We start from the raw sequence: 57,671 nt of genomic DNA on the forward strand, positions 1-57,671 counted from the left end.
TCATGGGACCACCATAATTTTGGTTGATCAACCTGAAACGAAAGCAATGTCTTTTCCCCTGTTACTTTTTCCTTCTTGGTTATTCGCTCTCCGTCACCTGCCAAAACTGCTTGTACGGTTAAAAGAGCATCAGGATTGAATAATGTCGTGTCAATGTCAACTTGCACCCGTGCATGATCCTCTGTAATTTCAAGGGTTTTTGCAAATACACTATCAATTTTAGCGACTTTTTTCTTTTCCAAGCGGACATCTTTCCAAATACCAGCTGTAAGGATCTGCGGACCCCAGTCCCAGCCGAAATGATACTGTGCTTTTCGCGCCCAGATCCTGTCTTTCCCGAAGCCTGCCCAGTAATTCTTTTCTTTTCCTTTCAAACGTTCTGAAACTGAATCAAATTTGACAGCAAGAATATTTTTCCTATCTAAGACCTCCCTGGTTACATCAAAGGTATGAGGAATAAACATATTCTCTGTCGACCCTATCTCCAATCCGTTCAGATAGATAGTCGCATAGGTATCCAGCCCTTCGAACGTCAACTCAAGAATTTCATCTGTTTGCAGCTTCTTTTTATTAAATTCAAACTCTGTACGATACCACCAGACCTTCTCCTCCACCCACTTGGACTTCAGATCGTTATGGCCGAAAAACGGATCCTCGATCACCCCCTTTTCTAACAATGTTGAGTGCACGTCTCCCGGGACTCTTGTCTGCATCCAAAAATGATCGATATAGTCAGGAGAAGCAATGTCCAGATCCGTAGCTTCACCAATATCAAAGTAATTTAGCTTCCATTTATCCTGTATAAGCAAACTTTTACCTCCCAGCAAAGGTAAAAAGGTCCGCTACTTAATTAAAAGCAGGGACCGTTTCACCACTATTTATTATTTCAACACAAACTGCATGCCATCTTTAAAGTTCTTACTGAAGATAATGAACAATATCAGAATAGGCAGCGTCAGTAATACAGACGCGGCATACATTGGACCTGGATAGCCGCCATATGGACCAAACATCTGCGCCAATAATACATTCAAGGTCAGCATCGATTCACTATTGACCACTAACATGTCCCATAGCAATTCGACCCATCTTTCCATGAACAGGAACAAGAAAATTATGGTCGTAACCGACTTCGACATTGGAAGTACGACATGCCAGAGCGTTTTCCATATACCAGCCCCATCAATTTTCGCTGCTTCTAGCATTTCATCGGGTAGGCCCCGGAAAAAGTTCGTATACATGAAAATTGCCCATAGATTGACGGCTTTTGGTAATATCATCGCCCAGTAGGTATCATACATCCCGAAGTAACGAACGATCAGAAACAGAGGGATCAACAGAATGACCGCTGGATAGAACATTTGAAACAAAATAACATTATTGAGGAACCGTCTCCCTTTGAATTTCAGCTTCGATAAGGAAAAGCCAACCATCAGCGCTGTTACCAGCATTAATATGCTGGAGGCGAGCGTAACGAATACACTATTGAAAAAGGCGCGCAGCCATGGTCTGGCATTAGCGTCAGCTCCACCACTAAACAACCACTCATAAGACCGCAACGTCAATTCAGTCGGAATAATTCTTCTGTCCACCTGATCCCAGGGGGCAAGTGAACCCAGTACCATATAGATGTACGGGAACACCATGACCAGTAATACAGAGCTGGCAAGAAGATATAATAATGTGATTCTCAGCTTGTTATTCCCAACCATGTTTAGCACCCCACATTTCTAATATCTTACGAAAAACAAGAATCGAAGCGAACGTTACGATGGAGTTGATGACCGCAATGGCAGTACCATAACCCGCATGTAACCGTTCAAAAGCCTGGTTGTAAATCTCCAGTTGCCATGTATGCGTAGCAAAATCCGGTCCTCCGCCTGTTAGTACGTATGGCTCCGTAAAAATACCGAACATCAGACCTACTGCTAGTATGGTTACCGTGTAAAAAGATGGGTAAAGCATTGGTACGGTGACATACCAGAAGCGCTTCCATCCAACGGCTCCATCCATTTTGGCCGCTTCGTACACTTCTTTTGGAATACTTTCCAAACCCGCCACAAACAACAAGGCATAGTATCCCATGAACTTCCAGGCCATCATCATCGCAATAATCAATGGCGCCAATATAGGTGAGCCCAGCCAGTTGATATCAAGGCCGAATGAGTTTCTCAACCAAATATTGAACGGACTGTTATAAGATAAAATACCGTTGATAACAATCGCCGATGCTACCCCTGAAGCAAGATAAGGAAGGAAGAAAGCAACGGAAAATAAACCCTTGAATTTAGGTAAGGCGCTGATAATTATAGCTAAAAACAGCGCTCCTCCCACCACAATAGGTACAAACATAGCAAGGAATTTATAAGTGACAAAAAATGCAGCCCTTACACTTTCACTAAAAAAGGCATCGATGAAATTTTGAATACCAACAAATTCATAGTCTGGTGAAATTAAATTCCAGTTAGTAAATGCAAGATAGGTCGCCCACAAGAGCGGAAATAAGAAAAATATAGCTGAGTATATAAGGTATGGGCTGGCAAATAACCAACCCATCCTTGCATTGCTTTTATCCATTTACTTCAACACCCCGTTGATGGCTTCCTTCATATCCTTCCATGCTTGCTCAGGGTCTTTTTCACCTTTTATGACAGGTACTAACGCTTCAGAGCCAATAAACTTCTGAACATCTACAGTTTTCGGATTATCCATCGGAGGCACTGCATTCGGAATATTCTCCGCATACTTCACCAGCTCAGGATTCTCTTCTAAATAACTTGCGAATGCTTCATTTTCAGATAAATCATCACGAGCTGGCGGCAGGTTCGTTTGCTTGAACCATGCCAAGTCATGCTCAGCATCGCTATATACCCATTTCACAAAATCAAAAGCTGCCTGCTGTTGTTCTTTGGTAGCGGAAGCGTAAATAGACAACCCTTTGGTATCAGCAAATGTTTTTGCATCTTCTGGTGATACTCCATCTGGTACAGGAGGCATAGACAGTTCATATGTTTCACCCAATTTCATTTTAGGGAATTTTTCCGCCCAGTAAGAGAATGTCCATGGGCCGATATCCATCATCACTGTCTGGCCAGTTTCAAAAGGATCCGTTGCTTCACGTGTCAATAGCATGTTATTCTCACTCAAATTTTTCATCAGGTCAAGCGTTGCAATACCAGCTTCGTCGTCAGCGATCAAATCAGATCCTTGTACAAAGTTATTTCCTTCTGACGCTGCATTGTAAAGCATGAAGAAATCAAACCATCTTGCCCACCATGTCGTTTTCACAAGATCAGCTCTAGCCCATAAAAATTTATCCGGATATTGTTCTTTTAATTTTTTACCGACTTCCAGCACCTCACTATGCGTCTTAGGTACCTCGTCAATACCAAGTTCCTTCAGAATATCTGTTCTCCAGCCAAATAGCATAGCGTTAGAATAGATCGGCAATACATATTGATGGTCATCGGCAAATTTCCAGCTTTTAATCGTTTCTGTCATCTGACGGTTTTTGATCAGTTCTTTATAGCCTTCGAACTCATCTAAAGGAACAATAGCACTGCTTTCGGCTAATTGAGCTGCAAATCCGCGAGATATATTTTCAGAAATTACCGGTGCATTCCCTGCGGCTATTGCTGATTGAATGCCGGCTTCCGATGAAGGGCTTTCCGGCATTGGGGAGACATCAATCGTGACATCTTTGTTTTCCTCCATGTACTTCTCCGCCATATCGGACCAGAACGCTTCCTGTGGCGGGTTAGGGGCAGACCAAAATTTAATTTCCACTTTTCCGTCCGAGTTGCTCTCCTCGCCTGATTGACACCCCGCAGCAAACACCATCACTAACAGCATGATTACTAAATTCCGTATATGCTTTCCCATTTTTTCACCCTCCATTATTTGAGTATGCTAAGCTTCAAATCTTGAAAACGGATCCGGAATGATAGCCTTGTGAGCTTCCGCATCGCTGACACCAACATAAAGTTCTGCTTGGTTATTTTTCAAACGCACTAAACCACCGCTGAATAGCACGTCTTTCAAATCGGGACGTTTCGAATCACCTGCTGGGAAATCATCACGGACACCGATTATTTCCATATCTGAGAATTCATTCTTATCTGGCTCATATAGAAAAATAATAGGATAGTAGTGGCGATCTCCCTGTTGATCAAACTGGGAGATGTGCCCAAGTCCAGCGATCCTGCCATTCGCTAAAATATGAATCTCATTGGCTCCGCCCCATTCCTCATCGAGGAAATGTTCCTTGATCAAAGGAGCTGATGTTAAGAGAGTTTCATCTAATTCGTCCAGATTGTTTATAGAGGTAAAACCTATTTTCCCTCGCCCGCCTCTTTCTCCTTGTGGACGGGTGAAGACGCCCACTCCTCCACCTTGCAATTCGACCAGGCGAACATCCTTCATTCCATCCGGTCCGATTGCAAACCTTTCCAGGTCTTCAATATCTTTACCTTTATAAAAGACTGTGCGCCACATCAAAGCATCTTCTTTTTCAAGATGAGGGAAAATCTCCACACCCCCGAAAACAAGTTGCCCATGTATCCGTGTAACGAAAGGATCCTGCAATTCAAAGCTCGGCATCCCTTCGGCCGGTTCCCATTTCCCATCTTTCTCTTTGAAAAAGACCACTTCAGAATGCTCGGTATCTCTTGCTTCGACACGGCCAGCAATGATAGAAACACCGTTATTTTCAAATGGAGCCGTGATATTATAAACATCTTTATCACCCACTCCTGTGAAATGGAGCTTCTCCGCATGTATATCAGGCTTTTCACTTCGATAACTTTTTAGTAGAGACTGAACGTTATAGGTCATCATGCACCCCCACTTTTTCGTAAGTCAATTTGGATAGTATGTCTTTCAAGCTTAGGTCTGCTACAGCCATAGATGTGTCTGCAACCCCGTAATAGATTCTTACGTTATCGCCCTCCACTGTAGCTCCACAAGTGAAAACAACGTTGCCAAAGAAACCATCCAATTCATAGTCTTCCTCTGGAGCAAGAATTGGTTCTTCTGTTTTCGCTAAGATTTTAGCTGGATTCTCAGAATCTAGCAGAACTGCCCCTAAGCAATAACGGTCATTTTTATCAGCTGCATGATAGATTTCGAGCCAACCTTGTTCCGTTTTAAACGGGACTGCTCCACCGCCTATTCTGCCATTATCCCAACCGTCTTCACTCAGACCCAGCAGGTATTGGTGATTCCCCCAATATTTAAGGTTGTCCGATTCTGCTATCCAGATTTCCGGACGTCCAATACCTTTAGGAACCGGGCGATGCAAAGTATAATACTTTCCACCAATTTTCTCCGGAAAAATCGCTACATCCTTATTTTCCGGATGGAGCATCAGGCCTAAGCGTTCATAATTGATAAAATCTTTCGTAGTTGCAAGCCCTACCCCGATACCTTCTGCGGAACAAGCGCTGTATTGGATGTAATACGTGTCAGCGATTTTTGTAACACGAGGATCTTCCACGCCCCATGATTCACGTTCTGTACCTGGATAAATGAACGGAGTGTCGTCGATGGTAAAATGATAGCCATCTTTACTTCTGGCAATCCGAATATAAGATAAGGAAGTCAGATAGGCTGCCCTTCGTGAATCTTTGTAAATAATTGTCCTCGGATCGGAAAAGTCATAACGGGGATCATCTTTTTTTATATCGATAATTTTTAGCTTTCCTTCTCTTCCTGAAAAATCAACGATTGGCGCTTTAACTACCTTCGAATCCTCGCTGATGGGGCGTTCTGCTACTCGAAGGAGTAGTAATACTTCGCCCTCGTACTCGGCTACCCCCGCATTAAACACACCAATAACTTCATGATTGTCGTGATAAGGTGTGACATCTTCTGGTGTAATGATTGGATTTTCTTTAAAACGATTTACCTTCATTCAGTATTTCCCCCAAGCTTTGCGTATTGGCAACACGCTTTATGTAACCCCTTACAAAAAATGAAAGCATAATTTCTTTCAGCTACATTAAATAAAAACAAGTAACATTACTTTTCCCTTTTGTAACTTTACTAAAATTACTTATTGGTATATAGTAACCTTACAAAGTATTATACACCTACATCATTTAATGTCAATATACGTTTTCTCTTTATTTTTACAGGTAATAAACATCGTCTTAATCACTATAAACAGAGTAATAACACGTCATTTTATTGTAAAGTTACAGTATAGGATTACTGCTTTCTGATAGAATAGACTCAGAAGGGTGAATAATGATGAAGAAAAAAGTAACGATGCAAGATATAGCGGACCATTTAAATATTTCTAAGAACTCGGTATCCCAGGCTTTTTCAGGTAAACCTGGTGTTGGAGAAGAGACCAGAAGACAAATTTTCCAAGTCGCAAAAAAACTAGGCTACCAATACACGAAAAAATCTAATGATAGCCCTGCAAACACTGGAAACATTGGATTGATAGCCTCTGATTTCGCATTTTCCATGACAAGCTTTTTTGGGGAGATCTATCTTAATGTCGAAGAAGAAGTAAGAAAAAATGGGAAAAACCTCTTGATCCAATCTATCAAAAAAGAGGAAAAAGAAAACCTCATCCTCCCTTCCTTCATAGAGAATCAACAAGTAGATGGGATTTTGATACTTTCTCATATAAGTAATGAATATATCCAGAAGGTTCTTGCCACAGGGATACCTACGGTTTTAATTGACCACCATCATCCAAACATCGAAGCTGACGCTATACTTACAAATAATCGATTTGGAAGCTATCTGGTTACTCAACACTTAGTAGAACTTGGCCACAAGGATATCGCTTTTGTTGGTGACACTTCTTTTTCACCGAGCTACCAGGAGCGCTGGGAAGGATATATGCTCGCATTGAAAGAGTTCGGGCTGGAGGCAAATTCTCATCTTATGTTCACGGATGCCAAAGAAGAAGAATTTATGATTAACAGCTTCATCCAACAACTTCCAGCACAGCCTACGGCATGGTTCTGTGTCAACGACGGACTTGGCTATCTGGTAACAAACGGGTTGAAACAACAAGGACTCAACGTTCCTGAAGATGCATCGGTCTGCAGTTTTGATAATGGGAAACTATCTCGGCTATCCAGTCCGAGCATCACTACCATGGATATCGATTTAGGTTTATACGGGAAAAAAGCAGTGGAGAAATTATTCTGGAGAATAGAAAATCCGGATGAACAGTATCAGGAAACGTTGTTGCCCGCAAAATTAATACAAAGAAAATCGACAAGTCATGCACCAAATCTTAAAAACTGTTAAAACAGGATAGACCTAAATTTAAAAGGGAGATTTCTTTAATGGATGAAAGAAAAAAATTCTCAGATAGCGAACTGGCACATATAATGGGTAATTATGATATGGGGAAATATTTGGACTCTGACTCCTTCACAGAAGGAAGAGTTCAAACGAATATCAGTATTCAAACGACAAAAGGACAGTTTGTTTTACGATATTACGAAAGCCGTTCTTTTGAATCGGTTTCTTTTGAAGTTCACTTACTCAGTTATTTAAAAGAGAGGAAATTTCCCTGTCCAAAACCTTTCCGTAATAAACAGGAAGACTTCATAGGTATTTATGATTCAAAACCTTACGTTGTTTTCGATTACTTAGAGGGTTATCACGTTCAAGAACCGAATCAAAAACAAAAGAAACAAGTGATTCAATCAGCTGCACAACTCCATAACCTCACTATGAACTATATACCAATATGTAAAGAGAGCCGATGGAATTACAATATTGAATTTTGTAAAAAACAGGCACAAGAAGTATCACATCGAATAAATACCAAAAACTCTAAAGCAAAATTTTCTTGGCTTGAAAATGAATTAAAAAATCTAAACCTCCCAAAATCATTACCTAAAGGAATCTGTCACGCAGACTTCGACTTTTCTAATATTCTCTTTAGAAACGAGGAATTTAACGCATTATTAGATTTTGATGATGCTAACTATACTTACTTATTGTTTGATTTAGTCAATCTAATTGAATCATGGGCATGGCGACATGATAAAGATGAAATATTAAATTTCAGAGAAGCGAAGAAGATTGTAGATGAATACAGGAAACATAGACTGTTGACAGAAGAGGAGACCCACCATTTGTTCGACGTCTATAAGTTAAGTATATTAATTGATTGTATTTGGCTTTTTGAACGAGGAGAAATAGATGACTTTTATGAAAAAAGAAAGATTAACTTTCTTGATCATATTGGAAGAGAGGCATTTTACAACAAACTATTCAGCTAAATACGAAAGCCCTGTAACAACCACAAATGATGCGGTTGTTACAGGGCTTTTAACGGTTTCCTTCTTATTGATGCCGCCTATTGTCGATTACAGAAATCAGGGGGTTGTAAAACCAAGTCGGATTTCCATGCTTTAAATTTTGACGCCTGACCATCCAGAAAATGGATGTCCCAGGTTGTCGTCTCACATTCTTATTAATATAATTTTTTTAGTGATTCCTTATCAAACGGCAATAAATCATCTACTCTGCCGTCATGCACTTTCTTCACCCATTCTGGGTCCATTAACAGTGAACGACCAATAGCTACAAGGTCAAACTCTTCCTTATCAAGCTTCTCCAATAGACCATCGAGGCTCGTAGTTTTCGCACCCTGGAAGCTGGTAATTTCCCCATCAAGTCCGACTGAACCAACAGAAATAACCGGCTTTCCAGTCAATTTCTTTGTCCAGCCTGCTAAATTAAGCTCCGATCCTTCAAATTCCCGCTCCCAGAAACGCCGGGTGGAGCAATGAAAAATATCTACTCCTGCATCAACAAGAGGCTGCAGAAAAGCATCCAGCTCCTCCGGTGACTTAGCAAGTTTGGCTTGGAAATCATTCATTTTCCATTGAGAGAACCGGAAAATGATTGGAAAGTCTGGTCCAACTTCACGCCTGCACGCTTCTATTATCTCCACTGCAAAACGTGTGCGCGCTACGAGGTCGCCGCCATAACGATCGGTACGTTGATTTGTTTGTTCCCAGAAAAACTGATCAATTAAATAGCCATGTGCACCATGGAGTTCTATCCCGTCAAAACCAATGCGTTTTGCGTCAGCTGCCGCCTGGGCGTATGCCTCGACGAGACCAGTAACCTCACTTTCAGTTAGTGGCTCAGTAACTTTATCACCATCCAGGTTTAATCCGGAAGGTCCTACAGGATTTGCTTCTTCATTTGGAAGGTCTCCCTTTTTACGTGTCATCCCGACGTGCCAAAGCTGAGGTACAATCTTGCCGCCTGCTTCATGAACATCCTTCACCACTTGTGCCCAGCCATTCAAGGCAGCTTCTCCATAAAAAACGGGAATACTTGCACCTGAAACAGAAGCCGGGTGATTGATTCCAGTTCCTTCCGTTACAATTAAACCGACATCATTTTCCGCTCGACGTCGATAATAGGCAGCCACATCTTCTCCTGGTATCCCACCTGGTGAAAACCCACGCGTCATCGGCGCCATGACCGTACGGTTGGGCAGGTTTAGTTTTTCACTTATAAATGGTCGAAATAACGCCTCGGTAGTTATGTTTGTATGACTCAAATCATTTCCTCCTCTATCTTAAACACACTACCTATTATTTCAAATTGGATAAATGAAGAAAAACTATCTGTTTGGAAGAACATTTTTCACCTGGCAGAACTTTCCCTTTTTCCATGTGCAATGCGGGACTTTCCTCTCAGAAAACTACTAGTTAAGACTCTGATAAATGCTAGTTTTGTTTGTTACAATACAAATAAGAAGACAGCAATAACCAGACCTCCCCCTACACTGGCCGCTGTCTTCTTAATTTTCTAATATAAATTAACCAATGTACCACCCAGTATTGATTATTCCTCCATATGCCCGTTGCTTTCCTTGATAATTGAGGTTACCCGGTCATAATCCTGTTCAGCCACATCCGCAATCAGCACTTGTTGCGTATGGTTACTACCAACTTCTCTCGGTGAAAAAGCACTTTGCAATAGTTCTGGCATTTCATCGTTGTCTTCAGGAAGTGGTTCCACGGTTACATTCTCTGCCCTTAACGCCTGCAGCTTCGCCCTTACCCCTTCCGCCTGGTCCTCATTTTGAAAATACGCCTGTATTCTTTTCATCATCAATAGCCTCCTGTACCTCGTTTACTACCTATCTTCCCCTTTTTATTGATCGTTAACAAAATTTTTTATATGGAAGTTTGGCATTGGTACAGTGATGGCGTACTGAATATGCGTTTTCAGACGTGATTAATGTGCTCTCAGCGGGAGATATGAGCTTTCGGACATGTTAAATGCTCCCTCAAAAGGAGTTATGCGCTTTCGGCTGTGAGAAATGCGCCTTCATCGAGCGTTATGCGCTTTCGGACGTGATTAATGCGCTCTCAACGGGCGTTATGCGCTTTCGGATGTGCAAAATGCGCCTTCATCGAGCGTTATGCGCTTTCGGACATGCAAAATGCGCCCTCAACGAGCGATATGCGCTTTCAGACAGGATTAATGCGCTCTCGCCCATTCTCCAGCCGAATCATTCATTTATTTCGTGCCACGTACGTATTAATCCATCCACCATCCGGTCGATTACAGCATCTTCTTCATCGTACTGATGATGGGAAAGAGGATTCCAGCTGGTCAACGCACCTCCTGCATTGACCTGGATATCTTCCGTAACCGCTGCATGGTATTGTTCATTCAGATTTTTCAGCGGGTAGGCGAGGATATCGTCTTTATCGTAAAAATTCAGCCATTCTCCCTTCACCTCTGGGTGATGGCGATCCATGTTAGGTGCAGGCACCTGAATCGGCAAGCCAAAACCTCCGAAGCGGAGCGACCACAAGGCCATAGGGCTGCCCATCGTATAGAAATTAGCCAGCGTCTCGCCGTTTTCCAGTGGTGTATTTTTAATGCGACGCCATGTCCGGGTACCGATATTCGACTGTTTCACTTGGAGATCGTAAAAATAGTTGCTGGCGATGACAGAGCCTAGACTATGGCTGATGACACATAACGGCGCGTCCGATCCAGCTTTTTCTTCTAAATTGCTCAAGGTTTCCGCTAACAGTTCATGAACTTTATCATAATTATTGTCATCCACAGTAGTAGGCTGATAAGCGATCGCATCGGCAAGGAATTCAACCGTAAATCGGCGCAGCCGCTGGTAATCGAGATCCGTATCCAATTGCACCCGCTCCCATAGTCGCTCTTGCTCCGTTGCGAATATTTCAGACCACCATACCGGCTCAAACACCAGTACTTCTTCCGCTCGGGCTCCAGCTCTTTTCTTGAACCGTTTTGTGATTTTTTGAATGATTTCAGCGGCAAAATTGTCACCTGGTGTCCCTGCACCATGTAATATCATTACTGCTATTTTATTTGTCATGGATTTGCCTCCTCTAATAGGGAGTTAGATTTAATTTCAAAAGTATAAGATGATTTTAACCGATTTACAGAGGTAAGGAAAAGTTGCGTTTATCATTTTGTAGTATGATGAAAAAGAATTGAATTAGAGGAGCTTAAGAAAATGTTACAAATGATAAAAACGCATATGATTGGATCCATAATCAGTTCAGGATTTTTTATAGGATTCTTTTATCTGTACAGGTTGTTGGTAGAGGGAGAAATCGACTTGTTAGCTGCCCCCTTTATTTTTCTTTTCGTTTTCCCCATCTACTTACTATTTGCCAGTCCGCTTGCAATCATAATACGCTCGCTATTACAAAGAAGAATGAGTAATTATATTCTTTTACTTACGATAATTTTAACCATTATATCTTTTTTCTTCCAGTATACTTTTACAACAACAAGTCCAAGGGGAGTAAATAGCTTAAATGGAAACACTCTATTGATTTTCTTTTTCAGCCTGATCACAGCTCTTCCTGCGATTGTAGGAACATCGCCTAAATAAAAAAGCTGCCTCCCAAAAGACAGCTCTTTCCTCAAATATACTTGAACACATTAAAAATATTAATCAGCATGACCGTCAGTACAGTTATATTGAACACAATTGCAATTCCTTTGTCGGAAATTTTATAAAGCAATGTACTGCCAAGAAATCCGCCGGTAACTCCACCGACAATCATGTACCCGAGCATCGAGAGATCGAGTCCTTCAAATCCTGATGTGAACGTCACTAACAACAATGCTGCGAATTGCGAAAAAAGAATGATGAAAGTGGAATTGATGACGCCTTCCTTCCCATTCATCGAAAAAAGCAGCGCCAGTATCGCTACATTTAACGGGCCTCCCCCAATTCCGATAAACGCAGAGAGAAAGCCCAGCACTAAGCCAGCCAACAGGATAGCCACAGGATTTTTCAAAACATAGCTTTTGAAAAGGGGGTTCCACCTGAAATATATAAGTATAACCAATAAGATCAAAGCCAGAACGGTAGATTGAATGGCCCCAATCATATTATCTAATCCTATATTGATTACAAAATAATTGAAAATCCATTTCCCGATAAACCCACCGACAATCGAGCCTATCGCTATCAGTGAGCTAACTTTCACATCCACATTTACATCGAGTTTCCTGAAATTTATTAACGAAACTGTCGACATGGCAAACACAGTTGATGCAGACAGCACGCCAATGGTCGCTAAATCGTAATGGCCGGCAAAGTCGAGGACTGGCTTGATAATGACGCCGCCTCCAAGCCCGGCCATCGCCCCCACTAAAGAAGAAATAAATCCAATCAAAAAATAAATGATAACGATGATGACCATCTCCATACGTTGAAGTCACCATACATCATACAAAAAATACCCCAGCAAGTAAATCTCCTTTTGCTGGGGCCCTACGAATCAAATTATTTTAGTTATTGTTTTACGCCTTCCGGCCAATGGAGATCATGCTCTTCCACAGAAGTAATCGCATTCTCTTCATCGACAAAAACGACCCTTGGACGAAGTGTGTCAATTTCTTCATCGGTCATTTGTGCCAGGCTCAAAATGATGACGATGTCTCCTGGTGAGAATAAATGAGCCGGTGGGCCATTCAGACAAATTCTCCCGGATCCTTCTGGAGCAGGGATCGCATACGTTTTCCATCTTGTTGCATTCTTCAGGCTGGTCACCTGAACCATTTCATATGGCTTGATATCGGCTTCTTTCATTAACTTCTGATCAATGGTTATACTTCCGACATAATCCAGTTCTGCTTCTGTTACGGTTGCACGGTGTATTTTTCCTTTGCACATCAATCGCTGCATGGAACTCTCCTCCTTTGTTGATACTATAACCGTATAACAATCTATAAAAATATTCAAAAAATGTACGCTGTAACTTTACTAATCTTCTACCCCAATAAATGCAACCAGCCGGTCCATTTTTTCCTGGAAAGGTTCATCAAATGTTACGAAAGGTCTCTCATTAAGGTAAAGCAAACCAATAAACAAAGGAATCAGAACGATAAAATAGAGGCCAAGAAACTTCAGACGACTGCGATTTCGGAGGATGTATTGAATTAGAAACGGCAACAGTAAGCCAACAGTCACTCCTAGCAAATTAGCAACAGCATCCAAGAACTCCGCACTCCGGTCTGGTGCAAAGTATTGCCTATATTCCTCTATCATCCCGATAGTGACTAAAGCTATCCATAGAGTGCTTATTCTTCGAAACATGGTCTGTTGGTCAGATACCAGTAAAAAGATCATGCCACACAGAAAAGAAATAATAGCAAAACTAATCATATGAAACTGCTTATCTACTCCAAATATCAATTCATAATCCCACTGCAATTCCCTCACCCTCTCCATCTTTAGCTTTACCAGTGATAGAGTTCCATAGACATGTATAAGGAGAGTTTTATACAAATAGTGAAAAATGCTTGTTTTCATTGTTATCCTTAACATTTATCCGGGAAGTAGTAGGAATGGAGTACATAAAAGGGGTAGCTTGCCATGGAAAATAACTTGAAAAAAGTAAAATCTATCATCCTGGTTGCCGTGATGATTGGAGTTATCACAACCATCGGAGTCCCTGTAACCATCGCCATCCTGGGCCCAGATTCACTAATTATTGAAAGCAACCCGGAACGCTCAGATGCAATTATTGTACTAAGTGGAAATGAAAAAAGACTCGAGCATGCAGCCGAACTCTATCATGACAACTATGCGGAATATATCATTCTCTCTAACTCCGAAGCGACAGGCACAACAAAAGAGGATGCTATTCAAAAGGGTATTCCAGAGGATGTAATTATCGAGGAACCCAAGGCAACCAGCACATTTGAAAATGCCCAATTCACGGAAGAAATTATGAAAAATAACAATTTGCAGTCTGCCCTTGTGGTCACAAGCGACTACCACTCCCGCAGGAGCAAAATCACTTTCGATATAATTTACGATGACGATATCACATTAAGCTATTCCGTCGCTCCTTCCGATTTCAATCCTGATGACGGTATCTCGGATTGGGAACACCGGACTTTCGTTGGTGAATATGTGAAGTTACTCGGGTACTCTGTGAAGTTTTTATTCACCTGAAGTCAGCCAACGAAAAATAAAACGCTTGGATTAGATAATCCGAGCGTCTATTTACAATGCCTTAAAGTACCCGTTACGTTAATTGTCCAGCCCGTGATACTGTTTATAAAAACTGACATACATCCTAAAGGTACTTATGTAATGGACATGAAGGTTGTGGAACTGCGTATTTAGTGTACTTCTTGAGCTAGTCTTTTCTGTCTTTATATCAATGATGAGCTCTTCTAGGAATTGTAAATTTTCTAAACTGGAAGCTACATCGCGTCTTTGATCCTTTGTATAGTCCTCTTCAACAAGTAAGTGCATGAGTGTACGCTTATTTTCCTTCACCTCAAATAACATATTATCTAATTCTCTTTTTCCCATATTTACAGAATCTTTATAGATTAACCAATCTTGTTCAAACATTGGCAGTATATATTGTGTATAATTTGCTGTTAAAGTTGCTGACTCCTTATTTATATTTAGCTCGTAGGACTCTTTAAAGTCATTTAAATCTTCCACATATTGATCAACAATAACGGGGTCAGGTTTGTGAGTATAACTTTTATTAATACTGAAAAAGGAATACGGGTAAAACCAAGTGATTATCAGAATAAGACTCACAATAAGACCTAAAAAACTCCAAATGAATCGTTTTTGTATTTTAATCATATTAGTCCTCCAACCTATTCTCACCTTCTTGCCTCGCAATTTAGCCACCACTGTAATCATGTTAACATTAATTTACATTTATCTTCCTTATAAAAACAAAAAAAAGAGACCAAATCATTATACGATTTAGTCTGATGATTAATGTATTATTTATTTGCCTCTCTACCATTTATCCTTGTCCTATATCCTTCTTTACGGTTTTCCTTCTTGATAACGACTGTGTATAATCACGGCGTAAGGACGAGCTCTTGACCTGAATATTCATCAATGCTCGTATAATGGTAGGTTCCTTCCGCCCAATCCTGCAATTGATCATGGTACCATTCACTTCTGAAGTGGCCGGACTGACCTGGCCCTACTAAATGGTATCCGCCATTCGGATCACTCATATCTGTGATGAATCTCCATGAGGCTCCGTGATCGACGACGCCATCCGCATCATAGCCGGCCGCTTGGACAGTCACCCGGCTTCCATTCACCGGTTCAGGGTCTCCCGGGTTAAAAAACCTCTCCAAATATCCGATGCTCGATAAAGGATGTGTGAACTCGACAGCATGTTCAGATCCCCATGTCCAGGAACCAGGGACTTCCCCATGCTCCTTACTGAGTGACTGGATGGTATCCTGATAAGATGTCGTCATCACGGCTGCCCAGCCACCAGCTTCTTCCACCCAGATTGATTCCGCTCCGTTTTGATCAGCCCTCATCAACTCGTCCGTAGTCTGTCCCGTCCCATGAAAAAAGTCCAGCATGTTTTTCGGGATGTGCTCCTTGTATAAACGATTTTGGATACTCTTCATCCAATGATGGAAAATCAGCGGCTGAGTATAGGACTTTTCGTCCTGGTAATCCCATTTTTCCAGCAGGGCTATGCCTTCTTTCTCTGCTTCAGTCAATTCCTCCCGCTGGACGTAATCGAGCATAAAAGAAAGAAATTCTTCTGCTTGTTTATTTTTCACATCCATCTGCATGTCCATAAAATCTTCTGCTGTCCAATCATCTTTTTGGGTGAGCATTTCCTCAATGCGCTCGTAACGGTAAGGCTGTGCCCAATTGTGACTGATATGGTAAGGGTAATCATCATCAATGACTTTATTATTCGCGGTTGCGACAAAGCCTGCTTCCGGATTGACGGTCTTCGGCAGCTCCTCAAAAGGAATATATCCTTGCCATAAATCTTCCTTCTCCCAGCCTCGCATCGGCAGCAAAGCTTTTTCAGGTTCATCATAAATGGGAACCCGGCCATTGGCCTTATATGCAATGGTTCCATCTTTAGAGGCGAACACGAAATTTTGGGCAGGAACTAAAAACTTCTCCAAACCTTTTTCAAAGCTTTCCCAATCGGAAGCTTTATTGATATCCAGCACCGCTTCAAGCTCTGTGGTGGCATCCAATGCTGTCCAGCGCAGCGACATCACGGTATTCTCTCCGCTTTCTTCCGCAAACTCGCTGATGATTGGCCCATGTCTTGTTTCGACTACTTGATATTCCAGCGTTTCCTCGTCTTTGATTTCGATTGGTTCATCAATGACCATTGCCTCCTCCCATTCCCCCTCAAAAAGGAATTGATGAGGATTTTCGGGGTTCCTTTTTTCTAAGTAGAGCTGTTGAACATCCGGCCCGACATTCGTCACGCCCCATGCAATATGTTCGTTATGTCCCAAAATGATACCAGGGATCCCTGCAAAGATGACTCCTGACGCATTGTACTCCGGGGAATTCAAGTGCATCTGATACCAAATCGACGGTGTCGCTAACCCTAAATGTGGGTCATCTGCTAATAATGGAAAACCGGATTTGGTCTTTTCTCCACTGACCACCCAATTGTTGCTGCCATTGAACTCATTGGGAATGACGATTCCCTCGAAGCTTGACGCGACATCAACCTGGTCGGTTTCATCAAGAATCGTAGGCGCTTTTTCAGGATATTTCGGGAAAAGTTCATATGCCTGTTCCTCTGGAAATTCAGATAACAGATAGTAATTGAATGCCTGTCTTTCCCAGTGCCCCCCTAAATCGAAGGCCATATATTTGCCGACTGTTAAGGAGTCGACAGGCGTCCATGGTTCAGGAGAAATCCCCATTAGCGCAAATTCAGGAGAAAGTCGCTGTTCATCCACCGCTTCCTTGATAAAAGCGTTGACGCCATCGGAATAGGCCTGCAAAATCTCTTTGGCCTCATCTGTATAGGCAGCCAATGACTTCTCAGCCGCCCGTCTCAGACCTAACGTCCGAAAATACTGATCCTGCTTAAGTGTCGCCTCTCCGATCACTTCACTCAACCTGCCGGAAGCCTGCCTTCGTGCAAGCTCCATTTGGAATAACCGGTCCTGTGCCTGGACGTACCCTTGCGCCATGAATAAATCATGGGTATTTTCAGCACTAATGTGAGGAACGCCGTTCCCATCCCTGGTGACGGCAACAGATTCGGTTATCCCTTCTACTTGGACCTCTCCTTCTGTCTGAGGCAACGTGCGATTTATGTAAACGTTTACAAAAATAAGCGTACTTATAACTAAAAATATAAGCACACCGGCAATGCTCCACCCCACCTTTTTCCATCTTTTTTTCTTTTTAGGTTTCTCCACCAATAATTCCTTCGCTGTTTCCATGCGTAACCCCCTCCCCCTTGTCCTCTTATTATATACGATTTGTAATTTTCTGAAAATATTTCATATTATTTACAAATTTAAACAATCACCTACCGAAGCCCACTAAATTGAGGAGGGTTCCAGGGTGCTCTGGGTTTTACACCATGTGCTGCTGGGGTCTTTTTATGCGCTCTCATCCGTGAGATATGCGCTTTTAACGCTAGAAATGCGCCTTCAACTTGATATTTGCGCTTTCATCTGGATATATGCGCTTCCAGCTGTCTGAAATGCGCCTTAACCGCCAGAAATGCGCTTTCCCCAGTAGATAATGCGCTTTGGCTGAAAGAAATAATATTAAAGGACATGGTGCTTGCCACCATGTCCCTCATTTTTGCTTTAATTAAGCTCTTTTATTTTCTTTAACGCTTCAATAATCTGCTTGGAGGCTACTTTTTCGGCATTCTTCTTACCTGCATCTGCCAACATCTTCTCCAAACTACGCTCGATCTGTTCACCAGCTGTTTCGATTGCTCGTGCTTTGCCGGTTTGTTTTTCATCAATGTCCTCATTCAACGCAACATCCAACACAATCTCCTTGATTTCTGCCGGAGTCAGTTCGCCTGCTGCAGCCAGCTCCATGAATGTTTCGGCAGCTTCTTCACCCGAAACTTCACCAGCGAGGAAATCTTCGGTATTGAATTGAACCAGTTCTTCAGGTGTCGGGGCTTCATCTGCTTTACGGTTTTCCATCTTGATAACGACGGTTGTTAGCGGATCGATAGTCAGTGTACCTTCAGTCATTTCAAAACCGGACCGTTCGTCCACTGAATCAGCACCTGCTTCGTCACTGTCAACCAGTACATCACCGCCTCGGAAGTTGTAATCGCCTAGCGTCAGGCTGCGTGCTTGATCATCGGCATTGACGAATACATAATAGTTGCCTGTCTCGTCAGTGGATACAGCTTCATAGCCGATAAACAAGTCATTGTCTTGCATTTCAGGGAATTCCAGTATAGAAACATTTTCATTGACCAGCGATTGTTCTCCCAACCGGAATGCGTTGGTAGATTTACGAAGCTCAATCATGCCTTCTGTAAACTCTCTTGTCGTAGTGTTCACTTCATACTTTTCTTCGTTGGTTGCTTTTTCCCAATCGAACATGTTGATGGCGTCAGAAGAGTCATAAGAATCGTGGATGAAGTAGCCGAATGGATCGCCACTGTCATCGGTCAATTCATGATACTTCTGTTCCGGTACGCCGTCACCGAGCCATTGCTTAGTACGACCGTATTCCTGCCCGGAATGGATGAAAGCTGTACCCTGGGATGTCAAAATCATCGAATTCCCTAGACGAATCCGTTTATGAATTTCTAGATCGTTTTCAGGAATAGCCGGGTCCTTTTTAATCGACTGGGCAATGACATCATATAGCGGCAGGTTATCGTGTGCCGCAATATATTGGACCATATCGCCTGGATCGTCTTCCGCCGTATTGGATGGCTGTCCTTTGATGTTATTGAAAATGACATCAAGGTCACGTGCTCCTCCAGTCAGAAAGCGCGGCTCCCCTTCGGAACCGAATCCGGACTTCAATTCGTTTCGAATTTCATCAGAGAATACGCCGACATCGTCGGTTTTATCCATCCAGTCCTGGTCGGCGCCCATGCCTTCCAAAGATGGATCTGCGAGATGGCCGGCAAACGTTCTCCACCCTTCCCCGATGAACAACGCATCAGGGTTGATCGCTTCTGCAGCATCATAGGCATTTTGGACAGCTGGATAAGTGGCATCCCCCATCATGTCAAAACGCATTCCGTCAATTTTATACTCATCGAACCAGTATTCTACGGAATCGACCATCAGCTTTTCAGCCATATAATGGTTAGTCGCCAGGTTGTTGCCGAAGCCGCCAAGGAAGTTCCCCTGGTCGTCCTGGAATGCATAGTAGTCAGGCACGATGTCATTCAAGGTGCTTGTCTTGGCCATATGGGTATAGACGACATCAAACACAACACCCATCCCGGCATCATGAATCGCATCGATCAATTGCTTCAATTCTTTCACACGCAGTTCTGGATCTTTCGGATTTTCGGAATATGCGCCATCTGGCGAGAAGTAGCTATGCGGGTCATAACCCCAGTTATACGAATTGCCAGCTGCTGAATATTCCAGTTCACGTTCACCCATGTCCGTTTCATCGCCGTAGTACCATGCCATCACCGGAAGCAACTGCACATGGGTTACTCCCAGCGATTGAATGTAATCAAGTTTATCAATGAACGCGGTATAAGATCCCCATCTGGAATCCAGGTCATCTGCGATCGATGGATCGGACGTAAAGTCGCGGATATGGGTTTCGTAAATCACCGCATCCTCACGCTTTTCATAACCATCGATATCTGCATGACCAAAGCCTTCCGGGTCTGTATCGCTCAAATCGACGATTGCCGCTTTACCAACATCATCGCCATCCGGACCAGGTTCGCCTGTCGTGTCGACAGTAAATGCGGCCATGGACTTTGCGTATGGATCCAATACTTTTTTCGTGACACTGTCATTGACCACTTCGTACTGGTAGTAGTAACCTTCGAGATCCGCTACACTCAGTCCACTGGCAGCGACATCTTTAGCCCAGACACCCCGCTCTCCTTTTGTGAGCTCAACACTACCGATCTGTGTAGCAGCATCATCTTTATCAAAAAAGTTCGCCACGACCTTGCTTGCTTTTGGTGCCCATAATTTCAATGCAGCATCGCCATTCTGATAGGTAGCACCTAGGTCGTCGCCTTCATAAGCATACAGGTCATCAATCATTCTCCAGCTAGTGTCTGCGGAAACGGTTCTCTCTCCGTATTCTACTGTCAGCGGAAGTTTTTCCAAATCAAAGGAAGCTTTCACTTCCACTGTCTTGTCACCGATGATTTCCATACTGTCTATCGCTACATCATTACCATCTGCATCTTTGATCGCCAGTTTAGCCATCAAATCATCAACGGTCAGGCCATCTGTCATAGTGAAGCTTAATTGAATGGTATCTTCAGCAATCACCTCTGCCGATGTGATACCCGATGCCAGTTCCCAGTATGGGGAAACATAGACATTGTCGTCACCTTGTCTCAGCCATAGCTGATTGTATCGGTCTAATAGATTAAAAGTTTTGTCACCGCCATCTTTATTGCCAGTGGTGGTATCAAGCGTGATCATACCGATTTCCTTCGCATTCTCTGTCAGCTCGATATCTACATAGGCTCCGTATCGGTCAGTACCTTCAAAAGGCGCGGCACCAGTCGGCCAATTTTCAGAAGGATTGGCTACATCGCCCCAGTTCCAGAGACCGAAGTTTTCATAATCATCGTTGTCACGGTCATAATGGATACGGACGGTATTTTCAGGTAAATCTACAGGCTCGTAGGTATAAACCTTATCCGACCCCTGTTTGATATAAATCTCGTTGATTTCCTGTGAAGTGATCGTAAAACCTTTGTCTCCACCGTCTTTACCAGCGTCTCCCTTGGTCACATCCATGACCAGGAAACCGATATTTTTCGCACCGTCTGCAAGCTCCACGTCAACGTAGGCGCCATAACTGTCTGTTCCTTCAAACATGGTCGCTCCTGTCGGCCAGTTTGCAGAAGGTTCGGCCACATCATTCCATAGCCATAAGCCGTAGTTTTCATAGTTACCATCGTCACGCTTGTAATGGATGCGGATATGATCTTCAGGAACAGGCTCGACTTCCGCGTCTCCTTCCCCCTCATCTCTTTCACCTGCAACACCCGTAATGGCTCCACCTTCAGCAGTCAACAATGCAGTACCACCGTCAGCTTTGGAAGGGATAGCTAGTGTAACTTCTCCTTCTGCAGCCTCATAGACCTCTCCTGTATAGTGGTCAGTCACTGCCGTACCATCTTCCACTTCCAGGGTCACTTCTTTGGCTTCATCAGCAACATTTAGCCCAACGTGGACTGAGTTGCTTTCATACGCACGTTTAAATAGCAAAAATTGATCGCTGTCAGAGCCGCCGACAAACGTACGGTCCCCTTTTGCAAAAACCTCGGACTGCTCGCCTCGGAAGTTCAAAATCTTAGAATAGTGTTCGAGAATATCATTGTTCTCTACTTCATTCCAGGCAAAATCATAGCGGTTATCGTATTCCGGGTAGTTGTTCGCTCCCGATTGCCCGAGCTCTTCCCCGTAATAGATGACCGGCTGGCCTTTCGCCGTAGCCTGCAGGGAGGCTGCCACTTTCAGTTTGCCTTCATCGCCACCAAGAGAGTGCAGAAAACCATCTTCATCGTGGCTGCCTAAAAATTGCCCTAATGTCGCAGTGTTATCCATTTTATCGTTACGGGCAGCCAGCTTGTCATCGGCTGCTTTCAAGCTTCCATTAACGAAATCATAGGCAATCCCTTTGAATCCGAAATCAAGAAGCGAGTCCATCATGCCGGTTTCCAGATAGCCATAGTCGTTATCGGCATTGGCTCCCCACGCTTCCCCGATTATCTTGTGTTCCGGCATTTTTTCCGTAATCGCATTCTTGAATGCCATCCATGTCGTATCCTCAACATGCTTCACGGTATCGACACGGAAGTAGTCAATCGTGTTTCCTTCATCTGTCGTAGCTGCCTCAATCCAGTTTGTCTGCCAATCGGTAATCTGCTGGCGGACAGCAGGATCTTCGGTCTTGAAGTCAGGCAATCCAGCTAATTCACCGACAACCTCATCAGTACCGACATCCGTCCCCTGACGGACAAGGTCACTGAACCTTTCACGGTCCGTATCAGTCGGATAACCTTCCGGCTGTTCCGCTTCTTGAAGATTACCATCGACTTCTTTTAAGCCATAGCCGGTGTGATTCAATACGACATCAACCATGATTTTCATATCACGGGCATGGGCTTCATCAATCAGGTTATGAAACTCCTCCATCGTGCCAAAATGAGGATTCAATTTACCAAAGTTATTTGCCCAGTAACCATGGTACCCATAGTAAGGCTGGTCGCCTTCTTCATTGAAGCGGACATCATACTTGATGTTTTCGACAATCGGGCTGATCCAGATCGTGTTTACACCAAGATTATCAAGGTAATCAAGCTTTTCAGTGATTCCTTCAAAATCTCCCCCTTGATAGGTGCCACGTTTATCCGTGTCATAACCAAGGTTGTATGGGTCATTGTTAGACTCATCACCGTCGAAGAAGCGGTCGGTCAACATAAAGTAAATGATCGACTCGTCCCAATCAAAATCAGCTTCTCCTACGGACTGTCTCGTTTTGACCTCTACTTCTGCAGTTCCTTCATGATGGTTTCCGAACGAATCGACTACAGTGAACGGAATCGTTTTAGCCCCAGCAGTCACGTCATCATCGACAGCTATGGAGACTTCCTGTAGTGATGGATCAATCGCCAGCTTTTCCGAGCCGCCTAAGGGGGAAATATCCGCATACATTTCGGCCACCTTAAGGTCGTCCGAGAGACCTTGGACATCCACGCTTAAGACAGCGTTTTCATTATAGTCAATCGCAGCAGGTTCGACTTTTCCAGAAACGCTCAGATCAGCTTTTTCGAAACTGATCGTTGAAACGCCATCTACTGTGTTGTATGGGTCTGTCACCTCGGTAGTTTCTCCATCCTTGGTTACCAGGTACGTATATTCATGTTCGCCATTCGGAATGTCATTGTACGTAAAGACAAACCGCTCATTATCCGGCTCATACGTCATTTCCTTCGTTTCACCGTTGAACTTCAACTCGACTTTATCAATCGTGTCCATAGCATCGGATGCGAACAGGTCTTTGTCCCTGTAAAAGAAAGTCGCATTTCCGTTATCAATAACAGGAGCCGAGCCATCCGGCACAATTCTGATTTCCTCGACACCACTGGTTATGTATGCCTTGGTGAGGGTGTCGTTCTGGCTGACCTGAATGAAGCGGTCGCCAAACTCTTTTTCCGCTGTCTCCCAGTCTTCTGTGCTTCGGAGCACGAAGCCGAACTCTTTTGTTTCCGGTGCAACGGCGATATTTGCTGTCGCCACACTTCCTTCATACGAGTCAAAATTAATTTGACCGTCCTGGACGCCAGTATTCCATGTCCAAATATTCCAGTCGCCAAAATTCTCATCTTCCCGGATGTAATTAAACTGCACCGTTCTTTCAGTCGTTTCCTCTGTGGTGTTTGTATCAGAAGAACCTTCTGCATGAGCTTGTCGAACTGGTGCCATTGGCGACCATAAGCTCAACAGCATGATCAAAATCATAAAAATGGAGAAATTACGCCTCGTATTTCTTCTCATTTAATAGTTTCCTCCCTGAATAGATTAATAGAATCAAATAACGCCATCAGCCCCCCCTTCTTTTCGTAAAAGCTTGCATTTTTTGCGCAAACGCTTGCATAAAAAGATAAATAAAAAGAAGTCCTTTTATCATAGGTATATTACACCATTATGCAAGCGCTTGCATTTTATGTTTTTATTTTACATGATTTGCTAGCAAACGGCAAACTGGAATTATCTGTTACGATACTTAGACGCATTTCTTCTAGCTAAAGCGCATTCTTGCTCGGCGAGAGCGCATTACTTCAAGCGAAGGCGCATTCTTACTTAGCGAGAGCGCATTTCCCCAATCGAAGGCGCATTCTTGCTCAGCAAGAGCGCATTACCTCGTTCGAAGGCGCATTTCACTCTCTTGCAGACGCATATATAAGCCGCGAAAGCGCATATAACTCCGCTGTGGGCGCATTCCCCTATGCAAAAAGCAAATATATTCATTTTAAACACTTCTCCCCTTCACATAACACTAACAAAAAATAATAGAAAATAATAAAAATTATTAAACTAACTTAATTTAAAACGAAAAACTAAATTATAAAAATTTCTGGAAACGCCTTGTAAAACGCTTTCAAAGTATGTATACTTTGTTTCAAATCAATCATCCAAAACGTTTTGGAAAGGCTAGGAGACTACAATGGCTACAATAAAAGATATAGCTAAACTTGCAGGAGTATCTGTTACTACTGTTTCGAGAGCATTGAATGGCTACTCGGATGTCAACGCTAAAACCAGGCAAAAAATCGAAGCGATTGCGAAGGAAATTGAATACAGTCCGAACTCTCTTGCCCGTAGTCTTGTTATGAAGAAAACAAAAACAATCGGCTTGCTTGTCTCAGGTCTTTCCCGTGACGGCTCCAAGGATAATATTGTTTTTGATGTTCTCACTGGGATCAACGAGTATTGCGGAGCAATGGAATATGACTTAGTTTTATTCAACACCAATACTTCTAAACAAAAAGAAAAAACATATACGCAGCTTTGTCGGGAGCGTCGTGTCGATGGCGTAATCGTCCAGGGAATTAAAAAAGACGACCCTTATTTAATTGAAATCTTCGAAAGCGACATTCCTTGTGTATTGATCGATGTACCATTGGAAAATGAAACGACTGGTTACATAACTACGGATAATGTGGATGGAACTTTCAGAGCAGTTCAACATTTATCAGGATTAGGTCATACCAGCATTGCTATGGTCAACGGTCACGACCAGGCATTTGTCAGCCAAGAACGACTAAGAGGATTCGAACTTGGAATGAAGAAACACGAGCTGACTATTAGAAAAGAGTGGATTGTAAATGGAGCATATACAGAATTAAAAGCTGAACAAGTATCACTTGAACTATTGACCGCTTTCCCCGAAATCACCGCGGTGGTCAGCGCCAGTGACTTGATGGCTTTAGGGGTCATGCGAGCAGCCAAACAGCTGAATAGGAAGATTCCAGATGACTTATCATTAGTTGGCTATGATGATATCACGCTCGCCGCCTATGTCAGCCCTGCTCTTACCACTATCGCACAAGATACTTTTCGAATGGGCTTTACAGCCGCTGAGTTGCTAGTAGGAATCCTCCAGGGTACCGAAACAAACAGGGTGAAAATTATAGAGAATGAATTGAAAGTCAGAGAATCTACAACAAAATTAACCTAAATTTTTTTAACGAATTCCCGAAACGTTTCGGACTTTTTTTACAAGATTACCCGAAACGTTTTGGACGGAAGGATGAGATGATGGATTATCGTGTATTAAAAGACAATGAAACTTTCTTGCTAACAGACAAAAATGGAGATATACCGATTAACCACCCTTATGGATTAGGATTGTATAAAAAAGATACGCGCTTTCTTAGCGAGATGAGCTTAAAAATTAATGGTGAGGATCCAATCTTGCTTAAATCAGAAGCAGACAATATTTATGACACAGAAATTATGTTGACAAACCCTCATATCGAAAAGGACGGCGAAGTGGAGCTTTGGAGAGAATCTGTAGAAATTAAACGCCATCGCTTCATTTCTCGGGATGTCTTATACGAAACTATATCCATACGAAACTATAACCCTAAAACCGTCAATTTTACCGTGGAACTATCACTTGATGCTGACTTTGCAGATATGTTCATTGTCCGAGGCTTTCAGAATGGTGAAGTCGGGAAAGTGTTAAATCCTGCAAAAACGGAAGATTCTTTAACGTTCTCCTACCTCGGAGCAGATGATGTAAAGCGTCATACACGAGTAACCTGGGAAAGTGATACCGCAATCTTAAGTGAAAATGGGCTTGTAAAAATTCCCGTTAATTTGGGTCATGAAGAATCCCAGGAAGTTACTTTTCATATTGTACCCCTCGTAGACGATGAAGAAGTAAAAGTATTAGAGAAAGCTCAGGCCTTTGAACAACTGGAAAATACATACCAACAGTGGAACCAATCAGTAGCAAAAATCAAAACCGACTACCAACCGCTTCAGCGTCTCATTGACCGTGGAGTTCAGGATCTCCAGGCACTCTCGACTGATGTCGGCTTCGGTTCCTTCTTTGTCGCAGGTCTGCCTTGGTTCGGTGTTCCATTTGGAAGAGACAGCTTGATTGCAGCGCTTCAAATGTTGCCCTTCCAGCCCGAAATTGCCAAAGGAACATTGAAAACGATGGCACATTATCAGGGAACGAAAAAAGATTCCTGGCGTGATGAAGAACCAGGGAAAATCATGCACGAGATCCGTTATGGTGAGCTGGCGAACACCGGCCAGATCCCGTTCACACCTTATTACGGGACGATTGACGCTACTCCTCTTTTCCTGATTCTCCTTGTGGAATACGTCAATTGGTCCAAGGACATCGCCCTATTCGAAGAACTGCTTCCGAATATAAAAGCAGCACTGACCTGGATTGATGAGTATGGAGACAGAGATGGTGACGGGTTTGTCGAGTATCACCAGGAAGCAAGTAAAGGTATCGCTAACCAGGGCTGGAAAGACTCCGCAGATTCTGTTGTTCACCGTAATGGGGATTTGGCTCAATCACCAATCGCTTTAGCTGAGGTTCAAGGTTATGTCTACCAGGCACGAATTGGTATTGCCTCTCTCTATGAATCTATTGGTCAAATAGAAGACGCTGCTAAACTAAGAAAACAAGCTGCTGATTTAAAGCAAAAATTCGAGGAAGCATTCTGGATGGAAGACAAAAGCTTTTATGCTATTGCTTTAGATGAAAATAAAGATCAAGTAGGCACGGTGACTTCAAATCCAGGCCATGTCTTATTCTCTGAAATGATAGAGGGTGAACGAGCCCAACATGTGATGGACATGCTCACTTCCCCAACCATGTTTTCAGGTTATGGGATACGCACTATGGGTGAAGGAGAAGCCGGATATAATCCGATCAGTTACCATGATGGCAGTGTATGGCCACATGACAATAGCATGATTCTGCTCGGCATGGGTCGAGTGAAAGGTGCTCATCATGCAAAAGTGGTGATGCAGGGGTTAATAGACGCTTCTCATCATTTCGAGTATGAACGCCTGCCGGAATTATTCTGCGGTTACAGCAAAGATGAAGGAAAACCGGTTCCTTATCCTGTTGCTTGTTCTCCACAAGCCTGGGCAGCCGGGACACCCTTGACATTCGTCCGGACAATGCTTGGCCTCAACCCAGATTATAAACAAGAGGAATTAGTGGTCGCTCCCCACTTCTTAAGCGAAATGAACGAGTTATCCTTAGAAGAATTGCCATTAGGACCAGGGCACATATCATTGACCGTAAATAGAAGCCAAGGATCTTATCAAATGGAAATATCCAAGAATACAACCGGATTAGATGTAAGTTTGGAAACTAATGCAAGTGTACTAAGCTAAAAAATCTGAAGGGATAGATGGATATGAAAATGAATAAAATGTTGGCGGCCGTAGGAGTCACAGGGATGTTAATGGGTGGAGCATTAGTAGGCTGCAGCAGCGATTCTTCCGGCGGGAGCGGAAGCGATGGAGATAAAACTGTAGTAGAACTTGCCGGATGGGGAGCTTCACCAGAAGAAAAAGAGCTTCTAAAACAAACCCTTGATGCATTTGAAGAAGAGCATCCGAATATTGAAGTGAAGCACGAAGTTGTCTCCGATCAATATATGGATGTGATGAAAACTCGCCTGGTAGGTGGAGAAGCAGCAGATGTTTTCTACCTTGATGCATCTGAGGCTCCTGGCCTAATCGATACAGGCGTGTTAGAACCATTGAATGATTACGTAACCGATGATTTTGATGTGGAAGATTTCCAGGAACCACTCTTAAATGCGTTTAAAGCCGATGGAACATACTACGGATTTCCAAAAGATTTCTCGACACTTTCCCTCTTTTATAATAAAGAAGCCTTTGAAGAAGCTGGTTTAGAAGGACCTCCAGAGACTTGGGAAGAACTGCAGGAATATGCAGAAAAACTTACAGTTGATGAAGATGGAGATGGTCAGCCAGAACGGTTCGGCCTTGGTATTTCACAAGAGCTGGCACGTCAGTTCTATAAATTACAGCCGCACGGCGGACAGGTTACCAATGAAGAAGAAAAAGCAGCATTCGCAGGAGAAAATGCGGTAGAAGCATTACAGCCAGTTGTCGATATGTATACTGATGATAAGATCGCAGGCTTGCCTTCTGACGTAGGTACGGACTGGGGCGGCGATATGTTCGGACAAGAGAAAGCAGCAATGGTCATCGAAGGAAACTGGACCATTCCATTCTTGGAAAACAACTTCAAAGAACTGGATTTTACCACAACAGAATTACCGACCATCAATGGCGAAAAAGCTACAGCTGCATTTACGGTAGCCTATGTTATGAACAAGCAGTCTGAAGTGAAAGATGCATCCTGGGAACTAATTTCCTTCCTTACAGGAAAAGAAGGGATGGAAATTTGGACAAGCAAGGGGCTCGCCCTGCCAACCCGTCAATCTGTGGCTGAAGAACTAGGTTTCGCTGACGACCCACTACGCGGATCATTCATTAAAGGCTCTGCTTATGCCCAGCCATGGCAGGCCGGAAAGAACCTACCTACCATTATGAATAACTTTGATAACCAATTCAGCAGTGCTTTACTAGGGGAACAAAATCTGGAAGAAGCATTGAAGAAAGCCCAGGAAACCGCTAATAAAGAGATTGAGTCAGCTAACTAACAGATAAGGAGGCGTATGTCGCCTCCTCTATCTTTAAGAAAGAGGTGTCAATATGGAGCCAGCAAGAAAAGAAGAGCACGTCAGCGATCGAAAACAGAAGGGTTCAAAAGACACACATCGACGGAGCAAGCCAAAAAAACGCATGACCAAATCAGTGAAAGAAGGATTGTCCGGCTATTTATTTATGAGCCCGACCATCTTCACCATCGGTGTCTTTGTCGTAATCCCGATTTTATATGCTCTATATTTATCATTTAATGATGTTCAGCTCCTCGGTGGTATAGGTTATGAATTTATTGGTTTAGAAAACTATACACGTACATTCGATGATGAACGTGCCATGATTGCCTTGAAAAATACTGCAGAATATGTGTTTATTGTAGTTCCTATCCAAACTGTTCTGGCTTTACTTTTAGCAGCAGCATTGAACTCGAATATACGCGGGAAGAATGCATTCCGTATTATTTTCTTCCTGCCTACTGTTACATCATCTGCTGTATTGACGATTATTTTCATGTGGATGTATAACCCGGATGGTCTGATCAATACATTTTTGCAATTTGTAAATTTGCCTACCTATAACTGGCTGGCCGATCCTGATATTGCTCTAAAATCCATCATGATCATGAACATTTGGGCAACAGCTCCGTTCTTTATGGTCATTTACTTAGCCGCCATGCAGGATATATCGGATTCTGTCTATGAAGCAGCGACGATTGATGGCGCGAACTGGTGGCAGAAATTCATTTATATTACAGTACCAATTTTAAAGCCTGTCACGTTCTTCGTGGTAGTAATGGGCGTCATCGGAACTTTCCAGCTCTTTGACCAATCTTACATTTTCTCTGGGGGTTCAGGTGGACCTAACAACTCTACATTAACGGTTGTTCTACTGATCTATCAATATGCGTTTAAATCGCTCGATATGGGATATGCTTCCGCATTGGCTGTTGTGCTCGCCCTTATCATTATGATCGTCACACTCATTCAAAAGAAATTCTTCGGTGAAGAGAAGCTTCATGATTAAGGAGGATATATGATGAAAAAACGTATCTTTTCCAAGCCGTTTATCTATGGCGTGCTTATCACGTATGCGATTATCACGTTTATCCCGTTTCTATGGGCGATTCTTTCCTCCTTTAAACCATTAGAGGAAATTGTATCCGGGATTACTTTTTTACCCGAAAATTTCACGTTAGATAACTATGTGCAAATCTTTTCTAAAGAACCATTATTCTTACGCTGGATGTTCAATAGCATTTTCATCACGTCATGTATGGTGGTGCTGAATATTATTTTCAACTCGATGGCTGGATACGCGCTGGCAAGAATCAAGTTTGCAGGCCGTAACTTCTGGTTTATGTTGATCCTCGTCGTACTAATGATTCCTTTTCAAGTTACCTTGATTCCAAGCTACCTCATTTTAAAGATGTTCGGCTGGCTGAATACGTATCAAGGTCTGATTATTCCTGGCATGGTCAATGCGACGTTTATCTTCATGATGCGTCAGTTCTTCCTGAACTTTCCAAAAGAACTGGAGGAAGCTGCGCAAATGGATGGCCTTAGCCGGTTAGGAACATTCTTCCGAATTGTCATGCCATTAGCTAAACCAGCATTGGCAGCCCAGGCAGTCTTTATCTTCATGGCATCTTGGAATGATTTCATGCGACCATTGATTATCATGTCTGACGAAGAAATGTTTACCCTAACATTAGGGTTGAACACATTTAAAGGACAATATATCAGCTTTTGGAACCTGATTATGGCCGCTTCCACCGTTATGACGATTCCTTCCTTACTTATTTACGCCTTTTTCAACCGTTACTTCATTAAAGGCGTTACGTTTACAGGAGGAAAATAGCCAAAATTATTCTGTACGTAAGCACACCCTGAAGCCATGGGCTCCGGGTGTGTTTTTTGATTCTCTTTTATTTCATCCTCATACATCTTATAATAGTGCCCTCTTATTGAGAGGTGGTGGCTAAGAGATTTAGTTCTTGCTGTCCCAAAAGAAGACTTACTAATTTTATATAGCCCGGATCTATTTGGTCTACGAGCTACCCTCACCTTTAGAGCAAGCAACCAAGCTATGGTTTTAATCTTCTTCCGTAAGGGTACGATGTAAATAGAGTAAACCTACGGAGGTACATCATGAATAAATTAATGGTATCGATAATCATACCCGCTTATAATGAAGGGGAAAATATCGAATTGGTACATGAGGCTCTTCAAAAGGAATTTGCCGGTCTGTCCTGTGACTGGGAGGTTGTCTTTGTCGATGACGGAAGCGCAGATGATACGCTTATGACAATCCGAGCACTGGCAGCCACTTTTCCGGAAGTGAAGTATGTCGCGTTTAGTCGTAATTTCGGTAAGGAAGCGGCCCTGCTTGCCGGACTTCAGCATGCCGACGGGGATGCGGTCATCATTATGGACGCTGACCTTCAGCATCCTCCTGCCCTGATTCCTGACTTACTGGAAGGGTATCAGGAGGGCTATCAGCAGGTGGTGGCCAAGCGGAACCGGAACGGAGAATCCAAACGTCGCTCTTTCCTCTCCTCGCTTTATTATAAAGCGGTCAATAGCCTGATTGAGGTAAAACTGTATGACGGGGAAGGAGATTTCCGCCTGCTGGGCAGACAGGCTGTCGATGCTATACTGAGTCTTAGCGAAGGTAATCGCTTTTCCAAAGGGCTGTTTTCCTGGATCGGTTTCGATCAGAAGACGATTCATTATGACAACGTCGAACGACAGAACGGCGACTCACAGTGGTCGATGAAACAGCTGCTGGAGTATGGAATCGAAGGCATCTTATCGTTTAACCAGCGGCCGCTCCGACTGGTAATGTATACTGGTTTAATAGTAATGGCCTTAAGCCTGCTCTATATCATGATTATGTTCGGGATGATACTCGCGCGAGGAATTGATGTGCCAGGCTATTTCACCACTATTTCTTCCATCCTGTTTCTCGGTGGCGTGCAGTTAGTCAGCCTCGGTGTAATTGGCGAATATGTGGGAAGAATTTATATGGAAACGAAAAAACGGCCACATTATCTGATCAAAGAAAGCAATGCGAAGAGGGATAACCGTGAACAAAGCGAATCAAATGCCAAAAGAAATACTCCTGAAAAAATGGAACAATGAATTCACCCGGTTCGTGATCGTCGGCGGACTGAACACGGCGAATTACTATCTATTCTATGTATTATTTTATAACCTGTTGGGATGGCATTATCTGCCATCCCACATTCTTGCCTTTTTGATCAGCATGGTCATTTCCTTCTTCCTGAATGTCTATTTCACATATAAGGTCAAGCCCACGCTGTCCAAATTCCTGATGTTCCCGTTCACCCAGGTCGTCAATATTTCGGTGTCTTCCTTGTTAATTTATGTGTTTGTTGACCTGTTACATTTAAACGGAAACATCGCCCCCCTTGCTGCGGTCATATTCACAGTACCAATTACATTTATCGTAACCAGTAAAATTTTGAAGAGGTAAGGCGGGAACATTCATGACAAAAAAACAAACGCTTCTGCTTATTGGCGCAAGTTTCGTTACTGCTATCCTGGCGCATGCCTTCTTCCTATACCAATGGACACAGGGAGTTTATATGGTAGGACCGGATGATGGTCTGTCCCAGATGGTCCCCTTCCGTGAGATGCTCTACGACCAGTTCACGAGCGGGAATTTCTTTTACTCGTATGAATTCGGTCTCGGGGCCGGTACATATAGCCAGCTTGCCTATTATTACGGCATTAATATCTTTTTCTTTTTTACGGTTGCAGCAGTCTTCCTCCTGGAGTCCTTATCGATTATCGGGGAGCCGGACGTGCTGTTCTGGGCTCAGGCTACGGTTTTCATCAGCATAGCGAGAATGACGCTCATCCTGGTGGTCACTACATATGTCTTCCGCTACCTAAATGGCAGGATACTGCCTTCTTTCATCGGAGCCACGCTTTATGGTACGTCCACGATGTATTTCCGCCATGTTACCTATTGGGAATTCTTCGGGGACGCGTTCCTGTGGCTGCCGCTTTTGATTCTCGGAGTGGAAAAAATCATTCGCGAGCAAAAGCTGGGCTGGCTGATTGCAGCAACGGCCATTTCCTTTTTCGATAATTTCTATTTCGCCTACATAAACGGCATTTTCACTGGCATGTATATTATCGCCAGATGGATTTTTCCCCTTGTAACCAAAGAAACGCCAAAATGGAAACAGCTGAAATATTATATCGGGTCCGTAATGCTTGGGCTCGGTATCGGTTCTGTCGGACTCGTTCCGGCGGTCTGGGGGTTTATGCAAAACATTCGCCCGCCTTTTGATCAGGAAATTGCCCTGGTCTCAAGCACAAGCAACATTCTTTATGACAGCCCATACCTGGTTATTCCGGCTGTGTTTGTTCTTTTGCTCGGCCTCCTGCCGCTCTACAAACAACCGCAGTTCAGGCTGTTCACAGCAATAAGTCTGCTGCTCATCGTGCTTCATTTTATCCCATGGGCAGCGAGTTTCTTCAACGGGTTGTCCGCACCCCAGAATCGGTATGAATATCTGGCATCCTTTACGATTGGCGGAGCGGTTGCAGTTGGGTTGCCTGTATTGAAAAAAGTGACGCACCGACAGATAACGCTGGCGGGGATCGGCATGGCCGCTTTCTACGTATTATTCCATCTGATCGACTCCAGCCTGGAAATCGCCTCCTTATGGACGGCATTCGTTCTTACTGCTGCCGGATTGACTCTGTTGTTTCTTTTTCTAAACCACAAACACGGAAAAATGGCTGGCTACGGCTTGCTCGCGATAATTGTTCTGTCCCAGCTTGTGATTACTAATCAATATCAATATGACAAGTTATATGTACACGGCGGATTACAGGACACCACGAAGGAGTATATGCTAAGCGAAAACTACCTGGCAAAAGAACAGCAGGAACTTATTAATGAAGTTCTGCGTGGAGAAACCTCTCCCCTATCCCGGGTGACGTGGAAAGCAGATGGCAGATATAATACACCGCTCATTCAGGGATTCCCTGGCACAAGTGCCTATTCCAGCATCCTCAATGGGCACGTGCTGAATTACTATTATCATGATCTCGAAGTTGATATGAAACGGGAAAGCGTCAGCCGCTACTCGGGGTTCGGCGACCGCGCTAATTTGCACAGCCTGTGGCAGGGTAAGTATGTGATGTATAAAAAAGGGGAAGAAGCGAACATCCCATATGGGTTCGAAGCCTATAAAGAGAGTGAAAACTATATCGTCTATGAAAATACCAACCCTTTACCGTTCGTGCGAATGTCGGATCAGATCTTTAGCGAGGAAGCACTTCAAAACAGCCATCCCCTATCCCGGGAGCAGGCGATGGTGAAAGGGCTTGTGGTCGAAGGGGCCGCTACAACATCAGAACAAATTCCGGACAATGATAACCTGATCGATCAAACGACTATCGAGAGCGTTGGTGGCAGCTATTCCGATGGAAGACTTGTAATTAATGAAAAAGAAGGAGGCCTGGATATCTCGCTTCCCCAAACAGTCCTGGAATCTGAAGCAGAAGATGTCTATGTTTCCTTTTATCTATTTAACAATGTTGAGGAAGCCCCGTTGTTTGCCTTGAAGGTCAACGACTTCTGGACCACCCGGAAATCGCGGGAATCCTTTTATAAAACTAATGTTAATGACATCACCATCCGCGTGCCAAAAGAGGAAAAAATTTCGATCCGCATGCGGGAAGGAGATTATACGCTGAAGGATCTCGAAGTATACACAGCGGATTATCAGGCTTTAGAACAAGCATCAAAAAGAGAGCAAACTAATCAGCAGCCGGATGTAACCCTCGATGGCAACCGGATAAGTATTGATGGTTTACAGGCAACTAAAGAAGGCTACCTGGCTATTCCAGTCCCCTATGAAAAAGGGTGGCAGGTCAAAGTCGACGGCGAGAAACGCGATGTTGAAAAAGTTAACTATGCTATGCTTGGCACCGCTATCCATCCTGGCGATGAAACAGTGGAATTCACCTACATGCCGCCATATTTTAAAATGACCTTGATAATAGCGATAATATCATTACTTATAGCAGGCCTTTGGGTGAGAAGAAAAAAGGATTAGCCACCAAAAGTTTCTGCTCTCCCAGGGTGCCTCCCCTCTGAACAGGGTGTCTGAACCTGGCCCACTCACTTCCATCAGGAAACCCATTACTGGTAAAACCAAATCAAAATCAGAAATCTCGATCCCGTGGGTCAGACTCCCGTGGCTAAGTCCTGGAGTCAGACCCACCATACATATATCTATGTATTTAAAGTATCTTTACCATCAAAAAGCTCGCTCGCAAGATGAGACGGCCAGGTTCTGACACCAGGCACCTTCCTTACCACCTCGGATTTTAAACCTGGAAAGTTCACTTCCATCAGGAACCCAGTGGTTATATCATACGCGTTCATAATCAAAAAGGGCGCATGCCTTCCCATATGCTAAAGCAATAACATACAGAAAGGCAGGCGCCTTTTCATTCATTCTTATCATCCAAAAGGATTTTTATATAGTCTCTTCTCGAATAGAGAATGCGATAAATAGAGATATATTCGTCATCCAATTTATAAAACACCAGATAGTTTCCACAAATCAAATACCTGTAATCGGTGGGTAATTCAACCTTCTCTTTTAACTCCATTCCCGCCTTAGGGAAGTCTTTTAACTTCTCATAACAAATAATAATCTCTGTCAACACGCCAATTGCTGCATCGGGATTTCCTAATTCCACTTCCACGTATTCTTTAATTTCTAATAAATCTTTTTTAGCAACAGGATTAATTCTTATTTTTCTCATAGCGTTATAATCCTAAATCTTTTTTCACCTGATCTTCAGTCAGCCATTCATCTCCGGTCTTTACCGTTTTCTCGGCTTCTATCAATTCGGAGAGCAACTTTATGGTCGCCTGATTTTTTTCATAATCTTCAATATCAAGAATAGCAAATCTACCGCGACCATTCTTAGTTAAAAATACAGGGTCTCCAATTGTAATATCTTTCAATACGTCATTGTAATTTCTCAAATCAGATACAGGCTTAATATTAGGCATAATATCAACTCCTTATATTGCTATTATACCAAATAACACTTAAAATGTTTCGTTATATTTTACAGCAAAAGATAAAAGTCGATTCAGCCCCACCAGGGAGGTACCTGGGCCACTCATTATTACGAGAAAATCCTTACCAGAAGAATCCTAAAATAAGGTCACCCTAATTACCGAAGTGGTAGTCTCCCGTAAAATTTAATCGACCGAACGATGGTCATAATACAATTTTCTTTTACCCAATTTCTTTATCTTCCCTTCTTCTAAAGCTTTATTCCAACGATTTACAGATATTTGGTCAAGAGCGTCTCTCTCACCTTTTGTCCTTACTCTGCTTTTCTTTCTTCTCTCTTTTCGCCCTTCAGCTATTATCTTATTAGCAGCTTTCCTATTAGCTTCAATTCGTTTATTTATATCCTCTAGTTTCGTTTTTCTCATTATGCCCTTCCCCTCTTCTTGGAAATCATTATATGAGAAACTGACGTTAAACTTATATATAGTTTACCCGCGTTTTGATAGCTAACTAACATTTGTGCTATCCCTTATATAAATTATAACAATTCATAAGAAGGGGGCAGCCAGCGCCCTTTTTCTTCTTTGTTGATCGAATAGATTTCTCCTGTCTGGGATAAATCACGGGTTTCGATAAAATTACAAATAAATGCAGCTACTTGTTCCGGGGTGCCAATATCCCAGTAGGCTTGTTCATCTTTACTTGTGGCGTTTGCCTGTGCTTTTTCCACGAGAGGTCTGGTCATATCGGTCAAGGCGGCTGGTGACAGTGCATTGACCTGGATGTTATTCTGCTTCAATTCTTTTGCCATAGTCATCGTCATTCCGATGATGGCCGCTTTGGCTGCGCTGTAGTTAATCTGTCCAGGGGTTCCAATCAGTCCTGCCAGCGAGGTCATATTTAAAATAATCCCGGGAGTGCCGGCCGATTTGAAATACCGGGTCGCTTCTGTGCTGCAAATGAAGGTGCTTTTCACATGAGAATCGATGACCTGCGTGAAGTCTTCGATGTCCATCCGGTACGAAATGCGATCCTTCGTGATTCCTGCATTATTGATGATTCCAGTCAGCCCGCCAAAGGCAGCTGTTGCCTCCTGGACCAGTTGCTCCCCTGCATCCTCTTCTGTTACGGACTTGGCAACTCCGGCTGCACGCCCGCCATGATTGCGAATGTCCTGGACTAGTTGTTCGACCTTCTCCTCATCCCGCCCGTTTACAACAACGGCTGCTCCTTTTTCCGCAAGCATAAAAGCGGTGCTTTTACCAATACCGCGCGTAGAACCTGTGACGATAATAATTTCGTTCGTTAAATCCCCCATATTTACAGCCTCCCCTTCAACATTTATTTCATAGATTCCAATAAAGTGGCAAGTCCCATTCCTCCGCCAATCCCAAGCGTTGCTATTCCGCGTCTGGCATCCCCTTTGCCCAGTTCATGGACCAGGCGGGTAACTAGAATTGCCCCGGAGGCTCCATACGGGTGGCCTAAGGCAAGCGCACCACCGGATTGGTTAACCTTTTCAAAAGGAATCTCCAACGCTTTCAATGAAGCGATCACTTGGGAAGCGAAGGCTTCGTTGAATTCGACAAGATCAATGTCCTCCCGGCTCAAGTTCTGCCTGTTCCATAACTTTTTTACTGCAGGAATCGGACCGATGCCAAGAAGATTGGGATCGACACCGGCAGAGGTACTGTCCACAAAGCGAGCTAATGGCTTAAGACCCAGTGATCGGCACTTTTCCAACGACATGATCAGGACAGCAGAAGCTCCGTCATTCATCGGGCAGGCATTCCCCGCGGTCACCGTTCCTCCTGGTTTGAACACCGGCTTCAAGCGGCGCAATTTTTCAAGCGATGTATCGGCTCGCGGACATTCATCGACTCTGACGCCATCTACCGGAACGATTTCCTCATCAAAATTTCCGTTTTGTTGCGCATTCACTGCTTTTTGGTGACTATGTAAGGCAAATGCATCCTGTTCTTCCCGTGAGATACGGTAGTGCTCGGCCACATTTTCAGCCGCTTCCCCCATTTCAGGATCACCGATCGCATCGGGAGAGAATCTTGCTCTTGTATAGAGTTCAGGGCCTCGCGGGTCATGGATGCTCACCGGCTTTTTAATTTTCCAGGGGGCGAGACTGGTACTCTCGACGCCGCCAGCAATATAGATATCGCCGGCTCCTGCTTGGACCAGCCGGGCAGCCAAATTGATTGCTTCGAGTCCTGATCCGCACTGTCGATCAACGGTTACCCCAGGAATCGTCATCGGCAGCCCTGCTGTCAGCAAGGACAAACGTGCGATATTTCCTCCTGGACCGACCACATTTCCTAAGATGACGTCATCAATTTCCTGTGGATCAATGTCTGTTACCAGGTTTTCAAAGAGAGGACGCATCAGCTCTTCGGGAGGGATATGTGACAACACACCTCCCACTTTCCCGACTGGCGTCCGTTTTGCTTTGACAATGACAGCGTCTTGCATCTACTCACTCCTTACGGGGATTTGAAGTTCTTTCCGCGCTATTTTTCCGCTGCTCGTATAAGGAAAAGCTTCGAGCTCAAACCATTCTTTTGGACATTTATATTTCGGTAAAAAGTCAGCAAGGTGAGCTTTTATCTCCTCGATCACGAGCGGTTCTTTCTGCTCAGCAATCACAAAAGCTACTACTTTCTCTCCCCAATATTCATCCGCTATTCCTTTTACCACTACTTCCTCTATCGCCGGATGTTTACTAATCACTTGTTCGACTTCCTCAGGATAAATATTGAGGCCTCCGCTGATAATCATGTTTTGTTTCCGCCCTACTAAAATGACGTGACCTTCTTCATTTTCAAAAGCCAGGTCTCCAACCGTTGCCCATCCCCCATCGAACACATTTTCCGTTTCCTCCGGCAGGTTCAAGTAACCACCGAAGGTCCAGGGGCTTTTCACATACAGGCTGCCGACTTCTCCCTGTTTAACCCGCTTTCCTTCATTTGAAAAAATAGCAATTTCAACTTCGGGAAATGGCTTCCCAATTGCTCCTTCAGGAAGTTCTTCTTCCACATCGCGATAACTGACAAAGCTCAATTCCGATGCACCGTAGAACTCATAAACAGTCGCATCCGGAAACACTTGCACAGCTTCCTGTTTAGATTGTACCGCCCATTTTGCTCCTGAAGAAATCAAGGCCTGTAACGTCGGTGCAGCTTCGTCCTTTCTTACATGATTCAATGCTTCAAACATCGTGGGTACGATATACATGACGGTAATATCGTTTTTCTGCAGTAGCTCCCAGACCTCGTTTGACTCAAACGTTTCCGTCAAATATAACGTGGTACCTATATGGAGACTCTGCACGGCAGCATATAAAAAATGGGAGTGGACGAGCGGTCCCGGGCACAGGATTCGATCCGCTTCATTCAGGGAGAAAACTTCCTGCCCCACAGAAAAACAATCCGCCCAGGAAGCATGGCTTCGAACGAAACCCTTCGGCCGCCCGGTAGTTCCAGATGTATAACCAATATAAAAAGGGGCCTGATCGGCAGCATGCCAGTGTTCCCTTCCAGAAGGAGCAGACGATTCCAGATCATTGATAGAAACAGCATTCGTTTGTTCAAATCGTTCCTCAAAAATAGAATCATAGATAATGAGATCCGGCTCGGCATCACCGATGACATCCTGCAGCTGGGAGATGCTCCATTTCGGATCAAACGGTATCGCAATCCCTCCACTTGAACTGATGGCGATGAACAGTTCCAACCACTTTGGACTGTTAGGGAGCAGGAACCCGATCCTTTTCCCTTTTATATTAGGAAGTTTATAAGCAAGGTTGCGCTGGAGAGACCGGATAGATTGATAGAATTTCCGATATGAAATTTTGTCTTCCTTCGTTTCGATGGCAATCCGGTCAGGATTGTATTCCGCTATTTCTTTTAGTTGTTCCCCGATACAAGCCACACGTTTCACCTCTTCTTTTTGTAGAAAAAAGGTTTGCCATAATAAAGGCAAACCTCTTATTCAGGCAACGTTCGTAACCTTACTCGAACGTCGATTTCCTTTTTCTATTATCGGATAGACGCGATTGATTTGTCGAGCCAGCAAGGAAGCCACGACTACTTTCACCAGGTCGCCAGGGATGAACACAAGTGCTGCCCACATCGCTTTCGTCCATGGCGTTTCTGTAATGAAAGATAAGTAAGTGACCCCACAAGCATACACAAACAGAATCCCACCGATTACGTTAAAGGCAATATAAAGCCCGAGATTGAGCTTTTTCCAGAAACGTTCGACTAGAAATCCGGTGATAAAAGCGGCAAATGGCCAAGCCATGATATAACCGCCGGACGGTCCGAATAACACACCAAGCCCACCTCTTCCTCCGGATAGAAGCGGTACACCAAATGTAACGAGCAAAACAAAGAGTAATAGACTCAACCCGCCACGTTTCGCTCCTAAAATAGAGCCAGCGAGCATCACCCCTAATGTCTGCGCCGTGATCGGCACCGGCGTAAACGGCGTGACAATCGGCGGCATTAGACCGAGCGCACCAATAATAGCAGCAAATAAAGCTGCATAAACCATAGTTCTCAATTTCATAAACTCCACCCACTTGTTAATTAGTTATGTATGAGTGAAGATTACCGTATTTTAGCGAAGTTTGTCAACCTTATTTTTGTATAGGTTAACGTCAGGTGAGAAAAGTCAGCTCCTAACCCTTCCACTCGAATCTGGTTTCTACTCTAGCACCATCAACTATAAATAATTTTTTTACTTTCAACGACACCAAAAGGCACGCTACTTCAGATAATAATAGTAGATATCTAATAACTGCAGAACCGGTTCTCGAAAAGAGAATAATCATGTCGAAGCCGTTAGACCAATCATTTGAAGAAATACTAGAGCAATACGACAACATGATTCACTATCATATCCACAAGTTACATATCAACGACCCCGAGCAGGAATTCTACCAGGAAGGCTGCATCGCGCTCTGGGAAGCCTACCAAACATTCGACCCAGAGCGAGGCACATTCCGGCAGCTGGCAAACTATAAAATTCACCACCGCTTCATCGACCTGATCCGCAAATATTCCAAAGCAGCAGAGAACGAGAAGAACTATGTTGATCAGCACGCAAACATAGAAGACAATAGTACGTATGATGAGCCGGAAGATTATTATCTTTGGAATCGCCTGAGAAATGAATTGACAGAAAAGCAATGGAAATGGGTGAAGTATTTCATCTTAGAAGATCTCTCTTATGCTGCGATTGCGAAGAAAGAGAATACTACTGTGGATGCTGTGAAGAATTGGGGGAGGGAAGCCAGGAAGAAACTAAAGCTGATGTTCGTGTAATAATATTCCACTTACTGGAGGACCTGGGGAGTACTCGTAAACCATCCTACTAGCCTTGTTTAAAATACTCTTAGCCTGAGACGTTTGAAATAGAGGGTTCGGGGTATAATGCTTAACAAGTATTAAGTATTTCATTTTTGGCAAATACTATTAAACTAACTGAAAGGCGGATTGAGGATATGAACAAGTTGACGGATGAACAGTTAGAGAAGCTGGGTAAAGTTTTCGTGTATCATACATACGGTCTCACTGATGAAAATCCAGGCACCTTGCCAGAGCCACGCCTTCCGTTTGAATTGTTTGTAGAATCATGGATTGAAGGCAAGGACCTGTCCAAAATACTTCCGGCTCTGCAACATTACCAGCACAAATCTCCGAAGTATACGAAACTGCTCGCATTGCCTAGAAACCGTGAACAACATAAACAGATGAAAACAAAAAAAGAGACGATCGGATAGTTATATCTTTGCCCCCATTTTTTGCCTCACAAGCGCTGCTCCTGCACGTTTGTGAGTTTTTTTGCTCCAAAAGTACGAAATGTTGGAGGGCAAAAAATTAATCGGTCCTCCACTAAAAGTGTGAAAGAAATGCTTCTAAGTTATGACCCCGATTTATCCATAGTCGGTGATATATTAATTTCAGATAAATTGGGTATTTCCTTATACATGGAAGATACGGAGGAAGATCATCTTCCGGTTGAAGCGATCATGCTATTTGAAAAAGGATATTATGATGAGTTATATGAACTTCTTGCCCTGCTGGAGGAAGAAGATCTTTAAAGTTGGGTTACTAGCTCTGGATAACATAGCACTACGATGATGCATAACTTAAGAGATTAAAGCATAACAAAAGGCACCTTCTCCAACTGGAAGGTGCCTTTTTAATATTCAATTAAAATACTTAGCGACAGTTGCCAGAACGACATTTTATGAAAAAGAAGCCCTGAAACTACAGGACTCCTAATCTATCAAACAAAAATCAGCCACAGAATAAAGGTTACCAGAATAGCCACGATCCCCTGGATCAACGTCCCTGCTGTCTGCGCTTTATACGCCTGTGTAACGGACATACCGCTGAACTCTTTCACTACCCAGAAGTAGCTGTCATTCACGTGGGATACGACCATCGCACCCGCTCCGACAGACATGACTACCAGCGCAAGCGGCATAGCGCCCTCGATCCCCATTTGTCCCAGTAACGGCGCTACCAACGTAGATGTGATGACCAGTGCTGCGGTGGAAGAACCTTGTGCTGTTTTCAATGCAGCAGCAATCAGGAATGGAATGAATACGAACATGGCACCAGCGAATACATCATTAGAGGCGAATCCTTTGATGAATTCAGCAACTGGAGTCGCTTTAATGACAGACCCGAACGCTCCACCTGCACCTGTAATCAACAGAATCGGAGCTGCCTCTTTAATTCCGATGCCTACCCACTGGGTCAATGTTTCTTCATCGTACTTCGGCAACAGGCCGAATGCGAATAGAACGCCGATCAGCAAAGCAACTACTGGTGCACCAAGGAATAGGAAGATATCGAAGAAAGTCCCTTCCCATCCGGCAAAAGTGATCACCGAACTGAAACCGATCAACAGAATCGGTACAAGGATTGGTGCGAATGATTTGAATGTCGATGGCATTTCACCAAATTCCTTTACAATCGTATCGTAATCGAAGGAATGATCGTCTTCTCCCTCGATATGTATTTTTGTACCTGCTTTAATCGCCCACAGATAACCGGCGATGATTACCGGAATAGCAACGATGAAACCGACCAGGATGACAGTCCCCAGATAGTTTTCCGCTCCGATATTCCCTGCCGCTGCAATTGGTCCAGGTGTCGGCGGTACCAGCGTATGTGTTGCGAACAAACCGGTAGACAATGCAATTGCCATGGAAGCGACAGTAACCTTCGCTCTACGCGCAAGCGCTTTCTTTAAAGAAGATAAAATTACATAACCAGAGTCACAAAAAACCGGAATACTTACGATACTTCCGATGACACTCATAGCAAGCTGCGGACGTTTTTCCCCGACGATCCGCAAAACAACTTCCGCCATACGTAAGGCCGCTCCTGACTTTTCTAAAATAACCCCGATGATCGTACCGAACACGATGACCAGCCCGATGCCGCCCATCAGTCCCCCAAATCCTCCATTGACAGCTTCGACAACGTCGGCTAATGGAAGTCCCGCCACAATCCCGATTCCGAATGCAGCGATTAATAATGATAGAAATGGATGAAGTTTCAATTTAGCTGTAGCAAAAATAACGAATAATACCCCTAATGTAATAACTAAAATAAGACCGATACCTTCCATTTGATCACTCCTCTCTTAAAATTCCAATCTAGATGACGTTTCAATCAAATGAATGATCTGTTTCGTAGCGTCATATAAAAGCTGTTCTGCATGTGTGATGCAGTCCTCAAGACTCATCGTTGCTGTAATGATAGAAAAGCATCCGGCAAAAAGCCGATTAAGTTCTTCTATGTTTCCACCAATACTCCCCGAAACAAGTACGGCCGGGACGCCATGCTTTCGGGCAAGCTCAGCGACATATCCTGGTGCTTTCCCGTATAATGTCTGTTCATCGCTCTGCCCTTCCCCTGTAAAAACAAGATCAGCATCTGAAATGGATTCTTCCAAACCGATCGCTTCAGCAATGAGCTTTGCGCCTGAAACCAGCTCTGCGCCAATGGTAAGTAATGCGAATCCCAGACCGCCTGCAGCTCCGGCACCTTCCACCTCCATATGACTTTCCCCGGTTTCTGTTTCGATCAATTTCCCATAGTGCTCCATTGCCGCGTCATAGTGTTCTACCTGCTGCTCGGTTGCTCCTTTTTGCGGACCATATACAGCTGACGCGCCACGTGGACCTGTCAGTGGATTATCGACATCACAGGCGACTTTGATCTCGATATTTTTCAAACGCTCATCAAGGTTTCTGAAATTAAGTTCAGCTACTTTAAGGAGGGATGCGCCTTTTGCAGGAAGTTCCCTGCTTTTATCATCAAAAGCTTTTAACCCTAATGCCTGAAGCATGCCAAGACCTCCGTCATTGGTAGAGCTCCCGCCTAAACCGATCAGAATCTCCGTGAATCCCTCATCGATGGCATCTTTGATAGCTTCCCCGATTCCAAAAGACGTGGTAAGATCAGGATTCCTTTTTTCTTCCGGGACCAGCGTCAAACCGGCAATGGTTGCCGCTTCGATGACAGCGGTTTCATTTTTGAGCGATGCATACCAGCTGGTTTGTTCTTCTCCTAAAGGACCTGTACAGTCGAGAACCTTCTTCTCACCGTCAGTGGCAGCCAGCAGCGCATCAAGTGTTCCCTCCCCTCCGTCAGCCATAGGCTTTGTAACCGTGTCAAAGACTGGGCTGGCTGACTGAATCGCGCGTTGCATGGTTTCTGCTGCCTGCTGGGAGGTCAGACTCCCTTTGAATGAATCTGGTGCAATAACGATTTTCATAAGATACTCCTTCCGCACGTCATTACCTTTATTCAACCGTAAAAATGCGGTGGCTACAATTAGTGTATTCGACAAAATTTTCAGAATTTTAATGCAGGTAATTTGTGCATATGCACAATAGATCAGTGCTCCATTCGATGAACAATCATGTACAACAGACTCGCATCTTTGAATAATTGCGGGTTCAGCCCTACTTTTTCTGTGATCTGCCCAAGCCTATAGTTCAATGTATTCCGATGAATATGTAGAGATTCAGCCGTCTCTTTCACTTTGAAATTGTTTTCTAAAAACCGTTTCAGCGTTCGTATATACGGTGCACCTAACGCCTGCAATTTTTGTTGATAAGCTAAAGCGATGGAATCGTAAGCATCATCAGGAATAGCATCGATCACCCTCTCTAACTCCCAGTCCGAGCTGACAGCTACCGTAGTGGACAAGTCTGAAAATCGCAGTGCCTGCTTTGCTTGAAAAAAGGACTGACGAAGGCCATTAATACCGTTTCCTATCTCACCTATGCCTACCCGTGTCTGGCCGCCAATCCGTTTTACCAGTTTTTCCGCAAACACAACAGGGGCTTGTTCTTCAGCTGGCAGAGCGACAACACATTCCTTCTCACTATATAGAATTGTAAAAAGCGGCTGTAAGGCCAGCTGATCAGCAACAACTTTTATTTGATCGCCTTTTTCAGAAAGTCTATCGGAATAAATCGAAAGGACCTGCCACTCTCCCGTTACATCCGTATCCAGTGTGTAGCGTGCTTCTTGTGTCAAATATTCTTTATTGATACCGGATGGGTGCAAAAGCTGCTGGAGCCAATTCTCCCACTGGCGTTCCTTATAAAAAGTCTGGCGCTGGATATAAATCTGCTCCAAAGCAATTTCAACGGAGGCCTTCGTCATTCCGGCAGCTTGCATAATGGATTCCGGGTCCCCAGTAAGTCCAACGACACCAGCCAGCTCATCACGATGCCGGATTGGGAGGTTCACCCCTTTTTTCGCACCAGAAAAATCATTGATATTCTCTTCACCAATAATCAAGTCTTGTTGATGTTGCATCACATAAATAGCACCTTGATGAACCTCCCCAACACGGGAAGGATCAGAACTTGCCACAATTCTGCCTTCAGGATCCATCAAATTCATCGGAACATGGATATAAGGCGCCAGACGCTGGATGATTTCATTACCGAGATCTTCTGTAATCTTCATATCATTTCCTCCTCTTGTGCTCAGCCTATTTTATCACAACACCCCGGGGCCTCCAGAAATTGGATGGCTCCGGGGTACGGCAGCTCTATTTTTTGCAGTAACCCCCCAACGTTACGTAAACGTTGATATTCACCTAAACGATAGTGCTTGAGATATAGATTATTAACGCAGCCGGACGTTAAATAATAGAAAATGAAAAGAAGGCCATAGAATAATGACCTTCTTCTAGTTTACAATCCAACTGATATATACTTTATCTCCAAATACTCTTCAATCCCATGGTGACCACCTTCACGACCTAAACCACTCTGTTTAAATCCACCGAATGGAGCTTGCGGGGTGGAAGGAAGACCATCATTTAAGCCGACGATTCCGTATTCCAGCTGTTCGCTGATTCTAATACCTTTAGTTATATTTTCAGTAAACACGTAAGCTGCTAGTCCATAAATCGAATCATTTGCTCGATGGAGAGCTTCCTCTTCCGTTTTGAATGTAGTAATGGGAACTACTGGACCAAAGGTTTCCTCCCTCATGCACAGCATTTCATCATTCGCATTCGTTAAAACAACGGGTTCATGGAAGAGCCCCTCTTGTTGGGATCCTTGATAGATGACTTGACCACCTTTTTCAACGGCATCATCTACGTGCTTTTTGACTTTGGCCACCGCCTTTTCATCGATCAGAGGACCAAGATCCGTCTCTTCTTCCAGTCCATTTCCGACTTTCAATTTCTTGACTTCTTCGACCAGCTTGTCCGTAAATGAGTCCACCACGGTTTCGTGTACGTAAATACGGTTGGAGCATACACAAGTTTGTCCAGCATTTCTGAACTTAGCCCCGATAACGCCTTTTACAGCTTTTTCAATATCAGCGTCATCCATGACAATCACAGGAGCATGTCCGCCAAGCTCAAGGGATATTTTTTTTACCGTGTCCGCCGCTCCTTTCATCAACAGCTTTCCAACTTCCGTCGATCCCGTGAAAGTTAATTTCTGGACACGAGTATCTTCCAACCATGCTTCCCCGATAGCTTTGGGATTTCCTGTAACAACGTTGATAACGCCTTTTGGAATACCTGCTTCTTCAGCGAGGGCAGCCAGTTTGATAGCAGTAATCGGTGTTTGTTCGGCTGGCTTGATCACCACAGTACATCCTGCGGCCAGAGCAGGGGCTACTTTTCTTGTGATCATAGCTGCCGGGAAATTCCAAGGGGTAATAACCGCCACTACGCCGACCGGTTGTTTATGGACAAATAATCGTTTGTTTCGTTGGGTGGCTGGAATTTGTTCACCATAAACACGTTTGGCCTCCTCTGCGTACCAAGAGATAAACCCGTTGGCGTAATTTATTTCTCCGATTGCTTCTTTCATTGGCTTTCCTTGTTCCAGAGTCATGGAACGTGCAAGGTCTTCCTTATGATCATTGACCAGGTCAAACCACTTCCGGATAACTTCACTGCGTTCATAGGCAGATAATTGAGACCATTGTTTAAAGGCTTCGGATGCTGCGTCCACGGCCTGCTTTGCTTCTACCTTTCCACCTTTCGGGACGGTGGCAATGATTTCTCCGTTGGCATGGTTATTTACTTCCAGTGTAGGAAGCTCATGCCCGGTTTCTTGTCCATTTATTTTCATCAAATAGGTTTCCAATACTAGTCCTCCTAGATCATTACGATATTTTTTTATTTTTTTCTTCTATGTCTTTAGTAAAAATTTGATCGTTTTCCCCTCTAAAGAACTGCTTGCCATAGACTAATAAAGTAAGCAGTATACCTACCGCAAAAGCCCAGGTAGCTCCTTTGGTTGCTAAGACAGCGGCAATGATTCCGGCAATCCCAAGATCTCGATGGCTTCGAGCTTCTAATATCCCTATACGGACACTAACATATCCTTGAATGAGCAAAGTCAGAGCCAGCGCAATGCCGAGAATTGGTTCTACCAGGCTGACGATCGGCATCAAAAGCAACCCTGTGTTCGTTCCCCAACGGAAGGATCCAGAACCACCAAAGAGCGAGTGCATGGCTTTTTTTCCTTCCTTGAAACGTTCAATCACGACCACCTGCATTGCTGCCCATAGTGGTCCAGCCATGGTTACATCAGGACCAAGGATACTCATAATAGAATTCCGACCACCAAAAACCAAGTGTGCACGGTTTTCGTTATAATCAACCTTTTCATCTCGTCGTACATCATCAGCTTCAGCAATTAATGCTTTACTCTGCAGAACGTCTCCAAACAGTACAATGTATGCTGCAAGCACGGTTGGAATGGCTTGAACAAAAAGTATAAAGGACGGGAAACCAACTCCAAATACGGTGTATTCACTCCAAAGGGTGGCAAAGTCAGGATTGATAAAGCCCCACTCTATGGTCGGCCAAGGTGCTTCTCCAAAAGTAGGCCCAAGCACTACAGCTAAAATGATAATTGGAAATATTCCGAGTTTTCCGATAAGCCCCCAGAGCTTACTATTACTTTTAAGCTCATTGAAATGTCTGGAAAAAATAATATAAAAAGCAATCCCAACTGCAATAGAAATAGTCCAAGGGAATTGGTCGAAACGTCCACCTACCTCGAATACAGATATGACAGCAGCAATACCAGCTCCTAAAATGACACCTGATTTAATCGCCGGAGGGACAAAGGATACGACTTTTCTCGCAAGTCCTGTTGCTCCTAAAAGAATCGAAAATAATCCAAGGGTCAACTGGAAGGCTACGAGTGCATGTACGCGATCAACGCCTTCCGGGAAGGTGGATACATAGGCCATGATAAGTGGAATCGCTGGCGTAATCCAACCTGGTACCACAGGATCTCCAAGTAAGTGATGGGTCAGGTACAGAATACCGTTTAATAGAACCACTGCTAAAGCAACTTCAAATGGCATACCTAATAGCTCTATCATTAAAGGAATGGCAGCTAAATCAACAGCACACATCAACAACCCTTGTACATAGTCAGGCCACTCGAACTTGTAATGAATAAAAGGAAGCCTAAGTTTAAAAGGACCTAACGGTATGAACGGGGACTCTTCTCCGTGTTTACGATTTTTCCACAATTTAATAACCTCTTTCCTGATGTTTTTTTTAATAAGCAGATTGATAGATTTTTTCAATATTTTCTTTTGATAACTTACGAGGATTATTATTTAATAGACGCTCGATTTTACTTGCGTCTTCAGCCATTTCAGAAATGGCGCTTTCTGGGATATCAAAAGCTCGCAGACCAGAAGGGATATTGACCTCTTTGCATAAAGAATCCATTGCTTGGACTGCTCGATTAGCAGCTTCTCTATCGGAAAGGTCAGAAACGGTTTCTCCAAGTGCAACAGCAATGTCTCGAAAACGTTCGACGCAAGCAATTTTATTCCATTCCATCACATAAGGAAGGAGGAGGGCGTTACTAACTCCGTGTGCAATCTGGTAACGTCCTCCAAGTGGGTAAGCTAGAGCATGAACGGCTCCGACCCCGGCGTTACCAAACGCCATTCCTGCCATAAGACTTGCGATGGCCATGTTTTCACGAGCTTCTATCTGTTCTGGATTTGCGTAGGCTTTCGGTAAATTTTTCGAAATCATTTTCATGGCATGGATAGCCAATGCATCCGTAATAGGGGAGGCATGAACAGAGATATATGCTTCGATGGCATGCACTAACGCATCTATACCACTCGCGGCAGTAACCGACGGAGGCATCGTGAGTGTCATTTCAGGAGTTACGATAGCGACATCCGGCAACAGGTAATCACTGACCATTCCTTTTTTCAACTGGGCTTCTTTGTCTGAAAGGATGGAAATATTGGTGACCTCTGATCCCGTTCCAGCTGTGGTAGGCAGGGCGATGATGGGAACTCCTTTTTCAGGCACCAGGTCCGTACCGAGAAGGTCAGATAAATCTCCTTCAAAAGGGGCAAATGCGGAAACACTTTTAGCAATGTCAATAGCGCTTCCTCCTCCGATTGCAATTACCCCATCATGTTTCCCTTTATTGAATGCTTCTGCGCATTCCTCTACGATTTTGAATTCAGGTTCAGGTTTCACACCGGTGAAAACCCCATATGAAATCTCCTTCAATTGGGCAGTAACTTGATCGACGACCCCTACTTGCTTTAGGATTTCATCCGTTACAATCAAAGGGTTGAAAACATCTAACCTTTCCAGCTCTTTAGGAAGGATTTCCGTTGCTCCTTCACCTGTGATTAATTTGTTGGCGATTTTAAATGTGGATATAGACATGTAAATGATTCTCCTTTCTCTCTTTACATTTATACATGCAAGTTCCATGCCAAGATGTGAAAAGTCTGAAAATACAGGAAATATTAAGGCTTCTGTTGAAAGCGTTATCATAAAATGTTCTGTTTTTGATTGAATAACTAATCAAAAATGGGAAGGGTGATTAAGAAAATAATCATCCTTCCCATTTTTTCATCTTCTGTACAATTGTCGATTGACTCACTTCTAATGCTTCAGCAGCTTTTCGTGTTGTCTTATACTTCCTAAGTGCTTTTGTAATCATTTCACGTTCGACTTCTTCGACCGCCTGTTTCAATGGAACCACGTCATCGCTATCTTTTAGGATCCATCGCTTTTTGGATCGAAGAAGTTCTTCCGGTAATTGTTCCCTTCCAATCTCCTCGGATGGAGAAATCACAACTAACTGCTCCATTAAGTTTTTTAACTCGCGGATATTACCTGGCCAATCATAATCATATAAAGCATCTAACACATCAAAGCTTAATGATCGGTTCATTCCATACTTCGAGGAATACTCTTCGATGAAAAGCTGGGCAAGAGAAATGATTTCTTTCTTCCGGTCGCGAAGGGGTGGAATATGAATAGGTACTACGTTTAATCGGTAATACAAATCTTCCCGAAATTCCCCGGAAGCTACCAGCTGTTTCAGATTTTTGTGGGAAGCTGCGATAATCCGTACATTTATATGTTTAAGATTCGATGAACCGACAGGGTAAAAGGCTTGATCCTCAATGACTTTCAATAGTTTGACTTGTAAGTCTATAGGAAGATCGCCAATTTCATCTAAAAACAAGGTTCCGTGGTCCGCCACTTCCAGTAATCCTTTTTTCCCTTTTCGTATAGCTCCTGTGAAAGCGCCAGGTTCATAACCAAATAATTCAGCTTCTATCAAATTTGAAGGAAGAGCCCCACAATTCAGTTCTAGAAAGCTTTGTTGGGAACGGTCTGAATGTTCATGGATATGCTTGGCGATCATCGTCTTTCCCACACCTGTCTCCCCATGGAGGAGTACTTGTGCATCGGTTTTAGCCACGCGTTCGATGATGGCAATGATCCCTTTCATTTTTTCACTGGTATAGTAGGGGTAGGATTCTGATTTTAAATACACTTCTTTTGAGCTTTGACGAAGGTTCTTTAACTCCTGGAGGTCCTCGATTTCATGCTTTAGTTCAAGAAGCTCTGTAATGTCTCTGACGCTGTTGATTACATAAAGGATCTCTTGGTCTTTCGAAAAGATAGGTGTCCCGGATACGATGATATTCCGACCATTTGAGATCTCTTGCATCAATGTTACAGGTCGCCTTTTTTTGATAACCTGAAGAGATGCCGACTTTGAAATGTAGTCTGCTTTAATGATATCGTTCATATGGTAGCCAATTAATTGTTCAGCCTTGAGATCAGTGATCCGTTCGTAAGATTGGTTGACCTTAACCGTAATCCCATCACCATTTGTTATAAAAACTCCATCATGTAGAGAATTTATGATTTCATTGAAAATCGGACTCTCTATAATTTCACTGTATTGGTGGTTCTGTATTTTTTCGGACACAGCATATTCTCGAAACTGGTCCTCAAACATCTGGCCTATCGTTTTGCTAAGGTTTTCGTTCTCTAAGATATCATGCAGCTCCCCTTTAGAAAGCCTCCCTATGATTTCTCCATTGTCATCAACTACTTCAATGATGTCTCGGTTGGAATCCGTCAATAACTCTATCGCACGGTTCACTTGATCATGTAGGTGCACTTGCATGGTTTAACCTCCGAATAATAGTGATATGTCATTTTATCATAGAGATGGAATGCAAGGGGGACGGAATATTACTTTCCAATATATACACCCTCTTATAGTTTTTACTTACATGCAGCAACAAAAAAAAATGCTGATGCTTCATATCATAGAGTTATTCAGGTGAACTTTTTCCAGATATAAAAAGGAAATTTCGTCCATATCTAGAATAAGTTTTACTATAGAAAAAGATTTCTTGCATGCTTTTAACTTTTTAGAGTAAAAAGTTAAAGGTCGATTAATGAAGGAGATGTGGTCTTGAAGAAGAAAATGGTAACTTTGACTTTAGCAATGGCCCTAACAGGGATGGGAGTGGCTGCTCCACCAGCTCTTGCAGGAGGGAACGGACCAGACGTTAACGGAAACGAGACGGTACAGACATCGATGCTCACCACCTACAGTGAGATGAAAAACTTTCTTCAAAAGGAAGCGTCAAAACAACAACAAATGGACTTAGAGGTAATTGGACAAACCACTAAGGGAAGGGATATCCATCTGGTTAAATACATTTCTAACCCAGAGAACCCGACGATTCTTTACCTTACTCAACAACATGGAAATGAAGCATTGACCACAGAAGGTGCGCTTGATTATATTCGTCACTTAGGCTCCAATAGCACCCCAAACCAAGACTTATTAAACCAGGTGAACATTCTAATCCTACCAATGCTGAATGCTGATGGAGCCATGGGAGATGTTAATTATTCTTTGGATGATCACGTAGCAAGTGGCCGCCATCTCACACGCTACAATGCTGATCGAATTGATCTTAATCGTGATCACGTAGAAAAAGTGGCGCCGGAAACGAAAGCTTTACATGAAAATGTCCTTCAAAAATATAAGATTGATTATATGATTGATATGCATCACCAAGGAACGCAAGAGGATTATGATGGTAGGTACTCGTCCGCCTCTCTTTTAGCCCCATATCATTCAGATGTAGATCCAATGGTACTGGATCAATCTAAAAAGTTGGCAACTGTCTTATATCAGGGATTGGAGCCATTAGGCTGGTCCCATGTCTTCAAATATGATGCACCGACTACTCGACCTTCTGTAGCTTCCAATGCGATGGCTCTACAGTATGATATACCAGTTATCCTGTTTGAAATGAGAGGGATGGCCGATAACAGCTACGAACCTTATGTATTAGGACAAAAATCCAATGGTTATATCACAAAGCAAGCATTTTTAGCCATGCAAACAACCTCTGCTGCTATTGCTGATGGTTCCATCTTAGAAGCTAATTCAGACGTGTATGATCAGTTACCAGAGCAGAATTATAACTACTAATATAAGAAGGCTTCCTTAACAGGGAGCCTTTAGCACGGTGTTGCTTTATTGGTTAAAGAACTAATAGAAGTATAAGGGCTATCCTCAATTGACAGGAATGCAATAGGTATTTATCAAGGAGTAATCACATAGTCTCAGCTTTTGCTGCTCTATTGATTTAAAGGTTCGTGATAACACAAAAGGCACCTCCCATAGAAGGGAAAGGCGCCTTTTTTATAATCTTTTTATCAGGAGTCCTGCTCCAGGACATCCGCTATTCGCTTACTGGCATAACCATCCCCATACGGGTTACTGGCACGGCTCATTTTCTTATAAGCTTCTTCATGTTCTAGAAGCAGCTTAAAATTATTATAAATATTTTTTTCCTCTGTACCTACTAATTTCAACGTTCCTGCCTCAACACCTTCTGGACGGTCGGTAGTATCACGCATGACTAGTACCGGTATGCCCAGGCTTGGTGCTTCTTCCTGAATACCCCGCTATCTGTCAGGATCAAATAGGCTCTGGAAAGGAAGATATGGAAATCTAGAACTTCCAGTGGTTCAATGATCCTTACCCGATCATTATCTCCGAGTACTTCAGTAGCTGCTTCTCTGACAAACGGATTCATATGAACCTGATAAATAGCCTTAATTGGCTTAAACCTCTTTCCATGTGTTAAGACTGCCGTCTACCACGATGGGGACAGGCCTTAAACAGATGCGTTCATTAATAAGTTCTTCAGTACATCTTTTTGCGGGTAATCAGAAGCTTCTATATCTTCTACTAATCCAGCTAAATCATAATTCGTCCTTACAATGGAGGCTTGCACCCCATTCTCTCCGATATCGATCAACACATAAGACGGCTGGGCCAATCCATCGAAAGGAAGACCAACGCTCCCTGTATTGATCACCATTTTTCCATTGATATAGCGGATATACGGCTTATGAATATGCCCGTAAATATAGACATCAGCCAGTTGATTTACCATCAGACGATCTTTCATTTCTTCCTCTGTGGCATCCGGTAAAACAACTTCAAACAGGTCAGCAGGTGTCGCGTGGAATCCGTGGATGTTTATTCCTTTGTACTCTTCCGTTATCTCTCTTGGCAGCTCGTTCAGATAGTTGACCGACTCGCTCGTCATACTGGCATGTGCCCAGTCTCTCTCCTGATTCATCCCTTCGATCACTTTATCAGGGACTTCGCCTTCCTGAACTCCCCTGACAATCCATTCATCTGCGTTTCCTTTAATAACTTGAGCATCAAGACCCTGTACCAATTCAACCGAACGCTCTGGCTCAATCCCTCGATACGCGATGTCACCAAGAACAAACAATTGGTCGATATTTCTCTGTTCGATGTCCTCCAACACAGCTTCCAGGGCGCGTGCGTTTCCATGAATATCGGATAGGAATGCTAATCTCATAACTTTCTCCTTTCTCTCAAAACCTTCTTAATATTTATAGCTTATCAAGAATACCTGAAGGATGTCAGGTTATAGGTTATGAAATCATCACTTTTCAACAATCACCTCATCGATTTGTTTTCCTAAGTGACGACCTGGCTTATCTTTCATGCCAAGGATGCGATGGCCAATTTCCAAATCTTCGATAGCTACTTCTCCCTTGTTTTCTTCTAATACATGAACACTCGTGGATTTCTGTAAGGTAGCAGACACGATACCATCCTCACTTTGGCATTCCACTCTTACAAATGGCCGCTTTTCTATTTTCACACGGCCAAGCGACAGTTCTCTTTCTTCCTGCTCTCCTTCCACGGTTACTTTCTCTCCGGGATCCAATTCATGTAAGTAATGGGTCTTATTTTTTTGACATAAATATTGATGAAACGCACCACAGTTAATACGAAAAGGTCTGGAAGGATAATTTTCTGACTCCCGATTTTCGGAAAGCACTTTCACATAGCCATGCCCTGTATTACCGACATACACGCCATCGTGTGGGAGTAATATATCGATAAAATCAAGGCATACTCTCATCCCTTCGCCAACTTCCTCAATCTTCACAACTTCCAAAAATTCTTTTTCTAGCCTAGCCATCTAACCGACTCCCATCAAGTTTTTTCTCTACCTTGATTATAGGAGTAATACATTACCTTACTCAAGCTAATCCAATCGGGGTGTCTGAACCTCGCCCACCCATTTCCAACAGAAAGACATTCATCGGTAAAGCCAAATCAAAATCAGAACGCCTTCATACAGTGGGTCTGACTCCCGTGGCTGGCTGAATCCTGGAGTCAGACCCACCATAATAACGCCTATGTATTTCAGGTGATATTCGCAATAATAACCTTCACCCATAAATAGCGGGCCAGGTTCTGACACCAGGCGCCCCTCCACTCAACAGGGTGTCTGAACCTCGCCCACTCGCTTCCATCAGGTATGCCAATACTGGTAAAACCACTTCAAATACAGAAAGCTCTATACCGTGGGTCTGACTCCCGTGATATAGAACCTATTCTTTCACCAAGCTAATTTTCTTTCCTGCATGGGCTGGAAAACGATAACCGAGTGCCTCATCGAGGTCGTGTTCCGTTATCATCTCATGTCCCTTTAAGTCTGCAATTGTCCGGGCTACACGAATCAGATTGACCTGCACTCTGTTGCTGAAATGATAAGTCATGCTCCATGTCTGCAGTAACCCACGCAACCTGGAAGATAGCGGCGATTTTTTCATCAGTGTCTCATAGGGCACGATACTGTTTGTCTTCTCCTCCCCATAGCGGGCATATTGACGATTTCGTGCATCAGATACCTGTGCCTTCATCGTTTCCGAGTTGATTTGACCTTCCCTGCTATGGGTGGCTAAAGAAATCGGCTCTAACTGCAAATGAATATCCATCCGATCGAGAATCGGACCGGACAACCGTTGCTGATAACTGTTGATCTGTTTCGGTGTACATGTACAATATTTATCCTTTGCCCCCTTATAGCCACAAGGGCACGGATTAGTCGCACCTATCAGTATGAATCTGGCAGGATAGGTAACAGTTCCACTGACTCTGCTGATTGTCACCTTGCCTGCTTCGATCGGCTGACGGAGCATATCGAGAGTTTTCTTCGGAAACTCAGCCATTTCATCTAAAAAAAGAGATCCCCCATGAGCTAATGACACTTCTCCAGGACGGGGCGTAGTGCCGCCACCAATAAGAGAAACAGCTGAAGCAGAATGATGAGGATGGCGATAAGGAGGGTTCGAGGATAATGCACGACTTTCGTGAGCCAGCTGGTAAAGACTGAAACTATCAATCATCGTTTTCTCTTTCATTTCAGGGAGAATAGATGGAAAGGCGGAAGCAAGCATGCTCTTACCACAGCCTGGAGGTCCGCTCATCAGGACATTATGACCTCCCGCGGCCGCTGTTATCAAAGCCCGTTTCGGGATTTCATGGCCTATGATCTCTGAAAAATCAATCCCCCATGTTTCATTCTTATGATCATTATCATCTTCAGCTGTCAATGGAAAGGAGATCTGTTGGGTAATACCGTTCAAATGATCGACCACTTGCTGTAAATTAGAGACAGGTAACAGTATCGATTGGTTGCGTATCGTTTTAAGGCCATGGATATTATCTGGTACAAATATATGCTGAAATCCCAGTTCTTTGGCTTGCATGACTGCTGCAAGCATGCCTTCCGTTTCATGAATCGAACCATCCAGGGATAGTGCCCCAAGAAAAGCAGTGCTTTCCGGGATATCACCGGTAAGCTGATGTGTTTCCTTTAATATAGCGATCGCCATCGCTAAATCCGCCATCGGTCCGTTTTTCTTCTGCTCCGTTGGCGAAAGCAGTACAATAATATGGCGACCGGATATATCTGCCGTAACGGAATGAAGGGCGCCTTTCAACCTGTCTTTTGATTCCTTGATCGAAGCATCAGGTAGACCGATCACAGAAACCTGCTCGACACCGGATAAAGACTGGACTTCGACACCAATGACATACCCTTCAAGCCCCTTCAGGCCGATACTCTTCACAATAGTCGCCATATACCTTTCCCCCTTTTTCCTCGATATAGCTTTTATATCTTTGTACTTTCGG

At 43.6% G+C, this 57,671-nt stretch carries 50 protein-coding genes and 1 pseudogene (2 of these 51 running past the window's edge); 15 read left to right on the top strand and 36 right to left on the bottom strand.

The window, feature by feature from the left end:
- From ACGTN9_RS06750 to ACGTN9_RS06775, 6 genes are all read right to left on the bottom strand, one after another.
- Window positions 1-809, bottom strand: partial view of a beta-mannosidase gene (locus ACGTN9_RS06750; RefSeq protein ID WP_499591589.1) — the beginning only. Its footprint begins 1,717 nt before the window's first position; only the first 809 of its 2,526 coding nucleotides appear in the window; its start codon is at window positions 807-809; its stop codon lies off the left edge, out of view.
- 72 nt (window positions 810-881) lie between these two features.
- Window positions 882-1,712: a carbohydrate ABC transporter permease gene (locus tag ACGTN9_RS06755; RefSeq protein WP_499591590.1), complete on the bottom strand. Its 831-nt coding sequence runs from the start codon at window positions 1,710-1,712 to the stop codon at window positions 882-884.
- The gene (locus ACGTN9_RS06760) at window positions 1,699-2,577 is read right to left on the bottom strand and encodes a carbohydrate ABC transporter permease (RefSeq protein WP_499591591.1); all 879 of its coding nucleotides are present in this window, start codon (window positions 2,575-2,577) and stop codon (window positions 1,699-1,701) included. Before ACGTN9_RS06760 ends, ACGTN9_RS06755 begins: the two co-directional genes overlap by 14 nt.
- Window positions 2,578-3,882, bottom strand: a complete 1,305-nt coding sequence (locus tag ACGTN9_RS06765; RefSeq protein ID WP_499591592.1) for an ABC transporter substrate-binding protein — start codon at window positions 3,880-3,882, stop codon at window positions 2,578-2,580.
- Between the two features lie 27 nt (window positions 3,883-3,909).
- Window positions 3,910-4,833: a DUF1861 family protein gene (locus ACGTN9_RS06770; RefSeq protein WP_499591593.1), complete on the bottom strand. Its 924-nt coding sequence runs from the start codon at window positions 4,831-4,833 to the stop codon at window positions 3,910-3,912.
- Window positions 4,823-5,911, bottom strand: a complete 1,089-nt coding sequence (locus ACGTN9_RS06775; protein ID WP_499591594.1) for a BtaManbiosPhlase — start codon at window positions 5,909-5,911, stop codon at window positions 4,823-4,825. The genes ACGTN9_RS06770 and ACGTN9_RS06775 overlap by 11 nt, the downstream gene beginning before the upstream one ends.
- Window positions 5,912-6,249: 338 nt before the next feature.
- Here ACGTN9_RS06775 and ACGTN9_RS06780 point away from each other — a divergent pair, with 338 nt between their 5' ends.
- Together ACGTN9_RS06780 and ACGTN9_RS06785 are read left to right on the top strand one after the other, a co-directional pair.
- On the top strand, window positions 6,250-7,272 hold the full coding sequence (locus ACGTN9_RS06780) for a LacI family DNA-binding transcriptional regulator (protein WP_499591595.1): 1,023 nt from the start codon (window positions 6,250-6,252) through the stop codon (window positions 7,270-7,272).
- A gap of 38 nt (window positions 7,273-7,310) precedes the next feature.
- Window positions 7,311-8,258: a homoserine kinase gene (locus ACGTN9_RS06785; RefSeq protein WP_499591596.1), complete on the top strand. Its 948-nt coding sequence runs from the start codon at window positions 7,311-7,313 to the stop codon at window positions 8,256-8,258.
- Between the two features lie 194 nt (window positions 8,259-8,452).
- Here ACGTN9_RS06785 and ACGTN9_RS06790 read toward each other — a convergent pair whose 3' ends face one another.
- The 7 genes from ACGTN9_RS06790 to ACGTN9_RS06820 all read right to left on the bottom strand — a co-directional run bounded on the left by ACGTN9_RS06790 (window position 8,453) and on the right by ACGTN9_RS06820 (window position 13,744).
- On the bottom strand, window positions 8,453-9,556 hold the full coding sequence (locus ACGTN9_RS06790; RefSeq protein ID WP_499591597.1) for an NADH:flavin oxidoreductase: 1,104 nt from the start codon (window positions 9,554-9,556) through the stop codon (window positions 8,453-8,455).
- Window positions 9,557-9,843: 287 nt separating this feature from the next.
- Window positions 9,844-10,113 (bottom strand): hypothetical protein, encoded by a 270-nt coding sequence (locus tag ACGTN9_RS06795; RefSeq protein ID WP_499591598.1) that lies wholly within the window; start codon window positions 10,111-10,113, stop codon window positions 9,844-9,846.
- Between the two features lie 403 nt (window positions 10,114-10,516).
- The gene (locus ACGTN9_RS06800) at window positions 10,517-11,368 is read right to left on the bottom strand and encodes a chemotaxis protein (RefSeq protein ID WP_499591599.1); all 852 of its coding nucleotides are present in this window, start codon (window positions 11,366-11,368) and stop codon (window positions 10,517-10,519) included.
- A 353-nt stretch (window positions 11,369-11,721) separates the two neighbouring features.
- Window positions 11,722-11,928, bottom strand: coding sequence for a hypothetical protein (locus tag ACGTN9_RS06805; RefSeq protein WP_499591600.1), 207 nt, complete (start codon window positions 11,926-11,928; stop codon window positions 11,722-11,724).
- Window positions 11,925-12,719, bottom strand: a complete 795-nt coding sequence (locus tag ACGTN9_RS06810) for a sulfite exporter TauE/SafE family protein (RefSeq protein ID WP_499591601.1) — start codon at window positions 12,717-12,719, stop codon at window positions 11,925-11,927. The genes ACGTN9_RS06805 and ACGTN9_RS06810 overlap by 4 nt, the downstream gene beginning before the upstream one ends.
- A gap of 86 nt (window positions 12,720-12,805) precedes the next feature.
- Complete coding sequence (panD, locus tag ACGTN9_RS06815) at window positions 12,806-13,198, bottom strand: aspartate 1-decarboxylase (RefSeq protein WP_499591602.1); 393 nt, start codon at window positions 13,196-13,198, stop codon at window positions 12,806-12,808.
- A 78-nt stretch (window positions 13,199-13,276) separates the two neighbouring features.
- A complete protein-coding gene (locus ACGTN9_RS06820) occupies window positions 13,277-13,744 on the bottom strand; it encodes a VanZ family protein (RefSeq protein ID WP_499591603.1) in 468 nt (155 codons plus the stop codon).
- Window positions 13,745-13,888: 144 nt separating this feature from the next.
- Between ACGTN9_RS06820 and ACGTN9_RS06825 the strand changes: the two genes are divergently transcribed.
- On the top strand, window positions 13,889-14,473 hold the full coding sequence (locus tag ACGTN9_RS06825) for a YdcF family protein (RefSeq protein WP_499591604.1): 585 nt from the start codon (window positions 13,889-13,891) through the stop codon (window positions 14,471-14,473).
- Window positions 14,474-14,551: 78 nt separating this feature from the next.
- On the opposite strand, the gene ACGTN9_RS06830 is transcribed toward ACGTN9_RS06825, so the two are convergent.
- The 3 genes from ACGTN9_RS06830 to ACGTN9_RS06840 all read right to left on the bottom strand — a co-directional run bounded on the left by ACGTN9_RS06830 (window position 14,552) and on the right by ACGTN9_RS06840 (window position 24,009).
- Complete coding sequence (locus ACGTN9_RS06830; RefSeq protein ID WP_499591605.1) at window positions 14,552-15,127, bottom strand: hypothetical protein; 576 nt, start codon at window positions 15,125-15,127, stop codon at window positions 14,552-14,554.
- 227 nt (window positions 15,128-15,354) lie between these two features.
- Window positions 15,355-17,739 carry a penicillin acylase family protein gene (locus ACGTN9_RS06835; RefSeq protein ID WP_499591606.1) on the bottom strand — a complete coding sequence of 795 codons (2,385 nt, stop codon included), beginning with the start codon at window positions 17,737-17,739 and terminating at the stop codon, window positions 15,355-15,357.
- 375 nt (window positions 17,740-18,114) lie between these two features.
- Entirely contained in the window at window positions 18,115-24,009 is a 5,895-nt protein-coding gene (locus tag ACGTN9_RS06840) for a pullulanase (protein WP_499591607.1), read from the bottom strand.
- 670 nt (window positions 24,010-24,679) lie between these two features.
- On the opposite strand from ACGTN9_RS06840, the gene ACGTN9_RS06845 reads away from it, so the two are divergent.
- The 8 genes from ACGTN9_RS06845 (at window position 24,680) to ACGTN9_RS06880 (ending at window position 35,296) form a co-directional block, all read left to right on the top strand.
- Entirely contained in the window at window positions 24,680-25,693 is a 1,014-nt protein-coding gene (locus ACGTN9_RS06845; RefSeq protein ID WP_499591608.1) for a LacI family DNA-binding transcriptional regulator, read from the top strand.
- 80 nt (window positions 25,694-25,773) lie between these two features.
- Entirely contained in the window at window positions 25,774-27,888 is a 2,115-nt protein-coding gene (locus ACGTN9_RS06850) for an amylo-alpha-1,6-glucosidase (protein WP_499591609.1), read from the top strand.
- Window positions 27,889-27,911: 23 nt separating this feature from the next.
- Window positions 27,912-29,192 carry an ABC transporter substrate-binding protein gene (locus ACGTN9_RS06855; protein WP_499591610.1) on the top strand — a complete coding sequence of 427 codons (1,281 nt, stop codon included), beginning with the start codon at window positions 27,912-27,914 and terminating at the stop codon, window positions 29,190-29,192.
- Window positions 29,193-29,334: 142 nt separating this feature from the next.
- Window positions 29,335-30,219 carry a carbohydrate ABC transporter permease gene (locus ACGTN9_RS06860; RefSeq protein ID WP_499591647.1) on the top strand — a complete coding sequence of 295 codons (885 nt, stop codon included), beginning with the start codon at window positions 29,335-29,337 and terminating at the stop codon, window positions 30,217-30,219.
- Window positions 30,220-30,231: 12 nt separating this feature from the next.
- On the top strand, window positions 30,232-31,053 hold the full coding sequence (locus ACGTN9_RS06865; protein ID WP_499591611.1) for a carbohydrate ABC transporter permease: 822 nt from the start codon (window positions 30,232-30,234) through the stop codon (window positions 31,051-31,053).
- 290 nt (window positions 31,054-31,343) lie between these two features.
- A complete protein-coding gene (locus ACGTN9_RS06870) occupies window positions 31,344-32,336 on the top strand; it encodes a glycosyltransferase family 2 protein (RefSeq protein WP_499591612.1) in 993 nt (330 codons plus the stop codon).
- Window positions 32,299-32,691 (top strand): GtrA family protein, encoded by a 393-nt coding sequence (locus ACGTN9_RS06875; protein ID WP_499591648.1) that lies wholly within the window; start codon window positions 32,299-32,301, stop codon window positions 32,689-32,691. Before ACGTN9_RS06870 ends, ACGTN9_RS06875 begins: the two co-directional genes overlap by 38 nt.
- Window positions 32,692-32,704: 13 nt before the next feature.
- A complete protein-coding gene (locus tag ACGTN9_RS06880) occupies window positions 32,705-35,296 on the top strand; it encodes a YfhO family protein (RefSeq protein ID WP_499591613.1) in 2,592 nt (863 codons plus the stop codon).
- A gap of 397 nt (window positions 35,297-35,693) precedes the next feature.
- Here ACGTN9_RS06880 and ACGTN9_RS06885 read toward each other — a convergent pair whose 3' ends face one another.
- The 7 genes from ACGTN9_RS06885 to ACGTN9_RS06915 all read right to left on the bottom strand — a co-directional run bounded on the left by ACGTN9_RS06885 (window position 35,694) and on the right by ACGTN9_RS06915 (window position 40,855).
- On the bottom strand, window positions 35,694-36,014 hold the full coding sequence (locus ACGTN9_RS06885) for a type II toxin-antitoxin system RelE/ParE family toxin (RefSeq protein ID WP_499591614.1): 321 nt from the start codon (window positions 36,012-36,014) through the stop codon (window positions 35,694-35,696).
- 4 nt (window positions 36,015-36,018) lie between these two features.
- Window positions 36,019-36,267: a type II toxin-antitoxin system prevent-host-death family antitoxin gene (locus tag ACGTN9_RS06890; RefSeq protein ID WP_499591615.1), complete on the bottom strand. Its 249-nt coding sequence runs from the start codon at window positions 36,265-36,267 to the stop codon at window positions 36,019-36,021.
- A gap of 195 nt (window positions 36,268-36,462) precedes the next feature.
- Entirely contained in the window at window positions 36,463-36,702 is a 240-nt protein-coding gene (locus ACGTN9_RS06895) for a hypothetical protein (protein WP_499591616.1), read from the bottom strand.
- Between the two features lie 113 nt (window positions 36,703-36,815).
- Window positions 36,816-37,595, bottom strand: a complete 780-nt coding sequence (locus tag ACGTN9_RS06900; protein ID WP_499591617.1) for an SDR family NAD(P)-dependent oxidoreductase — start codon at window positions 37,593-37,595, stop codon at window positions 36,816-36,818.
- A 23-nt stretch (window positions 37,596-37,618) separates the two neighbouring features.
- Entirely contained in the window at window positions 37,619-38,758 is a 1,140-nt protein-coding gene (locus tag ACGTN9_RS06905; RefSeq protein ID WP_499591618.1) for a thiolase family protein, read from the bottom strand.
- Window positions 38,759-40,225 carry an AMP-binding protein gene (locus tag ACGTN9_RS06910; protein ID WP_499591619.1) on the bottom strand — a complete coding sequence of 489 codons (1,467 nt, stop codon included), beginning with the start codon at window positions 40,223-40,225 and terminating at the stop codon, window positions 38,759-38,761.
- Between the two features lie 51 nt (window positions 40,226-40,276).
- Window positions 40,277-40,855 (bottom strand): biotin transporter BioY, encoded by a 579-nt coding sequence (locus tag ACGTN9_RS06915; RefSeq protein WP_499591620.1) that lies wholly within the window; start codon window positions 40,853-40,855, stop codon window positions 40,277-40,279.
- 263 nt (window positions 40,856-41,118) lie between these two features.
- Here ACGTN9_RS06915 and ACGTN9_RS06920 point away from each other — a divergent pair, with 263 nt between their 5' ends.
- The 3 genes from ACGTN9_RS06920 (at window position 41,119) to ACGTN9_RS06930 (ending at window position 42,392) form a co-directional block, all read left to right on the top strand.
- Window positions 41,119-41,613 carry a sigma-70 family RNA polymerase sigma factor gene (locus ACGTN9_RS06920; protein ID WP_499591621.1) on the top strand — a complete coding sequence of 165 codons (495 nt, stop codon included), beginning with the start codon at window positions 41,119-41,121 and terminating at the stop codon, window positions 41,611-41,613.
- 179 nt (window positions 41,614-41,792) lie between these two features.
- Window positions 41,793-42,071, top strand: a complete 279-nt coding sequence (locus ACGTN9_RS06925; protein ID WP_499591622.1) for a hypothetical protein — start codon at window positions 41,793-41,795, stop codon at window positions 42,069-42,071.
- A gap of 51 nt (window positions 42,072-42,122) precedes the next feature.
- Window positions 42,123-42,392, top strand: coding sequence for a hypothetical protein (locus ACGTN9_RS06930; RefSeq protein WP_499591623.1), 270 nt, complete (start codon window positions 42,123-42,125; stop codon window positions 42,390-42,392).
- Window positions 42,393-42,580: 188 nt separating this feature from the next.
- On the opposite strand, the gene ACGTN9_RS06935 is transcribed toward ACGTN9_RS06930, so the two are convergent.
- The 7 genes from ACGTN9_RS06935 to ACGTN9_RS06965 form a co-directional block, all read right to left on the bottom strand.
- Window positions 42,581-43,936, bottom strand: coding sequence for a GntP family permease (locus ACGTN9_RS06935; RefSeq protein ID WP_499591624.1), 1,356 nt, complete (start codon window positions 43,934-43,936; stop codon window positions 42,581-42,583).
- A 15-nt stretch (window positions 43,937-43,951) separates the two neighbouring features.
- A complete protein-coding gene (locus ACGTN9_RS06940; RefSeq protein ID WP_499591625.1) occupies window positions 43,952-45,088 on the bottom strand; it encodes a glycerate kinase in 1,137 nt (378 codons plus the stop codon).
- 122 nt (window positions 45,089-45,210) lie between these two features.
- Window positions 45,211-46,296 (bottom strand): CdaR family transcriptional regulator, encoded by a 1,086-nt coding sequence (locus ACGTN9_RS06945; protein ID WP_499591626.1) that lies wholly within the window; start codon window positions 46,294-46,296, stop codon window positions 45,211-45,213.
- Window positions 46,297-46,526: 230 nt separating this feature from the next.
- The gene (locus ACGTN9_RS06950) at window positions 46,527-47,945 is read right to left on the bottom strand and encodes an NAD-dependent succinate-semialdehyde dehydrogenase (RefSeq protein ID WP_499591627.1); all 1,419 of its coding nucleotides are present in this window, start codon (window positions 47,943-47,945) and stop codon (window positions 46,527-46,529) included.
- A gap of 19 nt (window positions 47,946-47,964) precedes the next feature.
- Window positions 47,965-49,350 (bottom strand): hypothetical protein, encoded by a 1,386-nt coding sequence (locus ACGTN9_RS06955; RefSeq protein ID WP_499591628.1) that lies wholly within the window; start codon window positions 49,348-49,350, stop codon window positions 47,965-47,967.
- 28 nt (window positions 49,351-49,378) lie between these two features.
- The gene (locus ACGTN9_RS06960; protein WP_499591629.1) at window positions 49,379-50,527 is read right to left on the bottom strand and encodes an iron-containing alcohol dehydrogenase; all 1,149 of its coding nucleotides are present in this window, start codon (window positions 50,525-50,527) and stop codon (window positions 49,379-49,381) included.
- Between the two features lie 172 nt (window positions 50,528-50,699).
- A complete protein-coding gene (locus ACGTN9_RS06965) occupies window positions 50,700-52,295 on the bottom strand; it encodes a sigma-54 interaction domain-containing protein (protein WP_499591630.1) in 1,596 nt (531 codons plus the stop codon).
- Between the two features lie 288 nt (window positions 52,296-52,583).
- Between ACGTN9_RS06965 and ACGTN9_RS06970 the strand changes: the two genes are divergently transcribed.
- Entirely contained in the window at window positions 52,584-53,624 is a 1,041-nt protein-coding gene (locus ACGTN9_RS06970) for a M14 family zinc carboxypeptidase (protein ID WP_499591631.1), read from the top strand.
- 227 nt (window positions 53,625-53,851) lie between these two features.
- Here ACGTN9_RS06970 and ACGTN9_RS06975 read toward each other — a convergent pair.
- The 6 genes and pseudogenes from ACGTN9_RS06975 to ACGTN9_RS07000 form a co-directional block, all read right to left on the bottom strand.
- Window positions 53,852-54,258, bottom strand: a pseudogene (locus ACGTN9_RS06975) (UDP-N-acetylglucosamine 2-epimerase); the annotation flags it as partial.
- A gap of 57 nt (window positions 54,259-54,315) precedes the next feature.
- Window positions 54,316-55,035 carry a metallophosphoesterase family protein gene (locus ACGTN9_RS06980; protein WP_499591632.1) on the bottom strand — a complete coding sequence of 240 codons (720 nt, stop codon included), beginning with the start codon at window positions 55,033-55,035 and terminating at the stop codon, window positions 54,316-54,318.
- Between the two features lie 87 nt (window positions 55,036-55,122).
- On the bottom strand, window positions 55,123-55,668 hold the full coding sequence (locus tag ACGTN9_RS06985; RefSeq protein WP_499591633.1) for a 3-dehydroquinate synthase II: 546 nt from the start codon (window positions 55,666-55,668) through the stop codon (window positions 55,123-55,125).
- A 120-nt stretch (window positions 55,669-55,788) separates the two neighbouring features.
- Complete coding sequence (locus ACGTN9_RS06990; protein WP_499591634.1) at window positions 55,789-55,953, bottom strand: hypothetical protein; 165 nt, start codon at window positions 55,951-55,953, stop codon at window positions 55,789-55,791.
- Window positions 55,954-56,083: 130 nt separating this feature from the next.
- A complete protein-coding gene (locus ACGTN9_RS06995) occupies window positions 56,084-57,619 on the bottom strand; it encodes a YifB family Mg chelatase-like AAA ATPase (RefSeq protein ID WP_499591635.1) in 1,536 nt (511 codons plus the stop codon).
- Window positions 57,579-57,671, bottom strand: partial view of a transposase gene (locus tag ACGTN9_RS07000; RefSeq protein ID WP_499591636.1) — the 3' end only. It continues 492 nt past the right edge of the window; the window shows 93 of its 585 coding nt (coding positions 493-585); its start codon lies off the right edge, out of view — the gene reads right to left on this strand; its stop codon occupies window positions 57,579-57,581. Before ACGTN9_RS07000 ends, ACGTN9_RS06995 begins: the two co-directional genes overlap by 41 nt.

Origin of the sequence: Halobacillus sp. B23F22_5, assembly GCF_043497085.1 — a bacterium.
GTDB lineage: Bacteria > Bacillota > Bacilli > Bacillales > Halobacillaceae > Thalassobacillus.

Coding starts and splice junctions, on each gene's coding strand:
- ACGTN9_RS06755 (WP_499591590.1), bottom strand. CDS start 1,712: ATGGTTGGGAATAACAAGCTGAGAATCACATTATTATATCTTCTTGCC.
- ACGTN9_RS06760 (WP_499591591.1), bottom strand. CDS start 2,577: ATGGATAAAAGCAATGCAAGGATGGGTTGGTTATTTGCCAGCCCATAC.
- ACGTN9_RS06765 (WP_499591592.1), bottom strand. CDS start 3,882: ATGGGAAAGCATATACGGAATTTAGTAATCATGCTGTTAGTGATGGTG.
- ACGTN9_RS06770 (WP_499591593.1), bottom strand. CDS start 4,833: ATGACCTATAACGTTCAGTCTCTACTAAAAAGTTATCGAAGTGAAAAG.
- ACGTN9_RS06775 (WP_499591594.1), bottom strand. CDS start 5,911: ATGAAGGTAAATCGTTTTAAAGAAAATCCAATCATTACACCAGAAGAT.
- ACGTN9_RS06780 (WP_499591595.1), top strand. CDS start 6,250: ATGAAGAAAAAAGTAACGATGCAAGATATAGCGGACCATTTAAATATT.
- ACGTN9_RS06785 (WP_499591596.1), top strand. CDS start 7,311: ATGGATGAAAGAAAAAAATTCTCAGATAGCGAACTGGCACATATAATG.
- ACGTN9_RS06795 (WP_499591598.1), bottom strand. CDS start 10,113: ATGATGAAAAGAATACAGGCGTATTTTCAAAATGAGGACCAGGCGGAA.
- ACGTN9_RS06800 (WP_499591599.1), bottom strand. CDS start 11,368: ATGACAAATAAAATAGCAGTAATGATATTACATGGTGCAGGGACACCA.
- ACGTN9_RS06810 (WP_499591601.1), bottom strand. CDS start 12,719: ATGGAGATGGTCATCATCGTTATCATTTATTTTTTGATTGGATTTATT.
- panD (WP_499591602.1), bottom strand. CDS start 13,198: ATGCAGCGATTGATGTGCAAAGGAAAAATACACCGTGCAACCGTAACA.
- ACGTN9_RS06820 (WP_499591603.1), bottom strand. CDS start 13,744: ATGGAGAGGGTGAGGGAATTGCAGTGGGATTATGAATTGATATTTGGA.
- ACGTN9_RS06825 (WP_499591604.1), top strand. CDS start 13,889: ATGGAAAATAACTTGAAAAAAGTAAAATCTATCATCCTGGTTGCCGTG.
- ACGTN9_RS06830 (WP_499591605.1), bottom strand. CDS start 15,127: ATGATTAAAATACAAAAACGATTCATTTGGAGTTTTTTAGGTCTTATT.
- ACGTN9_RS06835 (WP_499591606.1), bottom strand. CDS start 17,739: ATGGAAACAGCGAAGGAATTATTGGTGGAGAAACCTAAAAAGAAAAAA.
- ACGTN9_RS06840 (WP_499591607.1), bottom strand. CDS start 24,009: ATGAGAAGAAATACGAGGCGTAATTTCTCCATTTTTATGATTTTGATC.
- ACGTN9_RS06845 (WP_499591608.1), top strand. CDS start 24,680: ATGGCTACAATAAAAGATATAGCTAAACTTGCAGGAGTATCTGTTACT.
- ACGTN9_RS06850 (WP_499591609.1), top strand. CDS start 25,774: ATGGATTATCGTGTATTAAAAGACAATGAAACTTTCTTGCTAACAGAC.
- ACGTN9_RS06855 (WP_499591610.1), top strand. CDS start 27,912: ATGAAAATGAATAAAATGTTGGCGGCCGTAGGAGTCACAGGGATGTTA.
- ACGTN9_RS06860 (WP_499591647.1), top strand. CDS start 29,335: ATGACCAAATCAGTGAAAGAAGGATTGTCCGGCTATTTATTTATGAGC.
- ACGTN9_RS06865 (WP_499591611.1), top strand. CDS start 30,232: ATGAAAAAACGTATCTTTTCCAAGCCGTTTATCTATGGCGTGCTTATC.
- ACGTN9_RS06870 (WP_499591612.1), top strand. CDS start 31,344: ATGAATAAATTAATGGTATCGATAATCATACCCGCTTATAATGAAGGG.
- ACGTN9_RS06875 (WP_499591648.1), top strand. CDS start 32,299: ATGCCAAAAGAAATACTCCTGAAAAAATGGAACAATGAATTCACCCGG.
- ACGTN9_RS06880 (WP_499591613.1), top strand. CDS start 32,705: ATGACAAAAAAACAAACGCTTCTGCTTATTGGCGCAAGTTTCGTTACT.
- ACGTN9_RS06885 (WP_499591614.1), bottom strand. CDS start 36,014: ATGAGAAAAATAAGAATTAATCCTGTTGCTAAAAAAGATTTATTAGAA.
- ACGTN9_RS06890 (WP_499591615.1), bottom strand. CDS start 36,267: ATGCCTAATATTAAGCCTGTATCTGATTTGAGAAATTACAATGACGTA.
- ACGTN9_RS06895 (WP_499591616.1), bottom strand. CDS start 36,702: ATGAGAAAAACGAAACTAGAGGATATAAATAAACGAATTGAAGCTAAT.
- ACGTN9_RS06900 (WP_499591617.1), bottom strand. CDS start 37,595: ATGGGGGATTTAACGAACGAAATTATTATCGTCACAGGTTCTACGCGC.
- ACGTN9_RS06905 (WP_499591618.1), bottom strand. CDS start 38,758: ATGCAAGACGCTGTCATTGTCAAAGCAAAACGGACGCCAGTCGGGAAA.
- ACGTN9_RS06915 (WP_499591620.1), bottom strand. CDS start 40,855: ATGAAATTGAGAACTATGGTTTATGCAGCTTTATTTGCTGCTATTATT.
- ACGTN9_RS06920 (WP_499591621.1), top strand. CDS start 41,119: ATGTCGAAGCCGTTAGACCAATCATTTGAAGAAATACTAGAGCAATAC.
- ACGTN9_RS06925 (WP_499591622.1), top strand. CDS start 41,793: ATGAACAAGTTGACGGATGAACAGTTAGAGAAGCTGGGTAAAGTTTTC.
- ACGTN9_RS06935 (WP_499591624.1), bottom strand. CDS start 43,936: ATGGAAGGTATCGGTCTTATTTTAGTTATTACATTAGGGGTATTATTC.
- ACGTN9_RS06940 (WP_499591625.1), bottom strand. CDS start 45,088: ATGAAAATCGTTATTGCACCAGATTCATTCAAAGGGAGTCTGACCTCC.
- ACGTN9_RS06945 (WP_499591626.1), bottom strand. CDS start 46,296: ATGAAGATTACAGAAGATCTCGGTAATGAAATCATCCAGCGTCTGGCG.
- ACGTN9_RS06960 (WP_499591629.1), bottom strand. CDS start 50,527: ATGTCTATATCCACATTTAAAATCGCCAACAAATTAATCACAGGTGAA.
- ACGTN9_RS06965 (WP_499591630.1), bottom strand. CDS start 52,295: ATGCAAGTGCACCTACATGATCAAGTGAACCGTGCGATAGAGTTATTG.
- ACGTN9_RS06980 (WP_499591632.1), bottom strand. CDS start 55,035: ATGAGATTAGCATTCCTATCCGATATTCATGGAAACGCACGCGCCCTG.
- ACGTN9_RS06985 (WP_499591633.1), bottom strand. CDS start 55,668: ATGGCTAGGCTAGAAAAAGAATTTTTGGAAGTTGTGAAGATTGAGGAA.
- ACGTN9_RS06995 (WP_499591635.1), bottom strand. CDS start 57,619: ATGGCGACTATTGTGAAGAGTATCGGCCTGAAGGGGCTTGAAGGGTAT.